This window comes from Mesorhizobium sp. CU3 (genome assembly GCF_006442965.1).
GTDB lineage: Bacteria > Pseudomonadota > Alphaproteobacteria > Rhizobiales > Rhizobiaceae > Mesorhizobium.
The window spans coordinates 1-45,814 of sequence record NZ_VFWX01000028.1; the positions used below are offsets into that span (position 1 = coordinate 1).

At 64.9% G+C, this 45,814-nt stretch carries 41 protein-coding genes; 28 read left to right on the forward strand and 13 right to left on the reverse strand.

All coding sequences use genetic code 11. The features are described 5' to 3' along the window. Positions 1-97 precede the first annotated feature (97 nt). From FJ988_RS29630 to FJ988_RS29645, 5 genes are all read right to left on the reverse strand, one after another. Complete coding sequence (locus FJ988_RS29630) at positions 98-1,381, reverse strand: GNAT family N-acetyltransferase (RefSeq protein ID WP_140822747.1); 1,284 nt, start codon at positions 1,379-1,381, stop codon at positions 98-100. Then, entirely contained in the window at positions 1,381-2,784 is a 1,404-nt protein-coding gene (locus tag FJ988_RS29635) for a lipopolysaccharide biosynthesis protein (protein ID WP_140822815.1), read from the reverse strand. Before FJ988_RS29635 ends, FJ988_RS29630 begins: the two co-directional genes overlap by 1 nt. 318 nt (positions 2,785-3,102) lie before the next feature. After that, complete coding sequence (locus FJ988_RS29640) at positions 3,103-3,555, reverse strand: hypothetical protein (RefSeq protein ID WP_246688699.1); 453 nt, start codon at positions 3,553-3,555, stop codon at positions 3,103-3,105. A 161-nt stretch (positions 3,556-3,716) separates the two neighbouring features. Next, entirely contained in the window at positions 3,717-3,866 is a 150-nt protein-coding gene (locus FJ988_RS31005) for a hypothetical protein (protein ID WP_181183722.1), read from the reverse strand. A 109-nt stretch (positions 3,867-3,975) separates the two neighbouring features. Further along, complete coding sequence (locus FJ988_RS29645) at positions 3,976-4,248, reverse strand: DUF4242 domain-containing protein (RefSeq protein ID WP_095767571.1); 273 nt, start codon at positions 4,246-4,248, stop codon at positions 3,976-3,978. Between the two features lie 236 nt (positions 4,249-4,484). Between FJ988_RS29645 and FJ988_RS29650 the strand changes: the two genes are divergently transcribed. Beyond that, entirely contained in the window at positions 4,485-7,070 is a 2,586-nt protein-coding gene (locus FJ988_RS29650) for an AAA family ATPase (RefSeq protein ID WP_140822750.1), read from the forward strand. A gap of 97 nt (positions 7,071-7,167) precedes the next feature. Here FJ988_RS29650 and secA read toward each other — a convergent pair whose 3' ends face one another. Beyond that, entirely contained in the window at positions 7,168-9,900 is a 2,733-nt protein-coding gene (gene secA / locus FJ988_RS29655; protein WP_140822752.1) for a preprotein translocase subunit SecA, read from the reverse strand. A 264-nt stretch (positions 9,901-10,164) separates the two neighbouring features. Here secA and FJ988_RS29660 point away from each other — a divergent pair, with 264 nt between their 5' ends. Continuing rightward, entirely contained in the window at positions 10,165-11,091 is a 927-nt protein-coding gene (locus FJ988_RS29660) for a peptidylprolyl isomerase (RefSeq protein WP_140822754.1), read from the forward strand. A gap of 52 nt (positions 11,092-11,143) precedes the next feature. Here the strand turns inward: FJ988_RS29660 and FJ988_RS29665 are convergent, their stop codons facing one another. Continuing rightward, a complete protein-coding gene (locus FJ988_RS29665) occupies positions 11,144-11,740 on the reverse strand; it encodes a TetR/AcrR family transcriptional regulator (protein WP_140822756.1) in 597 nt (198 codons plus the stop codon). Positions 11,741-11,926: 186 nt separating this feature from the next. Between FJ988_RS29665 and argJ the strand changes: the two genes are divergently transcribed. From argJ to FJ988_RS29690, 5 genes are all read left to right on the forward strand, one after another. Continuing rightward, positions 11,927-13,168, forward strand: coding sequence for a bifunctional glutamate N-acetyltransferase/amino-acid acetyltransferase ArgJ (argJ, locus tag FJ988_RS29670; RefSeq protein WP_140822758.1), 1,242 nt, complete (start codon positions 11,927-11,929; stop codon positions 13,166-13,168). A gap of 29 nt (positions 13,169-13,197) precedes the next feature. Then, positions 13,198-13,947, forward strand: a complete 750-nt coding sequence (locus tag FJ988_RS29675) for an N-acetyltransferase (protein WP_140822817.1) — start codon at positions 13,198-13,200, stop codon at positions 13,945-13,947. Then, on the forward strand, positions 13,944-14,366 hold the full coding sequence (locus tag FJ988_RS29680; protein WP_140822760.1) for a (deoxy)nucleoside triphosphate pyrophosphohydrolase: 423 nt from the start codon (positions 13,944-13,946) through the stop codon (positions 14,364-14,366). The genes FJ988_RS29675 and FJ988_RS29680 overlap by 4 nt, the downstream gene beginning before the upstream one ends. A 170-nt stretch (positions 14,367-14,536) precedes the next feature. Next, positions 14,537-14,851 carry a hypothetical protein gene (locus FJ988_RS29685; RefSeq protein WP_140822818.1) on the forward strand — a complete coding sequence of 105 codons (315 nt, stop codon included), beginning with the start codon at positions 14,537-14,539 and terminating at the stop codon, positions 14,849-14,851. Positions 14,852-14,963: 112 nt separating this feature from the next. After that, positions 14,964-15,146: a Flp family type IVb pilin gene (locus FJ988_RS29690; RefSeq protein ID WP_140822820.1), complete on the forward strand. Its 183-nt coding sequence runs from the start codon at positions 14,964-14,966 to the stop codon at positions 15,144-15,146. Positions 15,147-15,267: 121 nt separating this feature from the next. Here FJ988_RS29690 and FJ988_RS29695 read toward each other — a convergent pair whose 3' ends face one another. Continuing rightward, entirely contained in the window at positions 15,268-16,137 is an 870-nt protein-coding gene (locus tag FJ988_RS29695; protein WP_140822762.1) for a methyltransferase domain-containing protein, read from the reverse strand. Between the two features lie 63 nt (positions 16,138-16,200). Between FJ988_RS29695 and FJ988_RS29700 the strand changes: the two genes are divergently transcribed. The 8 genes from FJ988_RS29700 (at position 16,201) to FJ988_RS29735 (ending at position 23,679) form a co-directional block, all read left to right on the forward strand. Next, positions 16,201-17,001, forward strand: coding sequence for a ComF family protein (locus tag FJ988_RS29700; protein ID WP_140822764.1), 801 nt, complete (start codon positions 16,201-16,203; stop codon positions 16,999-17,001). A 76-nt stretch (positions 17,002-17,077) separates the two neighbouring features. After that, the gene (gene grxC / locus FJ988_RS29705; RefSeq protein ID WP_140822766.1) at positions 17,078-17,341 is read left to right on the forward strand and encodes a glutaredoxin 3; all 264 of its coding nucleotides are present in this window, start codon (positions 17,078-17,080) and stop codon (positions 17,339-17,341) included. A 2-nt stretch (positions 17,342-17,343) separates the two neighbouring features. After that, positions 17,344-18,198: a carbon-nitrogen hydrolase family protein gene (locus FJ988_RS29710; protein ID WP_140822768.1), complete on the forward strand. Its 855-nt coding sequence runs from the start codon at positions 17,344-17,346 to the stop codon at positions 18,196-18,198. Beyond that, positions 18,195-18,620, forward strand: a complete 426-nt coding sequence (locus FJ988_RS29715; protein WP_140822770.1) for a DUF1178 family protein — start codon at positions 18,195-18,197, stop codon at positions 18,618-18,620. Before FJ988_RS29710 ends, FJ988_RS29715 begins: the two co-directional genes overlap by 4 nt. Positions 18,621-18,841: 221 nt before the next feature. Next, positions 18,842-20,593, forward strand: coding sequence for an ABC transporter permease subunit (locus tag FJ988_RS29720; RefSeq protein WP_140822772.1), 1,752 nt, complete (start codon positions 18,842-18,844; stop codon positions 20,591-20,593). Positions 20,594-20,610: 17 nt separating this feature from the next. Continuing rightward, entirely contained in the window at positions 20,611-21,924 is a 1,314-nt protein-coding gene (locus tag FJ988_RS29725; RefSeq protein ID WP_140822774.1) for an AAA-associated domain-containing protein, read from the forward strand. A 68-nt stretch (positions 21,925-21,992) separates the two neighbouring features. Next, positions 21,993-23,051, forward strand: a complete 1,059-nt coding sequence (locus tag FJ988_RS29730) for a sensor histidine kinase (protein WP_140822776.1) — start codon at positions 21,993-21,995, stop codon at positions 23,049-23,051. Between the two features lie 4 nt (positions 23,052-23,055). After that, entirely contained in the window at positions 23,056-23,679 is a 624-nt protein-coding gene (locus tag FJ988_RS29735; RefSeq protein WP_210242790.1) for a response regulator transcription factor, read from the forward strand. Between the two features lie 104 nt (positions 23,680-23,783). On the opposite strand, the gene FJ988_RS29740 is transcribed toward FJ988_RS29735, so the two are convergent. Beyond that, positions 23,784-24,266, reverse strand: a complete 483-nt coding sequence (locus FJ988_RS29740; RefSeq protein ID WP_140822780.1) for a MarR family winged helix-turn-helix transcriptional regulator — start codon at positions 24,264-24,266, stop codon at positions 23,784-23,786. A 96-nt stretch (positions 24,267-24,362) separates the two neighbouring features. Here FJ988_RS29740 and FJ988_RS29745 point away from each other — a divergent pair, with 96 nt between their 5' ends. After that, the gene (locus FJ988_RS29745; protein WP_140822782.1) at positions 24,363-25,292 is read left to right on the forward strand and encodes a DMT family transporter; all 930 of its coding nucleotides are present in this window, start codon (positions 24,363-24,365) and stop codon (positions 25,290-25,292) included. On the opposite strand, the gene FJ988_RS29750 is transcribed toward FJ988_RS29745, so the two are convergent. Beyond that, positions 25,289-25,870, reverse strand: coding sequence for a winged helix DNA-binding protein (locus tag FJ988_RS29750; RefSeq protein WP_246688698.1), 582 nt, complete (start codon positions 25,868-25,870; stop codon positions 25,289-25,291). The two genes, FJ988_RS29745 and FJ988_RS29750, sit on opposite strands and share 4 nt — an antisense overlap. A gap of 110 nt (positions 25,871-25,980) precedes the next feature. Here FJ988_RS29750 and FJ988_RS29755 point away from each other — a divergent pair, with 110 nt between their 5' ends. Together FJ988_RS29755 and FJ988_RS29760 are read left to right on the forward strand one after the other, a co-directional pair. After that, positions 25,981-27,105: an LLM class flavin-dependent oxidoreductase gene (locus FJ988_RS29755; protein ID WP_140822786.1), complete on the forward strand. Its 1,125-nt coding sequence runs from the start codon at positions 25,981-25,983 to the stop codon at positions 27,103-27,105. A gap of 16 nt (positions 27,106-27,121) precedes the next feature. Beyond that, complete coding sequence (locus FJ988_RS29760) at positions 27,122-27,625, forward strand: flavin reductase family protein (protein WP_140822788.1); 504 nt, start codon at positions 27,122-27,124, stop codon at positions 27,623-27,625. A 23-nt stretch (positions 27,626-27,648) separates the two neighbouring features. On the opposite strand, the gene ubiG is transcribed toward FJ988_RS29760, so the two are convergent. Both ubiG and FJ988_RS29770 read right to left on the reverse strand, forming a co-directional pair. Continuing rightward, positions 27,649-28,398 carry a bifunctional 2-polyprenyl-6-hydroxyphenol methylase/3-demethylubiquinol 3-O-methyltransferase UbiG gene (ubiG, locus tag FJ988_RS29765; RefSeq protein ID WP_140822790.1) on the reverse strand — a complete coding sequence of 250 codons (750 nt, stop codon included), beginning with the start codon at positions 28,396-28,398 and terminating at the stop codon, positions 27,649-27,651. 227 nt (positions 28,399-28,625) lie between these two features. Next, entirely contained in the window at positions 28,626-28,922 is a 297-nt protein-coding gene (locus tag FJ988_RS29770) for a hypothetical protein (protein WP_140822792.1), read from the reverse strand. Positions 28,923-29,136: 214 nt separating this feature from the next. Between FJ988_RS29770 and FJ988_RS29775 the strand changes: the two genes are divergently transcribed. The 10 genes from FJ988_RS29775 to FJ988_RS29820 all read left to right on the forward strand — a co-directional run bounded on the left by FJ988_RS29775 (position 29,137) and on the right by FJ988_RS29820 (position 43,406). Beyond that, a complete protein-coding gene (locus tag FJ988_RS29775; RefSeq protein WP_140822794.1) occupies positions 29,137-30,390 on the forward strand; it encodes an aspartate kinase in 1,254 nt (417 codons plus the stop codon). 83 nt (positions 30,391-30,473) lie between these two features. Continuing rightward, on the forward strand, positions 30,474-32,744 hold the full coding sequence (gene ptsP, locus FJ988_RS29780) for a phosphoenolpyruvate--protein phosphotransferase (protein ID WP_140822796.1): 2,271 nt from the start codon (positions 30,474-30,476) through the stop codon (positions 32,742-32,744). Between the two features lie 139 nt (positions 32,745-32,883). Further along, positions 32,884-33,963, forward strand: a complete 1,080-nt coding sequence (gene prfA / locus FJ988_RS29785; RefSeq protein ID WP_140822798.1) for a peptide chain release factor 1 — start codon at positions 32,884-32,886, stop codon at positions 33,961-33,963. Beyond that, positions 33,956-34,834: a peptide chain release factor N(5)-glutamine methyltransferase gene (gene prmC, locus FJ988_RS29790; RefSeq protein ID WP_140822800.1), complete on the forward strand. Its 879-nt coding sequence runs from the start codon at positions 33,956-33,958 to the stop codon at positions 34,832-34,834. Before prfA ends, prmC begins: the two co-directional genes overlap by 8 nt. Positions 34,835-35,166: 332 nt before the next feature. Continuing rightward, positions 35,167-36,186 carry a DUF4167 domain-containing protein gene (locus FJ988_RS29795; RefSeq protein WP_407067722.1) on the forward strand — a complete coding sequence of 340 codons (1,020 nt, stop codon included), beginning with the start codon at positions 35,167-35,169 and terminating at the stop codon, positions 36,184-36,186. A 224-nt stretch (positions 36,187-36,410) separates the two neighbouring features. Next, positions 36,411-39,017 carry an ATP-dependent chaperone ClpB gene (clpB, locus tag FJ988_RS29800; protein ID WP_140822804.1) on the forward strand — a complete coding sequence of 869 codons (2,607 nt, stop codon included), beginning with the start codon at positions 36,411-36,413 and terminating at the stop codon, positions 39,015-39,017. Between the two features lie 106 nt (positions 39,018-39,123). Then, positions 39,124-39,489, forward strand: a complete 366-nt coding sequence (locus tag FJ988_RS29805) for an MmcQ/YjbR family DNA-binding protein (RefSeq protein WP_140822806.1) — start codon at positions 39,124-39,126, stop codon at positions 39,487-39,489. A gap of 174 nt (positions 39,490-39,663) precedes the next feature. Next, entirely contained in the window at positions 39,664-41,178 is a 1,515-nt protein-coding gene (locus FJ988_RS29810; RefSeq protein ID WP_140822808.1) for a L,D-transpeptidase family protein, read from the forward strand. Positions 41,179-41,402: 224 nt separating this feature from the next. Then, on the forward strand, positions 41,403-41,759 hold the full coding sequence (locus tag FJ988_RS29815; protein ID WP_140822810.1) for a lysozyme inhibitor LprI family protein: 357 nt from the start codon (positions 41,403-41,405) through the stop codon (positions 41,757-41,759). 99 nt (positions 41,760-41,858) lie between these two features. Continuing rightward, positions 41,859-43,406 (forward strand): MFS transporter, encoded by a 1,548-nt coding sequence (locus FJ988_RS29820; protein WP_140822811.1) that lies wholly within the window; start codon positions 41,859-41,861, stop codon positions 43,404-43,406. Here the strand turns inward: FJ988_RS29820 and FJ988_RS29825 are convergent. Further along, complete coding sequence (locus FJ988_RS29825) at positions 43,403-45,382, reverse strand: M23 family metallopeptidase (protein ID WP_140822813.1); 1,980 nt, start codon at positions 45,380-45,382, stop codon at positions 43,403-43,405. The genes FJ988_RS29820 and FJ988_RS29825 overlap by 4 nt on opposite strands. Between the last annotated feature and the right edge of the window lie 432 nt (positions 45,383-45,814).

Below are 45,814 nucleotides of genomic sequence, written 5' to 3' on the forward strand. Positions count from 1 at the left end.
CGCGGGTCGCCGTTCCCCGCAACCGGCGAACCGCTCTATCTCTTTGTTTTTGCGCAATTCCGAACGGAAAACCGCTCACACTTTTCCTGGAATTGCTTTAGCGCCTTTTCAGCAGGCTTCGCATGCGGTTGCGCAGGATGCGGGCCATGTTGCGGGTCTCGCGGTAGAGATGCAGCTGCGAGGCCGCCTGGCGGGCCAGGCGATCGGCGTCCGGCGTCAGGCCGATCACCAGCGTGCCCATCGGCTTGCGCTCGCTCCACAGCCGGCTCATCACCGGGTGGTCGGGCACCGCGCAGGAATCGGTCATGACGATGTTGGGATCGTCGAGATGCTGCTTCGTCACCTCGATCATCAGAAGCGTGCCCGGCGAAAAGGCGGCGAGCGTCTCGTCATATGCGGTCTTCCAGGTGTACGCGACACTGGCTTCGACGAAGACGACCAGACAGGCGATGGTGCGCCCGTCAAGCGTCAGCGAGTGGATGCGGCACATGTCTTGCTCGGCCAGCCGGTGCACCGCCTCGCGGGCGAAGGCGGCGCGGTAGCGGTCGATAGCCATCGCCGTACGCTCGCGGCCCTTCCAGCCGGCCGCCTCCAGCGTCAGGAAGGCTTCGATGGCGTGGCGGATCTCGTCCGGTCCGCGCGCCACGACATGCTCCAGCCTGCCCTGGTCGGCAAGCCGGCGCTTGAGGCGGCGGAACTCGCGATAATGATGCGCGCGTAGCGAGATTTTGAGATACTCATCGCCCTCGGCGTCTGTCTGCAGCGCCGGGCGCTCGACCTTGCCGGTGGTCACCATCGTCAGGCCGCGGCTGTCGGCAAAGGATGTCAGCAGGCTTGCCACCGGACCGTCCAGCCTGATGTCGGGCAGCACAAAGACCTTGGGCAGCTTGAGATGCGGCCGCGACAGCATCGAGAAGAAATCCTCGATGACGCCGACCGGATCGTCGCGGTCGACCAGCGGCGTGCCGAGCGGGCCGAACGGGCTCGACCAAGTGCGCATCACCGGAACGCCGAGCGGGATTGCCGGCCGCTCGACCGAGAACGGCACCAGGAGCCGCAGGCGGTTGCGGTACTCGTCGCCGTCGCGGATCACGGCCAGCCTGACCTCGCGGTCTTCCAGCCGGGGCATTGCCGGGGCCAGGAAGCGCGGGTTGAAGAAGACGTTGGGCTCGATGGTGCGGGCGCTGAGATAGTCGAGCTCTTCGACGAGATCGAAGCCGGCCGAGGCCGGATAGATGGCGAGCTTCCGCTCCGGGCGGTTGTTGGCGAAGATCTCGACATGGACGGGGTCGGCCTCGCGCGCCAGGCCGGCAAGATTGGAGACCATGGCGCCGGCGGGGCCGCCGCTGGTCTCTTCGAGCAACGGGACGGCGGCGGCCATCAGGCGACTTCCTTCTTTGCGGGCACGAAGATGAGCATGACGATGCCGAGCTTGCGCCAGACGGTGAAGGACAGCGCGCTCGCCTCGAAGACCATGGCGAGGCTGGTGGCGATCGCCGCGCCCCAGAGGCCGAAGAGCGGGATGAGGATGACGTTGAGGCCGATGTTGAGCGCCAGCGTCATGGCATAGACGGCGGCGCAGATGTTCTGGTTGCCGCTCATCGTCAGAAGGCTCTCGCAGGGGCCGACGGCGGCGCGCGCCACGACGCCGAGCACCAGCAGGAACAGCAGCGGATAGCCGGCGGTGAATTCGGGGCCGAACAGCACCAGCATCGGCTCGCCGAGCACCAGCACCAGCAGCGCCATCGCGAGCGACGGCCAGAACGTCCAGGACACGGTCTCGCGGGCGAAGGCGGCGAGCCTGTCAGGATCGCCATGGGTGAACTGCGCGTAGCGCTGGGCAACGCCGGCCTTGACCGCGAAATAGACGAAATGCACCAGCGCTAGCGTCTTCACCGTGGCGAAATAGACGGCGACGTCGTTGGGAGCCATATAGGCGCCGACCATCAGCACGTCGGCATTGGTGAGCAGGAAGAAGAAGCTCTCGACCAGGAAGATCGGCAGCGAGACGAGGATCCACTGGCCGAAATGCACTTTCATCGGTCCGGCCGGGACCTTCTTTTCCATGCGCGAGGTGACCGCCATCAGCTGGCCGAGCGTGGTGACGTAGGTCGCGGCGATCGAGGCGAAGATCGCGGTCTTGGCGTCGGGCTCGTAATGCAGGCCAAGCATCAGCGCCATGAACGCCAGGATCAGTACCGGCCGCACCAGATAGGTAGGCGAGAGCGCCAGCAGCGCCCAGGAATTGGCCCGTGCCAGCCCTTGCAAAAGGTCGCCCAGCGCGATCATCGGCAGGCATATGACGCCGAGGATGAAGGGGATGACGTAGTAGTTCTCGATCCAGTCCGAGGCGAGCCAGACGCCCAGCGCGCCGAGGCCGGCGATCAGCGTCGAGGCGACGAGCACGAAGAGCCGGCTGGCCAGCACAATGCCGCGCAATTCGGCCAGCATGCCGCGCTCGCGATATTCGGGGATGAAGCGGATCACCGACGTGTGGAAGCCGAGGCAGGCGAGGTTGCCGACGATCACCATCGTCACCCAGACCAGCACCGAGATGCCGTATTCGAACGAGCCCATCCAGCGCGCCATCAGCACCTGGCTGACGAAGGCGATGAAGGCGCTGATGATGCGGATGGAGAAGGCGATCAGCGACATGCGCCCTGCTTCGCCGCGCTCGTCGGCGGTGAACAGCACGGCATCGATGCGGCCAAGCAGCGGCTTTATGCGCAGCGCCCAGCGCTGCGGCAAAAACCGCCCGGCAGTCGTCGCCGCGGAAAAGCGCACCCAGAACTCTCCGTTTTCCGCCATTTTCCAGTGTTTGGGTCTATCCGAAACACCTTAAGAAAGGGTGGGTGAGGGGCTTCCGTCTCCCCGTCACTATGCGGGGAGAAGGTGCCGGCAGGCGGATGAGGGGCGGCGCCGGCTTTCGGAGGTTTGGGGTGAGTAACGTGTCGAAGAGGGTTCTTTGCGGGCGGTTCCTAAACAGAGGGCCCATCGTCTGTCGGATACAAGCGGGGGCAAAATGCAAACGCCGGCGCCGCCCCTCATCCGGCCCTTCGGGCCACCTTCTCCCCGTGAAACGGGGAGAAGGAAGAGGGAGCTTCACATCCCCTTCATCGCGTCGCACGACACATTCGGGTTCATGTCGGCGAAGGCGCCGGTGGGGTTCGGTTTCCAGGCCCAGACATGCAGTTCGTAGAACGGGCCGAGGCCGTAGCGGTTGGGTGCGGTGTTGAAGTTGAACAGGTGGCCTTCGAGCGAGGCCGGGCCCTTGGCGGTGATGTATTCGACGGCGATCAGCTTCAGCGTGCCGTCGGCCATCGGCTCGTACATCACCGCCTCGGGCTTGGCGACGTCGACCGCGTCGTCCTTGAGGTAAGCGGCATTGACATAGTGGATGCCCATGGCGCCGCCGGTCAGGCCGCTGGCGCAGGGGATCGGCGCGTAGCCTTCGGCCTTGGCCACCGCGACGTCCTCGAAGCGGCTGTCGAGCGCCCGCACCTTTTCGGCGAGCGGGTTGACGGTCTCCGCCGTCGCCGCGCCGGCGAGAAGCATAAGGGCGGAGGCAGAGGCGCCGATGAGGCCTCGGGTCAAACTGTGAATGCTCATTCTTCTCTCCAATTCGGTTGCGGCGCGCAGGCGTTGGCCGGCTGGTCAAGGCCAGCTCCGAACGCCTGCAGCGCCGATCGGTAAAGGGATGGTCGCCGATCCCTGGATCAGCGCTGATGCCACCAATATTCCCAGTATTCGCGCGGCAGTTCCCGCTCCGCGAGGCCGATGTCGCGCTTCAAATAGTCGTCCTGCGGAGGCAGGAGGCGGCGCCGGTTTCGCAAGGACGAAAACAGCGCCGCCACGGCCCGTCGCATGAAGCCGCGCCGTGGCAAGGTGTCCGCCGCGGCGGATGCACTCTTGCCGTCCGGGATGGCATCAGGTCCGCCGGCGACGGGAATGGTCTGACTGGCACGATCCGTCCGGTCAGCGATAAAAGTAGGGGTCGAGGACCCGCACCTCCGTGATCTTGTCGACGGGCAGCGAATTCTTCTGCGCCGTGCTGCGGATCGCCTCGGGCGAGGGCGCATCATAGATGCAGAAGCTCTTCGACTTGTCCGGCGAGACGAAGGATTGGACCCAGGTCACGCCCTTTTCGGCGTTGCGGGCGATGACGCCGCCCATCGCGGTTGCGCCGGCATCGTTCATCGGCACGTGAAGCCCGTCGGGGAAGGTGCGTTCAATCAGATAACGAGGCACGATCGTTTTCCTTTCGTTGCTGCGCCCGAGTTTGAGCGCGACCCGACAGAAACCAGCTTCGGACAAGCCGCGCATCGGCGCCTTTCCCCATATTTGGCGGGACGATTCCCTATCTCAGCAGCGTTGTATCTGTGGAAGTGGGCACCCAAATGTGTGGAAGGTCACATTTCCGTCCGGCCTTACGGGCTATCCGAGCGGCGCCCGCCGCGACAACATTCCAATAGGCGAGAGTGACGATGCTTCTGGAAAGACAGGCGCAGCTGAAGCAACTGGAAGCCCTGCTGGCCGACGCCATGCAAGGCCATGGCCGCGTCGTGGCGCTATCGGGCGAGGCCGGCGCCGGCAAGACGACACTGGTCGAGGCGTTCATGCAGCGGATGGCGCCGGGCGCCGCGCTGTTGCGCAGCGCCTGCGAGGACCTTTCGATCCCCGATCCGCTCGGTGCGCTCTACGATCTCGCGCGCGAGGCGGGCTGGGAGCTGCCACAGGCGATCGACGCCAGGCAGGGGCAAAGGCTGCCGCTCTTTTCCGACGCGCTCGACGTTTTCGAGACCAAGGGGCCAAGCGTCCTGGTCATCGAAGACCTGCATTGGGCGGACGATGCGACGCTCGATTTCGTCCGCTTCCTCGGCCGGCGCATCGCGACCACGCATATCCTGCTTCTGGTGACAGCGCGGACCGACCGCAGCGAGGGCCAGATGCGGGTTCGGCGCGCGCTGGGCGAAATCCCGGCCGGCAATATCCAGCGCATCGAAGTTCCCTTGCTCAGCGAGACGGCGGTGCTGTCGCTTGCCGCGGCCGCCGGTCGCGACGGCGGCGCCATCTATCGCGCCACGGCGGGCAATGCCTTCTTCGTGACGGAGCTGCTGGCGGCGGAGAAAGACAGCCTGCTGCCGGTCAGCGTGCGCGACGCGGTGCTGTCGCGCGCCGAACGGCTTTCGTCCGGCGCCCGCTCGATGCTCGACGCGGTCTCGGTGTTTCCGCGCCGCGCCGATGCCTGGGCGCTGAGCGGGGTTTGCGGCATTGCCGCCGCCGGGCAACTTGCCGAGTGTGTCGCCAACGGCCTGCTCGAGGATTTCGGCGACGGCTATGCCTTCCGGCACGAGATCGCCCGCACGGCCATCGAGATGGCGCTGACGCCGAGCAAGCGCCGCGAATACAATGAACGGGCGCTGGCGGCGTTGCGGGAAAATCCGCAGGTCGCCACCGCAAGGCTGGTGCATCACGCCGTGGAGGCGCAGAACCTGGATGTGGTGCGCGAGCTCGCGCCGGTCGCCGCGCGCGAAGCGTCCCGCGTCGGCGCGCATCGCGATGCTGCCGGCTATTATGAGGTCGCGTTGCGCTACGCCGATATCCTGCCGCTGGAAAAGCGGGCCGAGCTCTATGAGGGCCATGCCTTCGAGTGCCATCTGATCGGCCGCATCGACGCGGCGATGGAGGCGCAGGGCCGGGCGCGCCAACTGCGCCAGGCGCTGGGCGATCGGCTCAAGGAAGGCGACAGCCTCAGATGCCTGTCGCGCTTTGCCTATCTGCTCGGCGACCGCGAGGCAGCGGACCGTCTCGGGGCGCAGGCGGTGGAGCTCCTGGAAACGGCGCCCGACAGCCCGGAATTGGCGATGGCCTATTCCAACCTGTCGCAGTTAGCGATGCTGGCCGAGCGGCTCGAAGAGACGCTTGCCCAGGGCGGCAAGGCTGTCGCGCTGGCGGAGCGGCTCAACCGGCCGGACATTCTATGTCACGCCCTCAACAATGTCGGCGCCGCCGGGCAGTGGCTGGATTTTCGTAAAGGACGACGCGACCTCGCCCGCAGCCTCGGCATCGCGTTGTCGGGAAATTTCCAGGAGCATGCGGCGCGCGCCTTCACCAACTGCGCCTGCGTCGAGTTGAACAGCTTCAACCTTGCCGAGGCCGGATCGTTTCTCGATCGCGGCATCGCCTATTGCGTCGAGAACGATCTCGCGACATGGCGCGACTACATGCGCGGCGTGCAGGCGCAGCTTCTGGTCCGGCGCGGCTTGTGGGACGACGCCGCGAGCCTGGCGCATGAGGTTGTCGACGACGATGCAACAACGCCGCTGGTGCGCTATCCGTCGCTGGTGGCGCTGGCAAGGCTGCGCATCCGCCGCGGCGACCCGTCGGCCGAGCCGGTCGTCGAAGAGATGAAGCGCTTCCTGGACAAGGGCATGGAGCTGCAGCGGCTGGTGGCCTTCGCCGAAGTGATGGCGGAGCTGGCCTGGCTCGGCCAGGGCGACAGGCATGAAGCGCTGCGCCTGATCGCGCTGGCCGAAAGCCTGGCGCCGACACCGGCGGTGCTCGGCGAGCTGGCGACCTGGCGGCAGCTGCTGGCGCCGGACAGCGATCCCGGCCGGACCGACGGCATGGCCGAGCCGCATCGCTTGCAATTGGCTGGCGATTGGCGCGGCGCCACCGCGCTATGGGCCGACATGGGCGCGCCTTTCGAACAGGGCATGGCCTTGCTGCAGGGCGACCAGGCGGCGCAGCGCGAGGCGCTCGCCATCTTCGAGGAACTTGGCGCGATGCCGGTCGCGCAGCACGTCCGCGGCCTCATGCGCGAAAGCGGTGTCAGCCATATCGCCAGAGGACCGCGGCAGGCGACACGCGCCAACCAGGCGGGTCTTACGGAGCGCCAGATGGAGGTGCTGCAGCTTCTCGATCGCGGCTTTTCCAACAAGAAGATCGCCGCGCAGCTGACCATCTCGCCAAAGACGGTCGATCACCATGTCTCGGCGGTGCTGGAGAAGCTGGAAGTGATCTCGCGCGGCGAGGCGGCGGCGGCCGCGCGGAGTTCGGGGCTGTTGTGAGGGTATTTCGCTAGGATTTCGGAACGCCGGCGCTGCCCCTCATCCGCCCTTCGGGCACCTTCTCCCCGTATAGTGACGGGGAGAAGGAAAAGAGGCGTCAGGCAAACGTGCCGTGGCAGTGCTTGTACTTCTTGCCGGAGCCGCAGGGACAGGCCTCGTTGCGGCCGACCTTGCCCCAGGTCGAAGGGTTGTTCGGATCGCGGTTTTCGGGGGCGACGACGGCGTTGGTGTCCTGGCGCATGAGAACCGCGGTCTCGCCGCCTTGGAAATCGTCCTCGCCGGTGGTGCCGTCGATGTGGGAGCCGAACATGTCGGGGGCTTCAGGCGGCGGCGCTTCGGCGGCCTGGCGGACCAGCTCGACGCGCATCAGCTGCGCGGTGACGGCCTGCTCAAGATTGCCAAGCATGGCCTGGAACAGCTCGAAGGCCTCGCCCTTGTACTCCTGCAGCGGGTCGCGCTGGGCGTAGCCGCGGAAGCCGACGACCGAGCGCAGATGGTCGAGATTGACGATGTGCTCGCGCCACAGATGATCGAGCGTCTGCAGCAGCACCGAGCGCTCGACATAGGTCATGACGTCGGGGCCGAAACGGTCGGCGCGTTCCTTGGCGGCGGCGTTGGCGGCGGCCGTGATGCGCTCGCGTATGTCGTCCTCGGCAATGCCCTCTTCCTTGACCCAGTCCTCCACCGGCAGGTCGAGATTCAGGTACTGCGCCACTTCCTCCTTGAGGCCGGTGACGTTCCACTGCTCGGCATAGGCATTTTCGGGAATGTTCTTGGCGACGACGTCCTCGATGACGCCGTCGCGCATTTCGGCGACGGTTTCGGCCAGACCTTCTCCGTCCATCAGCTCGATGCGCCGCTGGAACACCGCCTTGCGCTGGTCGTTGGAAACGTCGTCATATTTCAAGAGGTTCTTGCGGATGTCGAAGTTGCGCGCCTCGACCTTCTTCTGCGCCTTTTCCAGCGCCTTGTTGATCCAGGGATGGATGATCGCTTCATCTTCCTTGAGGCCGAGCTTCTGCAGCATGCCGTCCATGCGCTCGGAGCCGAAGATGCGCATCAAATCGTCCTGCAGCGACAGGTAGAATTTCGAGCGGCCGGGGTCGCCCTGACGTCCCGAGCGGCCCCGCAGCTGGTTGTCGATGCGGCGCGATTCATGGCGCTCGGTGGCAAGCACATAAAGGCCGCCGGCGGCGAGCGCCTTTTCCTTCAGCCGTTCGATATCGTCGTTGATCGCCTTTTCGCGTGCCTCGCGCTCGGGTCCGGCCGGCATGTCGCCGAGTTCCTCGGCGATGCGCATCTCGGCATTGCCGCCGAGCTTGATGTCGGTGCCGCGTCCCGCCATGTTGGTGGCGATGGTGATGGCTCCGGGCTTGCCGGCCTGAGCGACGATGGATGCCTCGCGCTCGTGATGGCGGGCGTTGAGCACTTCGAAGTCCTTCAGCCCGTCCTTGCGCAGGCGCTCGGCCAGTTGTTCGGACTTCTCGATCGAGGTGGTGCCGACCAGGATCGGCTGGCCGCGCTCGCGGGCGTCGCGGATCTCCTTGACGATCGCCTTGTATTTTTCGTCGACCGTACGGTAGACCTCGTCGTCCTCGTCCTTGCGGGCGACAGGCAGGTTGGTCGGGATCTCGGTGACCTCGAGGCCGTAGATGTTGCCGAATTCCTCGGCCTCGGTCAGCGCCGTGCCGGTCATGCCGGCAAGCTTCTTGTAGAGGCGGAAATAGTTCTGGAAGGTGACGGAGGCCAGCGTCTGGTTCTCCGGCTGGATCTGCACATGCTCCTTGGCCTCGAGCGCCTGGTGCAGGCCTTCCGAGTAACGGCGTCCCGGCATCATGCGGCCGGTGAACTCGTCGATGATGACGATCTCGCCGTTGCGCACGATGTAGTCCCTGTCCTTCTGGAACAGGAGATGCGCCTTCAGCGCGTTGTTGACGTGATGGACGATGGCGACGTTCTCGACGTCGTAGAGTGACTCGCCCTTCAGAAGGCCCGCCGCGGTCAGCAGGTTTTCGAGCTTCTCGGTGCCTTCCTCGGTGAAGATCGTCGTCTTCTGCTTCTCGTCGACCTCATAGTCGGCCGGGCCGAGCTTCAGCATGAAGGCGTCGATGGTGTTGTACATTTCCGAACGATCTTCGAGCGGACCGGAAATGATCAGCGGCGTGCGCGCTTCGTCGACCAGGATCGAGTCCACCTCGTCGACGATGGCGTAGTCGTGGCCACGCTGCACCATCTGCGCGCGCTCGTATTTCATGTTGTCGCGCAGATAGTCGAAGCCGAGTTCGTTGTTGGTGGCGTAGGTGACGTCGCAGGCATAGGCCTCGCGGCGCTCGTCGTCGGAGAGGCCGTGGACGATGATGCCGACGGTGAGGCCGAGGAACTTATAGACGCGGCCCATCCATTCGGCGTCGCGGCTGGCCAGGTAGTCGTTGACGGTGACCACGTGGACGCCCTTTTCGGCCAGGGCGTTGAGGTAGACCGGCAGAGTGGCGACCAGCGTCTTGCCCTCGCCGGTGCGCATCTCGGCGATGCCGCCATTGTGGAGCACCATGCCGCCGATCAATTGTACGTCAAAAGGCCGCATGCCGAGCACACGGCGGGCCGCTTCGCGCACCGTAGCGAAGGCCGGGACCAGGAGATCATCGAGCGAAGCGCCGTTGGCGAGATCCTGGCGGAATTTTTCCGTGCGGCCTCTGAGCTCGGCGTCGGAAAGCGCCCGCATCTCGTTTTCCATGGCGTTGATGGCTTCGACCCTGGGCCGAGTCGACTTGACTCGGCGGTCGTTTGAGGAGCCGAAAACCTTACGCGCGAGAGCGCCGAGACTGACCATCCAATGGCCCTTTCGATAGTAGTTTTAGCCGTTTGCGACAGGCGCCTGGCGGGCCCATCAAATCCGCGTGAATGCGGACAAACGCAAAAAGCGCCCGGAAAACGGTTCTGGACGCCAAGTCGTTGGACAGATAAGAGGGGGCTCAATCGATGTCAACGCTGCGTTAGCCCTATGGGCCACGCCAAATTCCGCCACAATCCGACTGATCTGGAACCCTTCCGCTCACGCGATCCTTATTGGCAATCCCCATTGGAGTTTATCTTGATGTCCTTGTCGTTCCGCCGTGCCTCGCTCGCCAGCCTTGGCCTGGCCTTCGGGCTTTCGGCTTTCTGCCTGTCGCTGGCGATGGCGCAGGATAACACGCAGGCGCCCGCCCAGCCGGATGCCGCCGCCGCCGCTCCCGCGGCCCCTGTCGATCCGAATGCCGTGGTTGCCACCGTCAATGGCGAGAAGCTGACCGAGGCCGATCTTCAGCTCGCCGAAGGCGAACTTTCGCAGCAATTCGCGCAATTGCCGCCGGAACAGCGCCGCGCAGCAGCGCTTTCGGCCGCGATCGAGATCCGCGTCATGGCCAAGAAGGCGGTCGATGCCGGCCTCGACAAGGATCCCGACTTCCAGCGCCGCATGGCCTTCCTGCAGGCGCGCGCCCTGCATGGCGAGGTCGTCGAGAAGGAAGTCGTCGACAAGGTGACGGACGCCGAAGTGCGCGCCCGCTACGACCAGGAAATCGCCAACACGCCGCCGGTCAACGAAATCCACGCTCGTCACATCCTCGTGAAGACGAAGGAAGAAGCGGACGCGATCATCAAGCAGCTCGACGGCGGCGCCGATTTCCAGAAGCTCGCCAACGAACACACCAGCGACCCGAGCGGCAAGACCAATGGCGGCGACCTCGGCTGGTTCGGCCCGGGGCAGATGGTGCCGGAATTCGACAAGGCGGCTTTTGCGCTCGAGGTCGGCAAATATTCGAAGGAGCCGGTGCAGTCGCAGTTCGGCTGGCACGTCATCAAGGTCGAGGACAAGCGCGCCAAGCAGCCGCCGGCCTTCGACGACGTCAAGGACCAGGCCAAGCAGGCGGTGATCCGCGACAAGTATTTCGCCATGGTGAAGGACCTGCGCGCCGCCGCCAAGGTCGAGATCCCGGACGCGAAGCTGAAAGCCGCGGTCGACACGATGGAGGCCGGCAAGTAATCCGGCCGGACCTGAAAAATGTGCAAAGGGCGCCTTCGGGCGCCCTTTCGCGTTATCGGGCTGGGGTTATTCCTCGGACAACATAGCGGACGGCGGCACGGATGGTCGCTTCGTCCTCGTCGAGGCGGTTGGTCAAGAGATGCCGCCAGGCGTAGGACGCGATCAGGTCGGCGACGATCTCGGCGTCGACATCCGCCGCCACCTCGCCGCGCGCCTTCGCGCGCTCGATGATGCGGCCGGTATGGCCGCGACGGCCTTTCGAATAGTCGGCAAGTGCTGACGCCGCCGTTTCATCGGATTGCGCCTCGGCGACCAGCGACCGGAAGACGTTGCCCGACGGGGTATCGCGCCAATGCGCGAACAGGTTCCTCAGGAAGCCGACGAGATCCTCTTCGATGTTGCCGGTGTCGGGCGTCTCGACACGCTTCTGCCGCTGATAGACCTCGATCAGCAGCGCCGCCTTGCTCGGCCACCAGCGGTAGATGGTCGGCTTGCCTGCCCGGGCGCGGCGCGCCACCGCCTCGATCGAGAAGCCGGAATAGCCTGCCTCGCGCAGCACCGCCTCGGCCGCCTCGATGATGGCGTCGGCGCTTTCCGGGTTGCGCTTGGCGCCGATCGATCTGCGCCCGCGAGCGGCGGTTTCACTCATCGAGGTATTCCTTAGCCGGTGAGTCGCACGCCAATCATATTGGCCCTGTCGATGAAACGGAACGCCGCGTTCCAAGGTTGCAAGCCATCGTTCGAGCCGACAAGGCGCGGCCAGAACGCCCCTTGCGCGGCGGCGCGCTATCGGGCAAACCGGCCTCCTTTCGCTTGATTGCCGCCCGGGGTTCCGATGTCCGCTACGATTTCGCCGCTCGCACCGAAGAAATATCCCAAAATGCCGGTCATCGAGGGTGTCCGCATCGCGACCGCGGAAGCCGGCATCAAGTACAAGGGCCGCACCGACCTGCTTGCCATGGTGTTCGATCCGGCCACGACCGTCGCCGGCGTCTTTACCAGGTCGAAATGCCCGTCGGCGCCGGTGGACTACTGCCGTCAGAACCTGCCCGCCGGCAAGGCGCGGGTGCTGGTGGTCAATTCCGGCAACGCCAATGCCTTCACCGGCAAGAAAGGCAAGGCGTCGACGACGCTGACGGGCGAAGCGGCGGCAAAGGCCGCGGGATGCTCGGAGAGCGAGGTGTTCCTGGCTTCGACCGGCGTCATCGGAGAGCCGCTCGACACCACCAAGTTCAGCCATCTCCTTGCCGGCCTGGTCAAAGACGGCAAGCCGGATTTCTGGACCGAGGCGGCCAAGGCGATCATGACCACCGATACCTATCCCAAGGTGGCGACGGCGACGGTGAAGCTCGGCGACGCCGACGTCACCATCAACGGGATCTCAAAGGGCGCCGGCATGATCGCGCCCGACATGGCGACGATGCTCTCCTTCATCGCCACCGACGCGCCGATCGCGGCTCCGGTGCTGCAGGACCTGTTGTCGCGCGGCACGGCCAAGACCTTCAATGCAGTCACCGTCGACAGCGACACCTCGACCAGCGACACGCTGCTCATCTTCGCCACTGGCAAGGCGGCCGCGCGCGGCGCGCCGGCGATCAGCGACCCCAAGGATGCGCGGCTCGGCGCCTTCCGCCGGGCGCTCGGCAAGGTGCTGAAGTCGCTGGCGCTGCAGGTGGTGCGCGACGGCGAGGGCGCGCGCAAGCAGGTCGAAGTCACCGTGACCGGCGCCAAATCGGCGCGCTCGGCCAAGCGAATCGCGCTTTCGATCGCCAATTCGCCGCTGGTCAAGACCGCAGTGGCCGGCGAGGACGCCAATTGGGGCCGCGTCGTCATGGCCGTCGGCAAGGCCGGCGAGCCGGCCGACCGCGACCGGCTGTCGATCTGGTTCGGCGACAACCGGCTGGCGCATGAGGGTGAGCGCGATCCGGCTTATTCGGAGGAGGCGACCTCGGCCTATATGAAGCGCGACGACATCCGCATCCGCGCCGATATCGGCATCGGCCGCGGCAAGGCTACGGTGTGGACCTGCGACCTCACCAAGGAATATGTCGCCATCAACGGCGACTACCGGAGCTGACGGCGCCCGTGTCCCGGCATCCGGCAAGCGTGCTTGCGGTCGTGCGCCGCTACGAGGCGGCGGGGTTTCGCGCCTGGCCCGCGGCCGCCGTTCATTATGACGGGACATGGGTGGTGCGGCTGACAGCCGGCCACCCGGCCAAGCGGCTGAACTCGGTCAATCCGCTCGATCCGGGCGACACGCATGCCATCGAGGAACGCATCGGCCGCGCTGCCCGGCGTTTCGACGCCTATGGACGGCCATTGACCTTCCGCATGTCGCCCTTGTCGGGGCAGGTCTTGTCAAAACATCTCGACGAGGCAGGCTGGAACCGGTTCGACGAATCGCTGGTGATGCGGCTGCCGCTGAAAGAGGCCGAGCTCGGCGCCGCCATGGACCAGATCCCGCTCAAGGACATCAGCCGCTTCATCGGCGCGTCGCTGAGGACAAGCGGCTCGGCCGCCTCGCTGCGGCCCGGCCTGTCGGAGGTCATCGGCGCCATCCAGCCGGAGGCGGGGCTGTTTGCGCTCGAGGACGGCAACGAGCCGCTGGCGACGCTGATCTGCGTTCATGACGGCGATCTTGCCGGGCTGTTCGAGATCGCCACCGAAGAGTCGGTCCGCAAGAAGGGCCATGGCCGCAACCTCATCCTGTCGGCGCTGAAGTGGGCGCGGCTGCGCGGCGCGCGCGAAGCCTGGCTGCAGGTCGAGGCCGGCAACGTCGCGGCGCTGGCGCTCTACCGCGCGCTCGGCTTCGAGGAAGTCTACCGCTACCACTATCGCAGGCCGCCCGGCGCATGAACGAGATCAAGACAGCGGGAAGGCGCCTGCTCCTGGTCGCGGCCTGTGCGCTGGTCGACGCGGATCGCCGCGTGCTGCTCGCGCAGCGCCCGGAGGGCAAGCAGCTAGCCGGCCTGTGGGAGTTCCCCGGCGGCAAGGTCGAGCCCGGCGAGACGCCGGAGGAGTGCCTGGTGCGCGAGCTGCATGAGGAACTCGGCATCGAGACCGAGATCCCATGCCTGGCGCCGCTCACCTTCGCCAGCCACAGCTACGACGATTTCCATCTCCTGATGCCGCTCTACGTCTGCCGCCGCTTCCGCGGCATCGCCCAGCCGAAGGAAGGCCAGGGGCTGAAGTGGGTCCGGCCAAAACAGATGCGCGACTATCCGATGCCGCCGGCGGACGCGCCGCTGATCCAGTTCCTCATCGATCTTTTGTGATTCGGCGACCGTGTCTTGAGGCAGTTCGCTGTCTCCGGGGAACGGCGAACGTTCGGCGCTTTTTCCGGAATTGCTTTAGCCAGCGTTAATGGAAGATTTATCTCGACGTGGAAAATTGAGTGCAGCCGTTTCGCGCGGCGACATCGTCTTTCCGAACGGGAAACACCGGCATGAGCCTTGACAGAGACTGGGACTCGATCCGGACCGATCGTAGCTTCCGCGCGGTGGATGCCGGCATGGGCGTGCTGCGGATCGCGCTGCTTTTCGGGTCGGCCGCGGTGGCGCTGGCCCTGATCGCAACGCCTTTCCTGGACAATGAAACCCGCTCGAGCGGTCGTGACACCTTCGCCGGTGGGCTGGATATGACCGCCACCGGATCGATCAGTCGTCGTGATACGTATACGCTTCGCCGCAGCGTGCTGCAGCCTTTTCCGAGCTCGATCTGCGTTATCCGCAATGACGGCAGCCGCAGCGGCGACTGCTGAATGGTTAATGATTTTTTTGGGACAGCGGCATTTCACCTGCCATTAAGCTTTTGCCGTTAACCTTTCTTAACGGATGACGCATTAGAATTTCTGCATGAGGGATTTGATGATCATGAAGAACCTGCTGCGGCAATTCATTGAAGACGAGACAGGCGCAACCGCAGTCGAATACGGCTTGATCGTCGCCGTGTTGTCGCTCGCCATCGTCGCCGGCATCGGTCGTGCCATGGACGCGCTGCAATTTCTGTTCAGCGACAACAACAGCCGGCTTGTCCAGATATTCGCCAATCACTAGGCCTAATGCATGTCGCCCAAAAGTGCCCCCGGTTTTGGGAGGACGACATGCATAAAAACAAAGACCTAAAGCGCGTCGCCTGAATCCGTTTCAACGCGACGCGCTTTAGGCAGTTCCGCAATCAGTAAGAGCGTTTCTCAAGGACGCTTTTGAGCGAGACCTTGGCCGATCCCGGCTTGAGCGGCTTTTGCTGGGACGCGTCGGGCGCCCAGCCGGACATCCAGACAATCGAAAAGCTGGCGCGGATGCGGCCGTCCGCGTCGGAAAACCTTTCGGCGTAGATTTCGGCGGCACGGGCGAACAGCCGTCTGCTGCCCGGCCGCCGGCTGCGGTCGACCAGCGGGCTGGTTTCGCCCATGGCGCGCAGATCGGCGGCAAGATCGAATAGCGTATCGTAGCGCACGGTCACCGTTTCGACATCGGCCACCGGCAACGCCAGGCCCGCGCGCTGCAGCAGCGCGCCGGCGTCGCGGACATCGGTGAAGGGCAGAACGCGCGGGCTGGCGCCGCCGTAAAGCTCGGTCTCGGCCGCGAGCAAGCTTTCGCGTAATTCGGCTAATGTGCCCGCGCCGGCGAAGGCGCCGAGGAAAAGTCCGTCGGGCCTCAGCGCCCGGCGGATTTGCGCGAGCATGCCGGGAATGTCGTTCGCCGCCTGCAGCGAGAGCAGGGAGACGACGAGATCGAGGCTCTCGGCCTCGAAAGGCACCGTCTCCGGCGGCGCCACGATGCCGGCCGCGCCGGCCAGAAAGGCCTTGTCGGCTTCCACGCGCAGGATTTCGATGGCTTTGCTGCTCTCGGCGACCACTTCGGATGCCGCCGGCGTCTGGCAAAACAGCATCGCCGCTTTTTGAAAACTGCGCTCGACCGCGCCCAGCCGGTCTGCGAGGTCTTCGGCCACCCGCCGCATCAGGAAATCGGCGCCCTCGACCGGGCGGGCGAGCGCCCGGCGCTTGTGCGCAAGCCAGAGCTCAGTGTCGATCAAGGGCTGCAAAGGCGGGTTCCTGTTGTCCGCGCATGGCGCATTGGTGCTATGGTGGCGCGGGGTTTCATTCACGTGGCCGATCCGCTGCACAAGATCAAGACCATCGCGGTCAAGGATATCGCCAGGCAGGCGCTGGCCTTGCCGGCGCGTCTGCTGTTTCCGCCGGTCTGCGCCGGCTGCCGTCGCCATGTGTCGCAGCCCGGCGTGCTGTGCGGTGCTTGTTGGCCGAAGCTGAGACTGCTGGAGAAACCTTGGTGCCCGGTGATGGGCACGCCTTTCACCCACGACATGGGCGAAGGGTTCCTGTCGGCGGAAGCGATCGCCGATCCGCCTCCTTTCGAGCGGGCGCGGGCCGCGGTGGTCTATTCGGGCGTTGCGCGGCAGATGGTGCAGGGGCTGAAATACCAGGACCGCACCGATCTCGCCCCGTGGATGGCGCGCTGGATGCTGCGCGCCGGCGCGGAGCTTATCGCCGAGGCCGACGTGGTCGTGCCGGTGCCGCTGCACTGGCGGCGCTTCTTCCGGCGGCAGTTCAACCAGTCGGCGGAACTGGCGCGGGCAATCTCGAAGCTGAGTGGCCTGCCCTACTCGCCGTCCGCGGTCAGGCGCGTCAAGCTGACACGCCAGCAGGTCGGGCTGGAGCGCCACGAGCGCGAGGAGAATGTGCGCGCCGCATTCCGCGTCGCGCCGGAGGCCGAGATCGAGATCGCCGGACGCCGGGTGCTGGTCATCGACGACGTCTACACCACGGGCGCCACCGTGAGGGCGCTCGCCAAGGCGCTGAAGCGCGGCGGAGCCGGCGCGGTCGACGTGCTCACCTTCGCGCGCGTCCTGCCGGGGGACTTCCGGGCCGATGAGTCCACGACTATATAGGCTTCGAGGGTTTGTTCAGGTGCATGCCGCTTCCGCGCAACCGTGGGGCGCCATGCACAGCAAGGATTGCCGGCGGATGGTCGATGTGACGATCTATACAAGGATGATGTGCGGCTACTGCACCGCCGCCAAGCGGCTGCTCGACCGCAAGGGAGTGACCTATACCGAGCACGATGCGTCCTTCTCGCCGGAACTGCGCCAGGAAATGATTTCCAAGGCGCGTGGGCGAACCACTTTTCCGCAGATTTTCATCGGCGACACGCATGTCGGCGGCTGCGATGACCTCCATGACCTGGAGGAGCAGGGCCGGCTCGACATGCTTTTGGCCAACGGGAGATGACGATGGGTTCCTTCAAAGCCGCCGCCGTGCAGATGCGTTCTGGCACCAGCCCGGAGCGCAACGCCGCCGACATGGAATTGCTGGTGCGCCAGGCCGCGGGTCAGGGCGCCGCCTATGTGCAGACGCCGGAAATGACCGGAGCGCTGGTCCGCGACAAGCAGGCGGCGGTCTTCGCCACCGAGGACAAGGACGTCGTCTTTGCGACGGCGCGCCGGCTGGCGAAGGAACTCGGCATCTATCTTCATATCGGCTCGACCGCGATCCTGCGTGCCGACGGCAAGCTCGCCAACCGCGCTTTCCTGTTCGCGCCCGACGGCTCCGCGATTGCCGGCTATGACAAGATCCACATGTTCGATGTCGATCTCGATAATGGCGAGAGCTGGCGCGAATCCGCTTCATATGAGCCGGGAACGCAAGCGGTGGTCACCGACATCGAAGGGGTGAAGTTCGGTTTTGCCGTGTGCTACGACCTGCGCTTCCCGCAGCTGTTTCGCGCCGAGGCGATGGCCGGAGCCGAGGTGCTGACCGTGCCCGCCGCCTTCACGCGCCAGACCGGCGAGGCGCACTGGCATGTGCTGCTGCGCGCCCGCGCCATCGAGAACGGCGCCTATGTCATCGCCGCCGCGCAAGGCGGCCTGCATGAGGACGGGCGCGAGACCTATGGCCATTCGCTGATCGTCGACCCGTGGGGGCGCGTCATCGCCGAGGCCGCGCATAACGAGCCCGGCGTGATCGTCGCCGAGATCGATCCGGCGCAGTCGCTCGCCGCGCGGCGCAAGATCCCCAATCTCAAGAACGCGCGGGATTTTGCTGTCAATGCCGGCGAGGGGCCGCTTCTGAGAGGTGCGGCCTCTTGATCCGCTTTTCCCTGATCTGCGAACAGGAGCACGAGTTCGAAGCGTGGTTCCGCAGCAATGACGACTTCGACACGCAGAAGAAGCGCGGCTTCGTCGATTGCCCGAGCTGCGGTTCGCACAGGATAGAGAAGGCGCTGATGGCGCCGGCCGTCTCGACTTCGCGCAAACAGGAGAAGGTCGCGCTTGCCATGGGCGAGGCGCAGAAACAGGCGCTGGCGCAGCTCAAGGCGCTGGCCGAGAAGGTGCGCGAGAACGCCGACTATGTTGGCGACAAATTCGCCGAGGAAGCGCGCAAGATCCATTTCGGCGAGACCGATGCGCGCGGCATCTACGGCGAAGCGACGCCGGAGGAGGCGAAAAGCCTCGCCGAGGACGGCGTCGAGTTCATGCCGATACCGAGCTTTCCCGACGACCGCCATTAACGGACGATCTCATCTAAAGGGAGATCGCAGCCGCTATACCTTCGTATAGCGGCCTATACCACCGCAGCTTTGACGGCCGGCCGGGGCGGTGACAAAAGGACGGCGCTTTCGCCGTCGGCGATCGCTCAATCGCAAACAGAAACCGGATAGCCGCCCGAGCAGTCTGGCGGGCGCGGATTTGCCGCGTCCGGGCGGCCGTCCTTTGCTCGCCGAGGCCCGCCATGTTCCTTTCCAAAGATCGCTCCGGGCAAAGCGCCGTCGCGGCCCTTACCAGCACCCGCCTGTTGCCAAACGGCTATGACTTCGTGGCCTTTGCCCTGCTGATCGCCACGATTGCGCTGGTGCTGCGCGGCAGCGGGGACATGGGGGCTTCGCTCGACACGCTCGCGGGCGCCCCGGTCTCGCTCGACATCGGCAATCTGCCGGAATACGCGCTGCGCACGACGCTGCGCATGTTCGCGGCGATCATCGCCTCGCTCGTCTTCACCTTCATCGTCGCGACGCTGGCGGCCAAAAGCCGGCGCGCCGAGCTGGTGATCATCCCAGCGCTCGACATCCTGCAGTCGGTGCCGGTTCTGGGCTTCCTCACCTTCACCGTCACCTTCTTCATGGGGCTGTTTCCCGGCAGCCAACTCGGCGCCGAATTCGCTTCGATCTTCGCCATCTTCACCAGCCAAGCCTGGAACATGGCCTTTTCCTTCTACCAGTCGCTGCGCACTGTGCCGAACGACCTCGACGAGGTGAGCCGCGGCTACGGCCTTTCCGCCTGGCAGCGTTTCTGGCGGCTCGACGCGCCGTTCGCGGCGCCCGGCCTGATCTGGAACACTATGATGTCGATGTCGGGCGGCTGGTTCTTCGTCGTCGCTTCGGAGGCGATCACCGTCGGCAACACCACCGTGCAGTTGCCGGGCATCGGCTCCTATCTGGCCATGGCGATCGACCAGAAGAATTTTGTCGCGGTCGCCTGGGCGGTCGGGGCGATGGCGCTGCTGATCGTGCTCTACGACCAGCTTCTGTTCCGGCCGATCGTCGCCTGGGCGGAAAAGTTCCGCTTTGAGCAGACTGCCAGCCAGGACAAGCCGCGCTCCTGGGTCTACGACATCATGCTGCGCACCCGGCTGATGAAGCGGCTGACCGCGCCTTTTGGCTGGGTATGGGATCGGCTGATGCTCGTCCGTTTCGACGGCGGCAGCACGCAGGCGCTGTCGACCAGCGCCGGGCGCTCGAGCCGTATCGTCGACCGCCTCTGGCTCGTCGTGGTGCTGGCCGTGACGGCCTGGGGCGCCTGGACTGCCTTCGACTACATGCGCGAGACCCTGTCCTGGGCCGATGCGCGCGAGGCGTTCGGCGGTGGCCTGGTGACCCTGCTGCGCGTCGTCATCCTGATCGCGGTTGCCAGCGTCATCTGGGTGCCGATCGGCGTCTGGATCGGGCTTAGGCCGGCGGTCGCCGAACGCGTGCAACCGCTGGCGCAGTTCCTGGCAGCGTTTCCCGCGAATGTGCTGTTCCCGTTCGCCGTCGTCGCCATCGTCGCGACCGGGGCAAGCCCGAACATCTGGCTGTCGCCGCTGATGGTGCTGGGAACGCAGTGGTACATCCTGTTCAACGTGATTGCCGGTGCCTCGGCGTTTCCGACCGATCTCAAGGAGGCGGCCTCGGTCTACCAGATCCGCTCATGGACATGGTGGCGGCGCGTCATCCTGCCGGGGATTTTTCCTTACTACGTCACCGGAGCCATCACCGCCTCCGGCGGCTCGTGGAATGCCAGCATCGTCGCCGAGGTGGCGAGCTGGGGCAACACCAAGCTCGAGGCCTACGGGCTCGGCGCCTACATCGCCAAGGCGACCGATGCCGGGGATTTCCGGCGCGTCGTGCTCGGCATCGCCGTGATGTCGCTCTTCGTCACCCTCTTCAACCGCACCCTGTGGCGCCCGCTCTACATCTATGCCGAGCGCCGGCTGCGCCTCGATTGATCCTGGAGGATAAGACCATGGACACACTAGCCAACACTGGGCCGCTCGTCGCCGTCAAGGGCGTCACACAAAGCTACGACAAGGGCGCGTCCGGCCAATTGCTGGTGCTCGACAATGTCGACCTGACGCTGCGCCCCGCCGAGATTGTCGGCCTGCTCGGGCGTTCCGGATCGGGCAAGTCGACGCTTCTGAGGGTGATCGCCGGCCTGATCCGGCCGACCGGCGGTAGCGTCACGTTCCAGGGGCAGCCGGTCGCCGGTCCGTGCTCCGGGGTCGCGGTGGTTTTCCAGAGTTTTGCGCTGTTTCCCTGGTTGACGGTGCTGGAGAATGTCGAGCTGGGGTTGGAGGCGCAGGGCGTCCTGTCGGCCGAGCGCCGCAAACGGGCGCTGGCTGCGATCGACCTCATCGGTCTCGACGGCTACGAGAACGCTTATCCCAAGGAGCTGTCGGGCGGCATGCGCCAGCGCGTCGGCCTGGCGCGCGCACTCGTCGTCCATCCCAAGCTCCTGTTGATGGACGAGCCGTTCTCGGCGCTCGACGTCTTGACCGCCGAGACGCTGCGCACCGACCTGCTCGACCTCTGGTGCGAGGGGCGCATGCCGATCGAGGCGATCCTGATGGTGACGCACAACATCGAGGAGGCGGTGCTGATGTGCGACCGCATCCTGATCTTCGGTTCCAATCCCGGCCATGTCATCGGCGAGATCAGGGTCGAGCTGCCGCAGCCGCGCAACCGGCTCGATCCGGCCTTCCGGGCGCTGGTCGAGGACATCTATGCGCGCATGACGACCAAGACCGGCACCGTTGTGCCAGCCAAGGACGGGCTTTTCCCGGGAACCGGCATCGCCATGGTGCTGCCCAGGGTCTCGACCAACGAACTCGCCGGCCTGATCGAGACAGTCGCGGCCAAGCCTTATGAAGGCAAAGCGGATCTGCCGCCGCTCGCCGCCAACCTCAGGCTCGACATCGACGACCTGTTCCCCGTCGCCGAAACGCTGCAGCTGCTGCGCTTCGCCGAACTGGAGGGCGGCGACCTGCGCCTCACCGCGGCCGGCAAGCGCTTTGCCGAGAGCGAGGTCGACGAGCGCAAGCGGCTGTTCGCGCAACAACTGGCGACCTATGTGCCTCTTGCAGCGCATATCCGCCGCATCCTAGACGAACGGCCGAGCCACAAGGCGCCGGCCCGGCGCTTTCGCGACGAGCTCGAGGACTACATGTCAGAGGACTACGCAGCGAGCACCGTCAGGGCGATCACCAGCCTCGCGCGCTACGCCGAATACTTCGCCTATGACGATGAGGCGGATCTGTTCACGCTCGAAAATCCGAGCTGAGCAAGCCGCTATCCTTTTGCGTCCTTCGCGCTTGTATAAGAGGACGAGCGAGGGCGGAGGACGATTTGATGAAGCTGGGTGCCGCAGGCCGCATCGAAAAGCCCCTGCTATGGCTGGTGATCACCGCGCTTTCGGCAGCGATATTCGTTGCCGACACCGTCACCGATCTCGAAATCGCCTTCGCGGTCCTTTACGTGGCGGTCGTCCTGATCTCGGTGCGAACGGCCCGCCCCGGCGCGGTGATGCTGGTCGGCGCGGTCTGCGCTGTCCTGACCGTCGTCAGCTACCTGCTCACCCGTTTCGGCGATCCCGAATCCGGGCTCGCCAATTGCGGCTTGAGCTTGTTGGCGATCGGCGCCACGACCTATATGGCGCTCAGGATCGAAGCCGCCAACATCGCCGCCCGGCAGGCGCAGGCCGAGCTTGCCCACATGTCGCGCGTGATGCTGGTGGGGGAACTCGGCACATCGATCGCCCATGAGGTGAGCCAGCCGCTGGCCGCCATCGCCGCGAACGGCAGCGCCGCCATTCGCTGGCTCGGCGCTTCGCCGCCCAATGACGGCGAAGCCCGCCTGGCGCTCGAGCGGATCGTCGAAGCAGCCGGCCGCGCCGGCGACGTCGTCGGCCGCGTTCGTAACCTGGCGGCGCGCACGCCCTCCTCGCAAGGACCGGTCGACATGGCCGAACTTGTGCAGGAGACGCTGGCGCTGGCGCAGGGCGAGATACGCAGCAGCCAGATCGCGCTGCGCACCGAATTGGCGGACGACGTGCCGATGGTTGCGGGCGACCGCGTGCAGCTGCAGCAGGTCATCCTCAATCTGGTGGTCAATGCCATCGACGCCATCAAGGCCGGCCGCGCCGACGAGCGCGATCTTCTGGTCAGCCTCTCCACCGATGGCGAGAAGATCACGCTCAGCGTGCGCGACAGCGGCGTCGGGTTGGCTCCGGGTTCGTCCGACAAGGTCTTCGATGCGTTCTACTCGACCAAGCCCGGCGGCATGGGCGTCGGGCTTGCGATCAGCCGCTCGATCGTCGAGGCTCATGGCGGCGCCGTCTACGCGGCGCCCAATTATCCCAACGGCGCCGTGTTCGGCTTCACGCTGCCGATCCGCGAAGCGAAGGACTGAAATCGTGCAGGAGCCGGAGGCGACGATCTATGTGGTCGATGACGACCCGCTGGTTCGCGACGGCTTGGACAGCCTGCTGCGTTCGGTCGGCTATGAGGTCCGCGCCTTCGCTTCCGTCGACGCGTTCGCGCGGCACACACGCCCGCAGGCGCCATCGTGTCTGGTGCTCGACGTGCGCATGCCAGGCCCGAGCGGGCTGGATTTCCAGGCGCGGCTGACCGCCGCCGGCGATACCATTCCGATCATCTTCCTGACCGGCCACGGCGATGTGCCGATGTCGGTGCGCGCCATGAAGGTCGGCGCCGTGGAGTTCCTCCTGAAACCTTTCCGCGAGCAGGACCTGCTGGACGCGGTCGCGGCCGGCCTGGCGAGGGACCGGGCGGCGCGGGCCGACGCGGCTTTCGGGGCAGGGCTTCAGGAACGCTTCGCCACGCTCAGCCAGCGCGAGCGCGACGTGATGGCGCTGGTCGTCACCGGCCTGCTCAACAAGCAGGTCGCGGCGGAACTCGGCGTCAGCGAAATCACCGTCAAGGTCAACCGCGCGCAGGCCATGCGCAAGATGAAGGCCGCAACGCTGCCCGATCTCATCCGGATGGCCGACCGGCTTGGCCTTGCCGCCAATCGATAGAGCGCTTCACCGTTTCAGAGAAACGCTGAATCGCTCTATCCTTTTGTTCTTACGCAATTCCGGACGGAAAACCGCCCACACACTTTTCCTGGAATTGCTTTTGCTCAAAGGCTGACGATCAGCTTTTCCAGCAGTTTCGCCAGTATCTCCCGCTCGGCTTCCGTCAGGCCGGCAAGGATTTCGTGCTCGTTGGCGACGTGGGCGGCAAGCGCGGTGTCGACTAGGGCAAGGCCCTTGGCGGTGAGCTGGACGACGACGCCGCGCCGGTCGCTGGGATGCGGCGCGCGCTGGATCAGTCCGGCCTTCTCCAGCCGGTCGAGCCGGGCGGTCATGGCGCCGGAGGTGACCATCGTCGCCTCGTAAAGCTCGGTCGGCATTAGCGCATAGGGCGCGCCGGAACGGCGCAATGTCGCCAGTACGTCGAACTCGCCGGCCTGCAGTCCGAAGCGGGCGAAGACCGGCGCCAGCCGATCGCGCGCGATCAGCGTCGAGACCTCGTTCAGGCGCCCGATGACCCCCATGGGCGACACGTCGAGATCGGGCCGTTCCCGGCGCCACTGTTCGATGGCTTTTGCCGCGCGATCCATATGTCTCACCAAAAAGTATCTTGATACTAAGAATCTTTGTGATATGTTACCTTAGAATAGAGCGGCAGCCAAGGCCGGCCGCGGAGGATCGAGCGGATGAAGTTTCTCTGGGATTCGGCGATCGGCCTTCTGGTCGTGACCGGCGGCCTGCTCGGCATGACACTGCCTTTCGGCAAGCTGGCGACCGCCGCCGGCGTGCCGGCCATGGTCTGGGCCTTCGTCATCTCGCTCGGGGCAGGCGGCGTGCTGCTCCTGGTTATCCTGCTGCGCGGCGAACGCATCCGGCTGACGTGGCACAAGCTGCGCTATTTCTTCGTCACCGCGGCGATCTCCTATGCGATCCCCAATCTGCTGATGTTTTCGGCGATCCCGCATCTCGGCGCCGGCTATACCGGCATCATGTTCACGCTCTCGCCGGTGGTGACGTTGGTGTTCTCGATCCTGCTCGGGGTCAGGCGGCCCAACCTGCTCGGCGTCGTCGGCATTGCCGTTGGCTTCGTGGGCGCCGTGATGGTTGCCCTCACACGCGGCGAGGCTGGCCAGCCGGCCGATTATTTCTGGGTGGCGATAGGGCTGCTCATTCCGGTCAGCCTGGCCGCCGGCAACATCTACCGCACCGTAGACTGGCCGGAAGGCACCGGGCCGATCGAGCTTGCCGTCGGCAGCCATCTGGCCTCGGCCACGCTGCTCCTTATCGGCATCGCGACGCTTCTGGGCAAATCCGCCTTCGCCCCGCTGGCCGGCGTGCCGCTGGTGGTCGTCGGCCAGGTGGCCTCGGCCTCGGCGATGTTTGCCTTCTTCTTCCGTCTGCAGGCTGTCGGCGGGCCGGTCTATCTCAGCCAGATCGGCTACGTGGCGGCGGCCGTCGGGCTGTTCGCCGGCACGCTCTTCCTCGGCGAGCATTATCAGTTGCTGACCTGGGCAGGCGCCGTGATCATCACCGCCGGCGTGTTCATCACCACCAAGGCGCAGAGCCAGGCCAGCGTGCAGGGCCAAGTCCAGACCGCGCAGGCGTCCCGGGGTTAGTCGTCCTTGTCGCCGGGCTCCGGCCGCGGGTGGCGGCGGCGATGCGTGGCGGCGGCGCGCGCCGCCTGTTCGTAAATGCCGGTCATCAGTTCCAGCGTCCGCGCGACATCCTCGAGCTTGTCGGCCATTTCGGGAATGCGCTTCACCGCCTCGATGAGCAGCACCGAGCGGATGTCGGCATAGCGCTCCGTCACCCGGTGGCCGAGCGGCGTCACCTCATAGGTGACGCCGGCCCGACCGCTGCCGGTGCGCGTGATCAGCCCGCCCTTCAACAGCTTGCGCAGGCTGTACTGGATGTTGGGGATGTCGTCGCGATTGGTCATCTGCGCGAGATCGCGCACGCTCTTCGGCCGGTCGTTCATCCGTAAGATGTGTAGCAGCGCGTTCTCCGGGCCGCTGGCGGCGAATTCGATCACCGTGGCCAGGCACTCGGCCTGCCAATGGCCGAACGCCTCGTAAGAACGCATCAGCGCGTATTCGACCTCGGTGACGTCGATTTCCAGCGGCGTGCGCGCCAGATGCCAGCCGCGATCCAGCAACTTGTCCTGCGTTTCCAAAGATTTGCGCCGTTCGTTCATCCACCTGTCCCTCACGCCAAGCATGCGCTGATCGAGGCGATTGCGTCCACATGAATTTATGATAGACTTTCTATCATAAATTATAACGAAAAACAGAGGAGAACATCGTCATGGGCATGCTCGACAAGTCCGCGCATGGAACGCAGCCTTTCTTTCTCGGCACCTTCGCGTCCAACTGTTCCGGCGGCATGACCGTCACCAAGCTTGCCGAACGCTGGGACAATTCCTGGGACAACAATCTCAGGCTCGCCCGCCTGTTGGACGAAGCCGGCATCGACTTCATGCTGCCGATCGCGCGCTGGATCGGTTATGGCGGGGAGACCAATTTCCACGGCAACGTGCTGGAAACCATCACCTGGGCTGCAGGACTTTTGGCGCTGACGCGCAACATCACGGTCTTTGCCACCACGCATACGGCGGCGAACCATCCGGTGGTCGTGGCCAAGCAACTGGCGACCATCGACCAGATCAGCCGCGGCCGCATCGGCCTGAACATCGTCGCTGGCTGGAACAAGCCGGAATATGAGGCGCTCGGGCTGACACTACCCGACGACCACACCACCCGCTACGGTTACGCGCAGGAATGGTTCGATATCGTGCGCGCCTTGTGGAGCGGCAAGGAAGCCTTCGACTGGGACGGAAGCTGGTTCAAGCTCAAGAATGTGCTTGGCGATCCGCGGCCGTCCTCGCCGCTGCCGATCCTCAACGCGGCCGGCTCGGAGGAAGGGCGTAAATTCGCCGTCCGCAACGCCGATTTCCTGTTCACGCCGGCCATCGACCTCGCGCGCTCGAAAGACGAGATCGCGGCGCTGAAGGCGCAGGCGAAAGCCGCGGACAGGGATGTCGACGTGCTGACCTTCGCGCATGTCGTCTGCCGGCCGACCGAAAAGGAAGCGAAGGACTATCTCGAACATTTCGGCCGCGCCAACGCCGATTGGGCGGCGGTCGACAATCTGGTGCGGCTGCAGTTCGCGCATGCCCAGTCCTTCCCGCACGATCTTCTCGCGATGATCCGCGACCGCATGGCGGAAGGCCATGGCGGCTTCCCGCTGACCGGCACGCCCGAGCGAGTGGCCGACGGGATCACTGCCTTGCATGAGGCCGGCTTCCGCGGTTCGACCTTGTCCTTCGTCGATTATGTCGAGGAATTTCCGTATTTCCGGGACACCGTCCTGCCTATCCTCGAACAGCGGGGCATCCGCATCGCGCCGGCCGCGATGCAGTCTGCGGCGTAGAAAAGAGGAAAGAGCCATGTCCACGCCAGAAGGTCCGGTCAGCGTTGCAGACTTCCGCGCCGCCATGCGGCTCATCGTCGGCAATGTCAGCGTGATTACCGCCGGCGTCGGCGATGATCGCTCCGGCCTGGTCGTCATTTCTGTCGTCTCGCTGTCGGCTGAGCCGCCGAAGGTCATCGCCTGCGTCAATCGCTCGTCCTCGACCTGGCCGGTCATCGAGCGCTACCGGCATTTCGGCGTGAATTCGCTGGGACCCCAGCACCAGGGCGTGGCCGAGCGGTTTTCGGGCTTTGGCGGCATAAAGGGCAAGGAGCGCTACGAGGGCGCCGAATGGACGACCTTGAAGACCGGCGCGGCGCTGCTGACCGATGCGGTGGCAGCCTTCGATTGCAGCCTGGACGAGATGATCGACCGCGGCACGCATTCGATCGTCATCGGCTCGGTCGAAGCGGTCAGGACCCAGGATTCCGCCCAGGCGCTGATCTACTGGCGGGGCGGTTACCGGCCGCTCGATGCCTGAGAAGGCGGTCTCGCCGCGACGACTCAGACCGATCCTTTTTCGGCCAGCACCATGTAGTTGACGTCCATATCCTTCGACCGCTGCCAGCGGTCGGCCAGCGGATGATAGACGACGCCGGTGCGGTCGATGACGGTGAGCCCGGCGGCGCCAAGCGCCTTTGCCAGCTCTTCCGGGCGCACCAGCTTGCCAAACTGATGCGTGCCGCGCGGCAGCCAGCGCAGCACATATTCGGCGCCGATGATGGCAAGGCCGAGCGCCTTCAGCGTGCGGTTGATGGTGGCGACGAACATGATGCCGCCGGGACGCACCATCTGGCCGCATTTGGCGACGAACAGGTCGACATCGGCGACATGCTCGACCACTTCCATGTTGAGGATGACGTCGAAGGTCTCGCCGGCCTCGGCCAGCGCCTCGGCGGTGGTGGCGCGATAATCGATGCTGACGCCGGCTTCCGCCGCATGCAGCTTGGCCACTTCGATGTTGGTGGCGGAAGCGTCGGCGCCGACCACTTCGGCGCCGAGCCGCGCCATCGGCTCGCACAAAAGCCCGCCGCCGCAGCCGATGTCGAGGAAGCGCAAGCCTTCGAAAGGCCGGGCCGCGCGCGGATCACGGCCGAAGCGCGCCGCCACCTGGTCGCGGATATAGGCAAGCCGCACCGGATTGAATTTGTGCAGCGGCCGGAACTTGCCGTTCGGGTTCCACCACTCGGCGGCAAGGGCGGAAAAGCGCTCGACTTCTCCGGCATCGATGGTCGATCGGCGGGGCTCTGGCATTGGGCGGGTCTCCCAGCGCATGACCCCGAAAATCGTTTCGATTTTCGGAAAGGATCATGCGCAACTCAAAAATGCCACAGCGTCCTTTGCGCGCCCGAAAGGACGCGCGGCGCTGTAGGACGTTAGGAAGTCGGGCGCGAGGAGAGGAATGTCAAGGCAGGTTTTTCGGCTGCTGCCAAACCGCCGGTGCCTGCCAAGCGCGTTTCCGGCACGCGTCGTGCGATGGCCTAACGTGACAGCGCGACCGCTGCGTGCCTTATGTCGACACTGGCCGGCTCGATCGCCTGCATCGCCTCACTGTCGCCGATCTCGGCCATGATGCGGTCCGCTGCGTCCTTGGCCTGCTCCGTGTTTTGCCAGCGCACGATTTCGACCCACACGCCATCCTCGCGCTTGCCGAGATGGCGGCCAAGAAAGCCAGGCTGCCGGGCAAGCCAATCGCTCATGACCCCGTTATTGGCGATGAAGCCGGCCTCCGTACCCGGCTTGAGGCAGAAAGTGACGATCTCCAGGGTCTCGGTCATGCAAATCTCCAGGCGCTGTTCGAATCGCCTTATCGCATGATCGGAGATAGGAATCTGTCAGGATTGCCGTTGTCCAGCCGATCCCGGCTAGGCTCGCTTGCGAAGCTTTGCTGTTTTGGCTAAGGAGGCCGCGCATTTCCGCGGCTCGGCTCTCACCGGGCGCTTCCTTCCGTTCCGGCCTTGAGCCGGCTTCAGTCAAAGGCATTTCGCTTCCATGGCGCGCATCGTGATGAAATTCGGCGGAACCTCGGTCGCCGACATCGCCCGCATCCGCAATGTGGCGCGCCATGTCAAACGCGAGGTCGATGCCGGTCACGACGTCGCCGTTGTGGTGTCGGCGATGGCCGGCAAGACCAACGAACTGGTCGGCTGGACGCGCGAGGCCTCGCCCATGCACGATGCGCGCGAATATGACGCCGTCGTCGCTTCGGGTGAGCAGGTCACCGCCGGGCTTCTGGCGATCACCCTGCAGAATATGGGGATCCATGCACGGTCCTGGCAGGGCTGGCAGATCCCGATCAAGACGGACAACGCGCATGGCGCGGCGCGCATCCTCGACATCGACGGCGCCTTCCTGATCAAGCGCTTCGGCGAAGGACAGGTGGCGGTCATCGCCGGCTTCCAGGGCATCGGCCCGGACAACCGCATCGCCACGCTCGGCCGCGGCGGCTCCGACACCAGTGCTGTTGCCATCGCCGCGGCGGTCAAGGCCGACCGCTGCGACATCTATACGGACGTCGACGGCGTCTACACCACCGACCCGCGCATCGAGCCGAAAGCGCGCCGGCTGGCCAAGATTTCCTTCGAGGAAATGCTGGAAATGGCCTCACTCGGCGCCAAGGTGCTGCAGGTGCGGTCGGTCGAGCTTGCCATGGTACATAGGGTGCGTACCTTCGTGCGGTCGTCCTTCGACGATCCCGATGCGCCCGGAATGGGGGATTTGCTCAATCCGCCCGGAACGCTCATTTGCGACGAGGAAGAGATCGTGGAACAGCAGGTCGTCACCGGAATTGCCTACGCCAAGGACGAAGCGCAGATTTCGCTGCGCCGCGTCGGCGACCGCCCAGGCGTCGCCGCCGGCATCTTCGGCCCGCTGGCCGAGGCCAACATCAATGTCGACATGATCGTCCAGAACATCTCCGAGGACGGCAAGTTCACCGACATGACCTTCACCGTGCCGTCCGGCGACGTCGACAAGGCGCTTGCCGTGCTGGAACGTCTGAAACCCGACGTCGGCTATGACGTGGTGCAGTCGGAAGCCGGCATGTCGAAGGTTTCGGTCATCGGTATCGGCATGCGCAGCCACGCCGGCGTCGCCGCCACCGCCTTCAAGGCGCTGGCCGACAAGGCGATCAACATCCGGGCGATCACCACCTCCGAGATCAAAATTTCGATACTGATCGACGGTCCCTATACCGAACTGGCGGTTCGCACTTTGCATTCCGTCTACGGTCTGGATAAGCAATAGCAAGAACTGAGTCAGTTGTTGCGTGAGCGCCGGCCGCAGGTGAAACTGCGGCTGGCGGAATGCCCATTGGAGAAGAAGCCGCGATGCGTGATACGGCCAGTGGCCCGCGCGTTCTGCTCAAACGGCTCCGCGAGCTCATGCAGGAGCCGCTGGAACCGCAGGAGCGGCTCGACCGCATCGTGCGCGACATCGCCTCGAACATGGTCGCCGAAGTCTGCTCGCTCTATGTGTTGCGCGCCGATTCGGTGCTCGAACTCTACGCCACCGAAGGTCTGAACCCGAACGCCGTCCATTTGGCGCAGTTGCGGCTGGGCCAAGGCCTTGTCGGCACGATCGCCGCCAGCGCGCGGCCGCTCAACCTTTCCAACGCCCAGGAACATCCGGCCTTCGCCTACCTGCCGGAGACCGGCGAAGAGATCTACAATTCCTTCCTCGGCGTGCCGGTGCTCCGAGCCGGTCGCACGCTCGGCGTCCTGGTCGTGCAGAACAAGACCATGCGCCACTATCGCGACGACGAGGTCGAAGCGCTGGAAACGACGGCGATGGTGATCGCCGAGATGATCGCCACCGGCGATCTGGCGCGCCTGACCCGTCCGGGGCTGGAGCTCGACCTGCGCCGCCCCGTAAGCTTCACGGGTCTTTCCTTCAACGACGGCGTCGGGCTCGGCCATGTCGTGCTGCATGAGCCGCGCATCGTCGTCACCAATCTGTTCAACGAGGATAGCGAGGAGGAGGTGCGCCGCCTCGACCGCTCGCTCGGCTCGCTCAGACTCTCGATCGACGACATGCTGGAGCGTCGTGACGTCGCCTTCGAGGGCGAGCACCGCGAGGTGCTGGAAGCCTATCGCATGTTCGCCAATGACCGCGGCTGGGTGCGTCGGCTGGAAGAGGCGATCCGCAACGGCCTGACTGCGGAAGCGGCCGTCGAGAAGGTGCAGAGCGACATGCGCGCGCGCATGCTGCACATGACCGACCCCTATCTGCGCGAGCGGATGAGCGATTTCGACGACCTCGCCAACCGGCTGTTGCGCCAGCTGATGGGGCGCGGGCCGGAGGATGTCGCCGCCTCGCTGCCCAAGGATGCCATCATCGTCGCGCGTTCGATGGGGGCGGCGGAGTTGCTCGACTATCCGCGCGACAAGCTGCGCGGCCTGGTGCTGGAGGACGGCGCCGCCACCAGCCACGTCGTCATCGTCGCGCGCGCCATGGGCATTCCCGTTGCCGGCCAGATGAAGGGCGCCGTCTCGATGGCGGAAAACGGCGACGCGATCATCGTCGACGGCGAGGAAGGCGCGATCCATCTCAGGCCGCAATCCGATCTCGAAGCAGCCTATGCCGAAAAGGTCCGCTTCCGGGCGCGGCGGCAGGAGGTCTACCGGGAACTGCGCAAGAAGCCATCGCTGACCAAGGACGGCGTGCCGGTCGATCTTTTGATGAATGCGGGTCTCGCCGTCGACCTGCCGCAGCTCGTCGAGTCGGGCGCTGCCGGCATCGGCCTGTTCCGTACCGAATTGCAGTTCATGGTCGCTTCGACCTTCCCGCGCGCCGAAGCGCAGGAGCGGCTTTACCGCGACGTGCTCGACGCCGCGCACGGCAAGCCGGTCACCTTCCGCACCATCGACATCGGCGGCGACAAGGTGCTGCCCTACTTCAAGGGCGCGATCCAGGAAGAGAACCCGGCTCTGGGCTGGCGTGCGATCCGCCTGACGCTCGACCGTCCTGGCCTGCTGAGGACGCAGATCCGGGCGCTGCTCAAGGCCTGCGGTGGGCGCGAGCTCAAGCTGATGCTGCCGATGGTGACCGAGCTTGGCGAGATCGCGCAGGCGCGCGAGATCATAGACCGCGAGGTCCGGCATCTGTCGCGCTTCGCCCACCATCTGCCGACCAGCCTCAAGCTCGGCGCGATGCTGGAAGTGCCGTCGCTCTTGTTCCAGCTCGACGAGCTGATGAAGGCGGTTGATTTCGTTTCGGTCGGCTCCAACGATTTGTTTCAGTTCGTCATGGCGGTCGACCGCGGCAACACGCAGCTTGCCGACCGCTTCGACAATCTGTCGACACCGTTCCTGCGCGTCTTGAAGATGATCGCCGATGCCGGTGATCGCAACCACACGCCGGTGACTTTGTGCGGCGAGCTTGCCGGAAAGCCGATATCGGCCATGGCGCTGATCGGCTTGGGCTTCCGCTCGATCTCGATGTCGCCGGCTTCCATCGGCCCGGTCAAGGCGATGCTCACCGAACTGCCGCTGCAGGAGCTGGAAACGTTCTTCGAAGAAAACCTGATGGCGCCTGCCCAGAACGTGCCGATGCGCGCGCTGCTCCAGGCGTTTGCCGACGATCGTTCGATTCCGCTCTAGATTCAGGTGAGGGCGGTCTGCAAATGGCGATTTTCTGCGCTTCCGGGGCTCATGTACCTAAATGTACATTCCGCTCCGGTTCTCGAAACTCGCCATTTTCGACTCGCCCTGACGTGAATTCCATTTAAGTTTCAGGATCATGATCAACCTGCCCCGCGACCGCATGGATCAAGTCGTCAAGCGTTTCGACATGCTCGAAGCGCAGATGTCGGCCGGGCCGTCCGCCGACCAGTATGTCAAAATGGCCTCGGAATATGCCGACATCCAGGAGATGGTGGGTAAGATCCGAACGCTGCGCGCCGCCGAGCAGGAGCAGGCCGATCTCGAAGCGATGCTCGCCGACAAGGGTACCGACGCCGAGATGCGGGCATTGGCCGAGGCGGATCTGCCAGGCGTCGAGGAACGCATAGAGGCGCTGCAGAAGGACATCCAGATCCTGCTCCTGCCCAAGGACGCGGCGGATGAGAGGAACGCCATCCTCGAAATCCGCGCCGGCACCGGCGGTGACGAGGCTGCGCTGTTCGCCGGCGATCTGTTTCGCATGTATGAGCGCTACGCGGCCGAACGCGGCTGGCGCTTCGAGACGGTCTCGGCGAGCGACGGCGATGCCGGCGGCTTCAAGGAAATCATCGCCACGGTGTCGGGCAGGGGCGTTTTCGCGCATCTGAAATTCGAATCCGGCGTGCATCGCGTGCAACGCGTGCCGGCGACCGAGGCCAGCGGCCGTATCCACACCTCGGCGGCCACGGTTGCCGTGTTGCCCGAGGCTGAAGAGGTCGATATCGAGATCCGGGCCGAAGACATCCGCATCGACACGATGCGCGCCTCGGGTTCCGGCGGCCAGCACGTCAACACCACCGATTCGGCGGTGCGCATCACCCATTTGCCGACCGGCATCATGGTGGTGCAGGCCGAGAAGTCGCAGCACCAGAACCGGGCCAAGGCCATGCAGATCCTGCGGGCGCGGCTTTACGACATGGAGCGCAGCCGTGCGGATGAGGAACGCTCGGAATCGCGAAAGTCGCAGGTCGGCTCGGGCGACCGCTCGGAGCGCATCCGCACCTATAATTTCCCGCAGGGGCGTGTCACCGATCACCGCATCAACCTCACCCTCTACAAGCTCGACCGGGTGATGATGGGCGAGCTCGACGAGGTGGTTGATGCGCTGATCGCCGATCACCAGTCCAAGCTGCTCGCCGATATGAGCCTTGATGGCTGAGGCGCTGCCCGCCGCGCTTGGGTCTCTGCTGAGGGCGGCACGGGAACGCCTCGCCGATGCCGCCATTGCCGATCCGGCACTCGATTCCCGGCTGCTCGTCGAACATTTTTCCGGCACGACCCGCACCCAGGCGATCGCCGATCCTGGTCAAACAGTGGATTTGGCTGCGCTTTCAGCCATCGAATCGGCCCTGAGACGTCGCGTCGCAGGCGAGCCCGTGCACCGTATTCTCGGCTACCGCGAATTCTATGGCCTGCGCCTGTCGCTGTCGCCCGACACGCTGGAGCCGCGGCCTGATACCGAGACGCTGATCGACGCGATCCTGCCCTTCGTCAAGGCGACGGCGGAAAAGCTCGGCGACTGCCGCATCCTCGATCTTGGCACCGGTACCGGCGCCATCGCGCTGGCGCTGCTCAGCGCCGTTCCCAGAGCCACCGCCACAGGCGTCGATATTTCATCGGATGCGCTGGCGACCGCTGCCCGCAACGCCGTGGATCTTGCGCTTGGCGGGCGCTTCAAAGCCTTGCAATCCAACTGGTTCGAGAAAGTTTCGGGCCGGTACCATGTAATTGCCTCGAACCCTCCCTATATACCTTGCCAGGAGATTGGAAATCTGCAGGACGAGGTCCGCGATTTCGACCCGCACCAAGCCCTAGATGGCGGTGTGGATGGTTTGGACCCTTACAGGGTCATTGCCGCCGAGGCGGAAAAGTTCCTGGAAATACAAGGCAAGGTAGCGGTCGAGATCGGCCACACGCAGAAAAACCAGGTCAGCGAAATATTCGCGGCGGCGGGATATATGTTAGCCGGGTCACATCGAGACCTCGGCGGAAATGACAGGGTTCTGGTGTTCGAGCGTGGAAAGCCCTGATGCGGTGCGAAAAAAGCGCTTGGCAATATAAGGGAATGCAGTTAGGTTCCGGCTCAACCGGATGAGACGAAGCAGGCAGTGCTCCCAGCGATTCGGTTTTCCTTGGAAATAGCTGCCTCCTTGCGCATACGACGCCCAAGCTTCGTGCGGGAATCGTCCGGCAAGTGATGTAACCGGAACAGGATGGCACGTGGCGCCAACGCAATCGATGCGGGCGAACGCCGGTGAAAAAGCGAAGCGGCTGGCTGCATGAGCGCCTCCGTTCGTGAAGAGTTTTTCGAAAATTTCAATATGAAGAGAGCAGAATGAGGCCACAACAGCAGAACAGGCGCATGCGCGGTCGCAATAATAATGGCGGCGGCGGTGGCAACAATAACAACCGCAAGGGGCCGAACCCCCTGACGCGCACCTACGAGAGCAACGGCCCGGATGTGAAGATCCGCGGATCGGCTCAGCAGATCGCCGAAAAGTACGCCACACTCGCCCGTGACGCGCAGAGCTCCGGCGACAGGGTGATGGCGGAGAACTACCTCCAGCACGCCGAACACTACAATCGCATCATTGCCGCCGCCCAGGCGCAGATGCCGATCCAGAACACCCAGCAGAATCGCGACGATTTCGACGACGACCTCGATGAGGATCGCGACGATTTCGACAATGCCGGCAACAACAGCGCCGAGGCTCCGGCCGCGAACGGTTCCGGGCCGCAGCCGGTGATCGAAGGCACGCCTGCCGAACTCGCCTACGGCCAGGAAAACGGCCGCGACAACAACCGCCGCGACAACAATGGCGGCCAACGCGACAACAATGGCCGTGACCGGCACCGCGACCGCCGCAATGGCAATTATGGCCAATACGGCCAGAACGGCCAACGTGACGGCGGACAGCGCGGTGAGGGCCAGCGCGGCGAGCAGGGCGGCCAGCAGTTCGAACAGAACCGCCGCGGCGAGACGCAGGCGCAGCCTGAAGGCTCCGCCGAGGCCGTTGCCGCGCCGGAACAGGCGCCGATGTTCGACAGTTTCTCGCCGGCGGCGCTCGCCGCTCAGGCCGAGCTCAACGAAGCCGCCATGGACAATGGCGGCGGTCGCCGCCCGCGCCGCCCGCGCCGCCCGCGCGGCTATGCCGATCAGGCCAACAATGGCGCGCAGGGCGACCAGGCGGAGAATTCGGCGGCGGATAGCTCCGCCCCGGTCGAAACGCGCACCGGCAATGGCGAGGATGCCAGGCCTGTTGAAGCTGCGCCCGTCGAGGCGTCTGTCCGCGCCAGCGAGACGCTCGCCAGCGAGCCGACGCCGGTTGCCAGCGAACCGGTAGCGCCCGTCGAGCCGGTGAACGCCGACGCGAACAACTGATCCAGACGTCATTTCGAGCATTGCAAACGGCGGAGATCCTTCTCCGCCGTTTTTGTTTTGGCGGCAGTGGAATAATATGCCGAGCCGATCGAAAGACGTCTTGAGAGCCTGCCGCCCGCGCACCATATCTCGCCAGGAAACAGGGCTCGGCTCTTATGGGCGGGTCCGTCACCGTAATCTGATCCGGTGCCGCAAAGTGGGCCGGTGATGGAAGGAGACAAAGAATGAATCTTGAAAAGTATTCGGAGCGCGTGCGCGGCTTCATCCAGTCCGCGCAGACCATGGCGCTCTCACGCAACCACCAGCAATTCACGCCCGAACATATGCTGAAGGTGCTCGTCGATGACGACGAGGGTCTCGCCGCATCTCTGATCGAGCGCGCCGGCGGGCGTGCCCGCGACGTCAAGCTCGGCGTCGAGGCGGCGCTCGAAGCCATGCCCAAGGTCGAGGGCGGCAACGGCCAGCTCTACCTCGCCCAGCCGCTGGCCAAAGTGTTCTCGACCGCCGAGGAGTTGGCCAAGAAGGCCGGCGACAGCTTCGTCACCGTCGAGCGGCTGTTGCAGGCGCTTGCCATGGAGAAGTCGGCCAAGACCGCCGACATCCTCGCCAAGGCCGGCGTTACCGCGCAGGCGTTGAACCAGGTCATCAACGACGTTCGCAAGGGCCGCACCGCCGATTCGGCCAATGCCGAGCAGGGCTACGACGCGCTGAAGAAGTATGCGCGCGACCTCACAGCCGACGCCCGCTCCGGCAAGCTCGACCCCGTGATCGGCCGTGACGACGAGATCCGCCGCACCATCCAGGTGCTGTCGCGGCGCACCAAGAACAATCCGGTGCTGATCGGCGAGCCGGGCGTCGGCAAGACGGCGATCGCCGAGGGCCTGGCGCTGCGCATCGTCAATGGCGACGTGCCGGAATCGCTGAAGGACAAGCAACTGATGGCGCTCGACATGGGCGCGCTGATTGCCGGCGCCAAATATCGCGGCGAGTTCGAGGAACGGCTCAAGGCCGTGCTCAACGAAGTCACGTCGGCCGCCGGCGGCATCATCCTGTTCATCGACGAGATGCACACGCTGGTCGGCGCCGGCAAGGCGGACGGCGCGATGGACGCGTCTAACCTGTTGAAGCCGGCTCTGGCGCGTGGTGAGCTGCACTGCGTCGGCGCGACCACGCTCGATGAATACCGCAAGCATGTCGAGAAGGATCCGGCCCTTGCCCGCCGCTTCCAGCCCGTCTTCATCGACGAGCCGACGGTGGAAGACACCGTCTCGATCCTGCGCGGCCTGAAGGAGAAGTACGAGCAGCACCACAAGGTGCGGATCTCGGATTCGGCGCTGGTGGCGGCGGCGACGCTGTCCAACCGCTACATCGCCGACCGCTTCCTGCCGGACAAGGCGATCGACCTGGTCGACGAGGCCGCTTCGAGGTTGAGGATGCAGGTGGATTCCAAGCCCGAGGCGCTGGACGAGATCGACCGCCGTATCATGCAGCTCAAGATCGAGCGCGAGGCGCTCAAGGTCGAGAAGGACGAGGCCTCGAAGGACCGGCTCGCCCGGCTGGAGAAGGAACTCGCCGGCCTCGAGGAGGAATCGACCGAAATCACCGCCAAGTGGCAGGCCGAGAAGCAGAAGCTCGGTCTGGCGGCCGACCTCAAGAAGCAGCTCGACGAAGCCCGCAACGAGCTCGCCATCGCCCAGCGCAAGGGTGAGTTCCAGCGCGCCGGCGAGCTTGCCTATGGCAAGATCCCGGAGCTGGAGAAGAAGCTGAAGGAAGCGGAAGCGCAGGACGGCAAGGCCGGCATGGTGGAAGAGGTGGTCACGCCCGACCATGTCGCCCATATCGTGTCGCGCTGGACCGGCATCCCCGTCGACAAGATGCTCGAAGGCGAGCGCGAGAAGCTGTTGCGCATGGAAGACGAGATCGGCAAGCGCGTCGTCGGCCAGGGCGAAGCCGTGCAGGCGGTGTCCAAGGCGGTGCGCCGCGCCCGGGCCGGCCTGCAGGATCCGAACCGGCCGATCGGCTCGTTCATGTTCCTGGGTCCGACCGGCGTCGGCAAGACCGAGCTCACCAAGGCGCTGGCGAACTTCCTGTTCGACGACGAGAATGCGCTGGTGCGCATCGATATGTCGGAGTTCATGGAGAAGCACTCGGTCGCCCGGCTGATCGGCGCGCCTCCCGGTTATGTCGGCTATGAGGAAGGCGGCGCGCTGACCGAAGCGGTGCGGCGCCGGCCCTATCAGGTCGTGCTGTTCGACGAGATCGAGAAGGCGCATCCGGACGTGTTCAACGTGCTGTTGCAGGTGCTCGACGACGGCCGCCTGACCGACGGCCAGGGCCGGACGGTCGATTTCCGCAACACGCTGATCATCATGACGTCGAACCTCGGCGCCGAATATCTGGTCAACCTCAGCGACGACCAGGATGTCGATGCCGTACGCGACGAGGTGATGGGCGTGGTGAGGGCCTCGTTCCGGCCTGAGTTCCTCAACCGCGTCGACGAGGTGATCCTGTTCCACCGGCTGCGCCGGCAGGACATGGACCGCATCGTCGAGATCCAGCTCAAGCGGCTGGAGAACCTTCTGGTCGACCGCAAGATCGCGCTGTCGCTGGATCACGATGCGATCGAATGGCTGGCCGGCAAGGGCTACGATCCGGCCTATGGTGCCAGGCCGCTGAAACGGGTGATGCAGAAGGAACTGCAAGATCCGCTGGCGGAGAAGATCCTGATGGGCGAAATCCTCGACGGCTCGACCGTCAAGGTCACCGCCGGTTCGGACCGCTTGAATTTCCGCTCGAAGCCGACCGTGGTGGCGACGGAAGCCGCCGCCTGATCTCGGGCCGTTGAAATGAAGACAAGCGCGTCGCATCACAATGATGCGACGCGCTTTTTTGATTCTGGGTTGCCCACGATCAGCCGTGCAGGAGGGGGAAGGCTCGATGGAACTCGACGACTATAATGGCTTCTGCGGCTCGCTGCCGGCGACGTCGCATGTGGTGCAGTGGGGCGGGGCCCATGTCTGGAAGGTCGGCGGCAAGGTGTTCGCCATCGGCGGCTGGAATGATGGTGGACAGCTGTTCGTCACCTTCAAATGTTCCGACCTTGCCTTCGACGTGCTCAAGGAACAGCCTGGCTGCCGGCCGGCGCCCTATCTCGCCTCGCGCGGCATGAAATGGATCCAGCGTCAGACAAGCCAAAGCGTGGATGATGATGCGCTGAGTGACTATCTGCGCGAAAGCCATCGCCTGGTCGTCCTCAAGCTGACACGGCAGGCCCGCAAGGAACTGGGGCTTGCCGGGACCTGAGGTTTCGGCAAAGCTGCAGAGTTTTGTGCGACACGCATTGGTTGATATTTCCGCAAGGAGCCTGAAAGCCGCCATCTTCATGCCCGGTTCATATTGGAACCTTAATGTCGGGAACTGGTTTGCTGGCGAAGGGTTCGCCCATCAGGAACCGATCGACCGGAGAGCTTGACCCCCATGCTGCGCGCCCTCTTTTCCCTTTCGGCTCTAGCCGCCGGGCTGGTGTCTTCCAGTGCGTTCGCGGCGCTGAGCGTGGACGCCGCGCAGAGCCCGGCCCAGCCGGCGCAGCATCGCGCGCTGATGCTGGCCCAGGACGGCAATATCGACATCTACTACGATGCGCGCGGCAACCGGGTCCTGGTCGACGCCGACACCGGCAAAGTCATCGCCATCCAGCCGCCGGGCAGCCGCTTCGACCGCCGCGCGCTGCGCCGCCAGCGCATGCAGGAGCTTGGCCGCGCGCCGGCCGAGGACGACGATCGCTACTATCTAGACGATTCCGAGGATATGGCGCGCTACCGCCGCCGACAGCTCGAGGAGAATGGCCGGGTCATTCCGCCGGACGACGGATATGGCTCGAACGACGACAATTCCGTCGATGCCTATCCGCCGGCGCCGGATAATGACGACGGCTATGCCACCACTTATCCCGAGGCGCCGAAGTCGAACACGATCAAGCGCCAGCCGCTCGACGAGGCCTCGATCGATCCGCAGCATCAGGGTCAGGGCGAGGTGATCCAGACCAATCCGGATGCGGAGCCATCGCTGCCGCCGAACACGGGCGGCAAGGCCGCCGTCGATCCGTCGCTGTCGCTCGGCGCGCGTCAGGACGTGGCGGCGCTGCAGGTGCTGCTCGACCGCGGCGGCGCTTCGCCGGGCGTGATCGACGGACGCTTCGGCTCGAATGTCGACAAGGCTCTGGCCGCCTACAACCAGATCAACGGCACCAATCTGAAATCGACCGACGCAGTCGGCATCCAGGCGGCGCTTGCCCAGACGGGCGGCGATGCTTTCGCCAACTACACGATCACGCCGGAAGATGTCGCCGGTCCTTACGTCGCCTCAATCCCGGAAGACTACAGCCAGAAGGCGCAGCTCAACTGCATGTGCTACACCTCGGTCACCGAAGCGCTTGGCGAGCGCTTCCATATGGACGAGAACTATCTCAAGGCGATCAACAAAGGCGTAGACTTCAATCGTCCTGGCACGACGATCAAGGTCGCCAATTTCGGCAAGCTGGTGTCGACGCCGGTGGCGCGCATAGTCGCCGACAAGACCAAGAAGGAAGTCTACGCCTATGACGCGGGCGGCAAGCTGGTTGCGGCCTATCCGGCGACCATCGGCTCGGCCGACACGCCGTCGCCGAGCGGCATCCATGCCGTGTCGCGCATCGCGCTCGATCCCAATTACACCTACAACCCCAACATCAATTTCAAGCAGGGCCAGAACGACAAGATCCTTACCATTCCGCCCGGTCCGAACGGACCGGTCGGCTCGGTCTGGATCGCGCTCGACAAGCCGACCTACGGCATCCATGGCACGCCCGACCCGTCCAAGATCGGCAAGACCGAAAGCCATGGCTGCGTGCGCCTGACCAATTGGGACGCGCGCGAGCTCGCCAAGCTGGTGTCGCCGGGCGTCACCGTGGAGTTCGTCGGCGGTCCGTCGTCCGAGGATGTCGCGCAGCAGTGAGCTGCGCTGCGGGCGAGCCAACGTCAGCAACCGTGTGACCAGGCCAGATCGGTTCAACGTTTCGCGGAATCGCCAAATCGCTCTGGGTCTTTGTTGCTACGCAGTTTCGGACGGAAAACCGCTGCGCACTTTTCCTGGAATTGCTCCAAGACCTGCGCCGATCATCATTGCAAGACAGGAGGCCCTTCAATGATCGCGAAATACGCTCTTGCCGGCTGCTTCTCATGGTCGTCCCATCTGCTTATGCGCAATCGGACGACGAGATGTCGGCATGCGTCGACAAGGCAAACGGCGTTTCGTCAGCAATGCTGGACTGCGGCAAGGCCGAAGTCGACAGGTGGGACGCCAGGTTGAATGCCGCTTACCAGACGCTGCTGCATCGCGAGAACGGTGTGAAGCGTCAAAGGCTACAGGCGGAACAGAAAGCCTGGCTTCGCCATCACCTCAAGGAAACGCGCCGCATTGCGGCCGATCCGGACACCGGGTCGGGAGCCTTGATGCTCTCGCAAGGTTTCGAGCTGGACGACATCACCAAGCGCACGCTCATCCTGGAAGGGCGCGTTCGCGACAGCCACGGATAGCGAAGCCCACCTCTCCATTCGGATAGTGTCATCTGGTTTCAAGGTCGGCGATCCTGTGGCTCGTTGTTGCGTGCGCATTGGAGGGCTAAGCAGAGGCTTATGTCATCTGCCAACGAGACCACCGCCGATCCACATTCGCCCGCGCGTGCGAACGGCACGTTCTGTCCGCAGACGCAGCGCAAATTCGTGCTGGTCGCTGCAATCCTTGCCTCGGCGCTCGGGTTTATCGACGGTTCGATCCTGGCGATCGCCATGCCGGCGCTGCGCGTCGATCTCGGCGCCAGCCTGGCTGAGGCGCAGTGGATTTCCAACGCTTATGCTCTGACGCTCTCGGCTTTGATTCTGGCAGGGGGCGCTGCCGGCGATCGATTCGGGCTGCGACGCGCCTTTGTTACCGGCATTGCGCTATTCATTGCCGCGTCGCTTGCCTGCGCGATCGCGCTCGATCCGGCGATGCTGGTCGCCTTCCGCGCTATCCAGGGCATCGGCGCGGCCATCATGGTGCCGGGCAGCCTCGCTATCATCGCCAAGGCCTATCCGAAGCAGGAGCGCGGCCGGGCGATCGGCATCTGGGCGGCCGCTTCGGCGCTGACCACGGCGCTCGGCCCGGTGCTGGGCGGCTTCGTGCTCACCACCTTCGGCAACGGCATCTGGCGCGCCATCTTCGCCATCAACCTGCCGCTAGGGCTGATCTCGATCTATCTGCTTGTGGCCAAGATCCCGGCCGACAAGCCGACCGAAAAGCGCGGCCTCGATCTCGGCGGCGCCCTGCTTGCCACGCTTGCCTTCGGATCGCTGGCCTACGGGCTGACGGCGATGAATGGCGGCGGCGGCGCGATGCTGCCCGCTCCGGCGATCGTTGGCGGGGCGGTGCTGCTCCTGGTCTTCATCCTTTATGAGCGCCGGCAGAGCGAGCCGATGATCGATCTCGGCCTGTTCCGCATCCGCGCCTTTGCCGGCGCCAATGTCGCGACCTTCTTCCTCTATTTCGCGCTGTCGGCCAATCTCTTCTACCTGCCGACGCTGCTGGTCGCCGGCTGGGGGCTGAGCGAGGCCGAGGTCGGTTTCATCTTTCTGCCGCTTTCGGCATCGATCGCGCTTTTGTCCGGTCCGGTCGGCCGCTGGTCCGATCGCATAGGTCCGCGCTTTCCGATCGCCAGCGGCAGCCTGGTCGTCGCTATCGCCTTCGCGGGCCTCGCGCTTCTGACCCATGCCGGCATCCACAATTTCTGGACCGGGACCTTTCCGCTGATGGCGCTGATGGGGCTCGGAATGGCGCAGGTCGTCTCGCCGCTGTCGACCGCGGTCATGACCTCGGTCGAGGACAAGGACACGGGGGCCGCATCCGGCATCAACAATGCGGTCTCGCGCGTCGGCGGGTTGATCGCGGTGGCCGCGATGGGTTCGCTGGCGGCCATCGTCTATGCGCGGATGACGAATGGCGCCGCGGGAATTCCCGGCTTCGGCGAGCCGTCGTCCGGTCTTGCCGCCGATATCGATGCGGTCAGGGTCGCGGCAAGCGATTCGGCCTTCGCCGCGGTGGCGGTGATCACGGCGCTGCTTTGCCTGCTGTCGTCGGTGACGGCGTGGCTCACGGTGCCCGGGCAGGCGTCGCCCTGGCCGAAGTCAGATGGTTCGCGAAATTAATTCGGCAGCTGCGAATCGGTCTTGGCGCTGGCGACCTTCAGCGAATTGCCGTCTTCCTGCTTCAAGAGATCGTCGATGCGCTCGCGTTCGCGCTTGAAGGCGACGAGATCGTCGCCCTTCAGCACCTTGCCAACCGGCAGGCGCACCCGCATCGGGTCGACCTTGGTGCCGTTGACGATCAGCTCGTAGTGAAGATGCGGGCCGGTGGCGAGGCCGGTCTGGCCGAGATAGCCGATGGTCTGGCCCTGACGCACGCGCATGCCAGGCTCGATGCCTTTGGCGAACGCGCTCTGGTGGTTGTAGGAGGTCTCGTAGCCATTGGCGTGGCGGATGATGATCTGCTTGCCGTAGCCGCCGGCCCAGCCGACCTTCTCGATGATGCCGTTGCCGGCGGCGATGATCGGCGTGCCGATCGGGGCTGCCCAGTCGACGCCGGTGTGCATGCGCACATAGCCCAGGATCGGGTGCCGCCGCGCGCCGAAGCCCGAGCGGAACTTGCCGGCGGGTAAAGGATTACGCAGCAGGAACTGCTTGGCGCTCGAACCGTCTTCGTCGAAATAGTCGGTCGAGCCGTCCTGCATCTGGAAGCGGTAGAAGTTGCGCGTCTGGCCGCCGAAGGTCGCCGAGACATAGAGAAGCTCGGAATTGTCGGAGGTCTGGTCGTCGCCATCTGGCTGCGAGAACAGCACCTCGAGGCGGTCGGCCGGTGAAATGCGCGACTGGTAGTCGACGTCGGAAGCGAGAAGCTTGATCAGCTTCTGGGTCATCGCCTTCGACATGCCGTAGGAATAGGCGGCGCGGTAGATGCCGTCATAGACGTTGGGCAGGTTGCCGCGCACCACGACGGGCTGCGAATCATCGAAGGCCGTCAAAAGTTCCGGATTGGGGTCCGGCTCCTGCGCCGGCACATACTGGCCGCGGTCGTCGAGCGCGATGGTGACGATATGCGTGGTCTTGTCGTAGACGCTGGTGCGCACGACCTTGGCGATTTCGCCGCGCACTTCGAGGCCGACGCGCAGCACCGTTCCAGCCTTCAGCGCCGTGGCGTTCAACAATCTGCCGATCGCCTCGGCCATGCCGGTGGCGTCATCGCCGGTATAGCCCGAATCGGCATAGGCCTCGGCGAGGTCGGTGTCCTTGGTGAAGGGGATGATTTCCTCGGCGAAGGCCGGCGTCTGGTCGTCCAGCGTGACGCGCGGCGACACCGACACATTCTCCTGGGTGATCTTCACGTCGTAGGAGCCGGCCAGCGATTCGGCAAACGCATCGCCGAATCGCTGCGGGTCGACATAATGCAGCGATGCCACCTGTACCGCGCCGTCGCTCAAGCCGTTGCTGGCGTCGCGCACCACCTTTTCCACCTCGGCGGCGGAAAGGTCGCTCTTTTCGTCGAAGGAGGCCGTCTCGACCGGGAAATCGACCGTCTTCAGGCTCATCTCGCTTTCGACCTTGGCGCCGTAGATCTGGCCGGCGACCGCGGTCGCCGTGGCCGGCTGCGGGTTGTCGTCGCTGTCGTCGCCGAAGACCTGCATCGGATCGAATGGCGGGTAGGGGCGGTTGGTGGTGTGGCCGGCGGCCAGGGCCATCTTGATCTGCACGAAAGGCATGGTGTGGATGACGTCGCGGTCGCCGACCTTGGTGACCATCGACACTTCCATGCGGCGCCGATCCTTGGCCCTGGCGATCTGGCGCGGTGCCACCAGCCTGGTGGTCTTGGCCTGCTCGCCGGAATCGTCGCCGCCGCTGGCCAGACCGATGAGCTCGGCGATCTCGGGCGGCGTCGCCAATTGCTGGCGCCCGTCAAGGGCGGCAAACAGCGCCACGCCCATCAATACGCTCGATGTCACACCGGTCAGGAACGTGCCGGACAGCCAGCGCGCCGAGACTTCGCGGCGGTCTGGTGGACCGCTGCGGCCGTCCGCGATCAGCGGCGGCTCGTTGCCGAGTTCGGCTATGACATCTTCCGTGTCTGGCATCCAGAAAGGCTGCTTCTTCCCCGGGCGAACGGCTTGTCGTTTTCGTTGCGGCCATGACATTTGCCTGTCACGGCGGTTGAAGTCAACGAAACGGCAGGCCGGGGCCGATATCCCCAATCATACGCTTGGCGTGAACCGCTCTATTCCGTCAGATTCCAGGGGCGCCCTTATGTGTACGCGCGCGCCTTCCTTATATGGGCCGGTTTCACGCCCCAATGCGGCGGCAATAGGGCCTCGTTGTGGATGACCCTGGGGCTGCCGCGAGGGCAGTCGGCTATCGAAAAAGCGCTTCGAAAAAATCGTCGCAAAAAATTCAAAAAAGTTCGAACTCGGTGTTGACGCGTCGAGGGAGCTCCGACTATATACGCCCCACGAACGAGGGCGGTGCGCCGCTGGCGACGAAGAAGTTCGCTTCTAAGAGTGCCCTTGGTT

Bases quoted from the DNA above. Each gene is read 5' to 3' on its own strand.
- grxC (WP_140822766.1), top strand. From the start codon at position 17,078: ATGGTCGATGTGACGATCTATACAAGGATGATGTGCGGCTACTGCACC.
- FJ988_RS29820 (WP_140822811.1), top strand. From the start codon at position 41,859: ATGTCATCTGCCAACGAGACCACCGCCGATCCACATTCGCCCGCGCGT.
- FJ988_RS29665 (WP_140822756.1), bottom strand. From the start codon at position 11,740: ATGAGTGAAACCGCCGCTCGCGGGCGCAGATCGATCGGCGCCAAGCGC.
- FJ988_RS29720 (WP_140822772.1), top strand. From the start codon at position 18,842: ATGTTCCTTTCCAAAGATCGCTCCGGGCAAAGCGCCGTCGCGGCCCTT.
- FJ988_RS29770 (WP_140822792.1), bottom strand. From the start codon at position 28,922: ATGACCGAGACCCTGGAGATCGTCACTTTCTGCCTCAAGCCGGGTACG.
- FJ988_RS29775 (WP_140822794.1), top strand. From the start codon at position 29,137: ATGGCGCGCATCGTGATGAAATTCGGCGGAACCTCGGTCGCCGACATC.
- secA (WP_140822752.1), bottom strand. From the start codon at position 9,900: ATGGTCAGTCTCGGCGCTCTCGCGCGTAAGGTTTTCGGCTCCTCAAAC.
- FJ988_RS29685 (WP_140822818.1), top strand. From the start codon at position 14,537: ATGAGCCTTGACAGAGACTGGGACTCGATCCGGACCGATCGTAGCTTC.
- ptsP (WP_140822796.1), top strand. From the start codon at position 30,474: ATGCGTGATACGGCCAGTGGCCCGCGCGTTCTGCTCAAACGGCTCCGC.
- FJ988_RS29810 (WP_140822808.1), top strand. From the start codon at position 39,664: ATGCTGCGCGCCCTCTTTTCCCTTTCGGCTCTAGCCGCCGGGCTGGTG.
- FJ988_RS31005 (WP_181183722.1), bottom strand. From the start codon at position 3,866: ATGCGACGGGCCGTGGCGGCGCTGTTTTCGTCCTTGCGAAACCGGCGC.
- FJ988_RS29650 (WP_140822750.1), top strand. From the start codon at position 4,485: ATGCTTCTGGAAAGACAGGCGCAGCTGAAGCAACTGGAAGCCCTGCTG.
- FJ988_RS29640 (WP_246688699.1), bottom strand. From the start codon at position 3,555: ATGCTTCTCGCCGGCGCGGCGACGGCGGAGACCGTCAACCCGCTCGCC.
- prmC (WP_140822800.1), top strand. From the start codon at position 33,956: ATGGCTGAGGCGCTGCCCGCCGCGCTTGGGTCTCTGCTGAGGGCGGCA.
- FJ988_RS29750 (WP_246688698.1), bottom strand. From the start codon at position 25,870: ATGAACGAACGGCGCAAATCTTTGGAAACGCAGGACAAGTTGCTGGAT.
- prfA (WP_140822798.1), top strand. From the start codon at position 32,884: ATGATCAACCTGCCCCGCGACCGCATGGATCAAGTCGTCAAGCGTTTC.
- FJ988_RS29815 (WP_140822810.1), top strand. From the start codon at position 41,403: ATGGTCGTCCCATCTGCTTATGCGCAATCGGACGACGAGATGTCGGCA.
- FJ988_RS29755 (WP_140822786.1), top strand. From the start codon at position 25,981: ATGGGCATGCTCGACAAGTCCGCGCATGGAACGCAGCCTTTCTTTCTC.
- FJ988_RS29680 (WP_140822760.1), top strand. From the start codon at position 13,944: ATGAACGAGATCAAGACAGCGGGAAGGCGCCTGCTCCTGGTCGCGGCC.
- argJ (WP_140822758.1), top strand. From the start codon at position 11,927: ATGTCCGCTACGATTTCGCCGCTCGCACCGAAGAAATATCCCAAAATG.
- clpB (WP_140822804.1), top strand. From the start codon at position 36,411: ATGAATCTTGAAAAGTATTCGGAGCGCGTGCGCGGCTTCATCCAGTCC.
- FJ988_RS29690 (WP_140822820.1), top strand. From the start codon at position 14,964: ATGAAGAACCTGCTGCGGCAATTCATTGAAGACGAGACAGGCGCAACC.
- FJ988_RS29730 (WP_140822776.1), top strand. From the start codon at position 21,993: ATGAAGCTGGGTGCCGCAGGCCGCATCGAAAAGCCCCTGCTATGGCTG.
- FJ988_RS29825 (WP_140822813.1), bottom strand. From the start codon at position 45,382: ATGCCAGACACGGAAGATGTCATAGCCGAACTCGGCAACGAGCCGCCG.
- FJ988_RS29725 (WP_140822774.1), top strand. From the start codon at position 20,611: ATGGACACACTAGCCAACACTGGGCCGCTCGTCGCCGTCAAGGGCGTC.
- FJ988_RS29710 (WP_140822768.1), top strand. From the start codon at position 17,344: ATGGGTTCCTTCAAAGCCGCCGCCGTGCAGATGCGTTCTGGCACCAGC.
- FJ988_RS29630 (WP_140822747.1), bottom strand. From the start codon at position 1,381: ATGGCCGCCGCCGTCCCGTTGCTCGAAGAGACCAGCGGCGGCCCCGCC.
- FJ988_RS29795 (WP_407067722.1), top strand. From the start codon at position 35,167: ATGCGCGGTCGCAATAATAATGGCGGCGGCGGTGGCAACAATAACAAC.
- FJ988_RS29805 (WP_140822806.1), top strand. From the start codon at position 39,124: ATGGAACTCGACGACTATAATGGCTTCTGCGGCTCGCTGCCGGCGACG.
- ubiG (WP_140822790.1), bottom strand. From the start codon at position 28,398: ATGCCAGAGCCCCGCCGATCGACCATCGATGCCGGAGAAGTCGAGCGC.
- FJ988_RS29660 (WP_140822754.1), top strand. From the start codon at position 10,165: ATGTCCTTGTCGTTCCGCCGTGCCTCGCTCGCCAGCCTTGGCCTGGCC.
- FJ988_RS29760 (WP_140822788.1), top strand. From the start codon at position 27,122: ATGTCCACGCCAGAAGGTCCGGTCAGCGTTGCAGACTTCCGCGCCGCC.
- FJ988_RS29745 (WP_140822782.1), top strand. From the start codon at position 24,363: ATGAAGTTTCTCTGGGATTCGGCGATCGGCCTTCTGGTCGTGACCGGC.
- FJ988_RS29740 (WP_140822780.1), bottom strand. From the start codon at position 24,266: ATGGATCGCGCGGCAAAAGCCATCGAACAGTGGCGCCGGGAACGGCCC.